We start from the raw sequence: 57671 nt of genomic DNA, 5'->3' as shown, positions 1-57671 counted from the left end.
AGGGCATCGTCTTCGAAATAGTCGCGGATACCGAGGAACTCCAGCTCTTCCGGATCGACCAGACGGTACAAATCGAAATGGAAGGCGCGAATGTCGCCAATCTCGTAGGGCTCAACCAGGGTGAAGGTCGGACTTTTTACTGCCCCGACATGCCCCAGGCCGCGGATGATGCCTCGGGACAACGTAGTTTTGCCCATCCCCAGGTTGCCCTCGAGGAAGATCAGGCCATGGCCTTGGGTGATTCGGGCAATGCGTGCGCCAAAGTCGCTCATGGCCTGCTCATCGGCCAGGTACAGGGTTACTTCAGACACGGTGCTTGCTCCTCCAACAACTGACGAATGACTGGAATCAGATCACTGGCCGCCAGTCCACGGCCGAATTTTCCTAGCTGTTCGCCGGCATTGGCGTGCAGCCAGACCGCCAGGCAGGCCGCGTCGAAGGGCTCCATGCCCTGGGCCAGCAATGCGCCGAGCAAACCGGCCAGAACATCGCCTAATCCGGCAGTAGCCATCGCCGGATGGCCCTGATGACAGACGGCCAGCCGCCCGTCGGGACTGGCGATCAGGCTCCCGGCCCCCTTGAGCACCACGACCGCCGAATATTTCTTGCTCAATGCATGGGCCGCTGCCGGTCGGTCGGCTTGAACCTGCGCCGTGCTCATTCCGAGCAACCGCGCCGCTTCGCCCGGATGCGGGGTGATCACGCAATCCCTGGGCAAACTCACACGTTCCTCGGCCAGCAGGTTCAGCGCATCGGCGTCCCAGACTTGCGGCAACGCTGCGTTAGCGGCGGCCGACAACAAGCTGCGCCCCCAACCCGCTTGCCCCAGCCCCGGACCGACAACCAACACGGAAACCTTTTGCAGCAAATCCATCAGCTGATTGGCCGAGGAAGTGCCCAGCACCATCGCCTCGGGGATCCGCGCCAGTGCGGCCGCGACATGTTCGCTGCGGGTCGCCACCGACACCATGCCCGCACCGCTGCGCAGCGCACTTTGCGCGCTCAGTAGAATCGCGCCACCCAACCCGCGATCGCCACCGATCAGCAACACATGGCCGAATCTGCCTTTGTGGGAAGCCGGTGCCCGCGCTGCTGGACGCGGCAGATTAGCTGCGGTCAGGCGACGGGCGGTGAAAGCAGCGCCTTCTATCAACCGGGGGTCTGCGTGCAAGTCGTTGAACAGCAGTTCGCCGACCACATCCGCCGCCTCGCCGGTGAACAATCCCAATTTCAAGCCGATGAAGGTCACGGTCAGGTCGGCCTGCACCGCCACGCCGAGGACACGACCGGTATCGGCGCACAGTCCTGAAGGAATATCCACCGCCGCAACCGGCAGCCCGCTCACATTGATCGCGGTGATGGCGCTGGCATACGGCTCACGCACCTCACCGCTCAGTCCGGTGCCAAGCAAAGCATCCAGGACGATGCCGCGCAATCCGGATTGTGCGGTCCAGGGCTCGATGAGCACTTTTTCAGATACCGCCTCGGCATGTGCCAAGGCCGCGTCCCCCTGCAGGCGCTGCGGATCTCCCACCGCCAATACCCGGACAGACCAGCCTGCGCGCAGGGCCAACACGGCCACCAGATACCCGTCCCCGGCGTTGTTGCCATGGCCGGTGAGTACACTCAGTTCATTCGCTGTCGGCCATTGCCGCACCAGCGCCCGCCATGTCGCCCGCGCCGCGCGCTGCATCAATTCGAAACCCGGTGTACCGGCGGCGATCAGGCTCGCATCGAGCGCTCGCACTTGCGCGGCACTGTACAGCGCGTCGGGTAATTCATCTTTAGTGTGCGGCATGCGTCTTCGGGCTCCGATGTCTGGCAGAATTATACGCACCTCAGCTCCGGTTTCTCTCGCCTCATGCCTGCTATTACCACAGACCTGCCTGCCCTCGCCCAATCCATCAAGGACTGGGGCCGCGAGCTGGGCTTTCAACAAGTCGGCATCAGCGGCCTCGACCTGGGCGAGCACGAGCACCACCTGGAGCGCTGGCTCGCCGCCGGCTACCACGGCGAAATGGACTACATGGGCGCCCACGGCAGCAAACGCTCACACCCGGAGGAGCTGGTGCCCGGCACTTTGCGCGTGGTTTCGCTGCGCATGGACTACCTGGCGGGCGACACCCACATGGCGAAAATGCTCGCCCAGCCGGAAAAAGCCTACGTCTCGCGTTATGCCCTGGGTCGTGATTACCACAAATTGATCCGCAAGCGCGTACAACAACTGGCGGACAAGATTCAGGCAGAAATCGGCCCGTTTGGTTTCCGTGCCTTTGTCGACAGCGCACCAGTGCTGGAAAAAGCCATCGCCGAACAGGCCGGCCTGGGCTGGATTGGCAAAAACACCCTGGTGTTGAATCGCAAGGCAGGCAGTTATTTCTTCCTCGCCGAGCTGTTCGTTGACTTGCCGCTGCCGGTAGACCCACCCCACGCCACCGAACACTGCGGTCGGTGCAGTGCCTGCCTCGACATCTGTCCGACCCATGCTTTCGTCGGCCCTTATGTGCTGGATGCCCGGCGCTGCATTTCCTACCTGACCATCGAACTCAAAGGCGCGATCCCGCAAGACCTGCGGCCGCTGATCGGCAATCGGGTGTTCGGTTGCGATGATTGCCAGATTGTCTGCCCCTGGAACCGCTTCGCCCGCCCGTCCGGTGAAAGCGACTTCAAGCCGCGGCACAACCTGGATAACGCCGGACTGGCGGAACTGTTCATGTGGGATGAGGAGAAATTCCTGAGCAGCACCGAAGGCTCGCCGCTGCGTCGGACCGGTTACGAAAACTGGTTGCGCAACCTGGCGATAGGCCTGGGCAATGCGCCTTCGACGATCCCGGTGCTGGAGGCGTTGAAAGCGCGGCGCGAGCATCCGTCCGAACTGGTCCGCGAACACGTCGAGTGGGCCCTGAAACAACACGGCCTCGTGTAGGAGCTGCCGCAGGGGATCGGGGCTTCAAGCCTCGTCGTTGTAGACGAACTTGGGCATTTCCCAGTGGAAACGGATCGCCAACAAGCGCAACAGGAATCCGCCGAACAGGGTGATCAGAATCGCCTGCTCCCCAGGCAAGTTCAGGTACAGACAGAGCATGTAGCACCACGCCGCCGCAAACGAGACGCTGGCATACAGCTCACGCCGGAAGATCAGCGGAATATCGTTGCAGAAAATGTCCCGCAGGATGCCGCCAAATACTCCGGTGATCACGCCGCTGACCGACGCGACCAACATGCCATGGCCCATTTCCAGGGCGGTGATGCAGCCGATCAGGGTGAAGGCCACCAGCCCCATGGCATCGAGCACCAGAAACAGTGAGCGCAAATGCCGCATCCAGCGTGCCGTGAACACGGTAATCATCGCCGCAGCCGTGGTCAGCACCAGGTATTCCGGATGTTTGACCCACGTCAGCGGGTAATGCCCGAGTAGCACATCGCGCACCGAACCGCCCCCCAGTGCCGTGACGCAAGCGATCAGCACCACGCCAAACCAGTCCATGCCACGACGCCCGGCAGACAGGGCGCCGGTCATGGCTTCGGCGGTGATGGCGATCAGGTAGAGCATCAGCAACATGGTGGCGGTCCTTGCGAAAAGGCGCGCAGTCTACTCAATTCACCAAAGCCCACAACCCCCTGTAGGGGCTGCCGCAGCCCCTACAGGGGAGCCCGATCAGAATTTGATGAAGTGCTTGCGGTAGTGCTGCAACTCGGCAATGGATTCGCGGATGTCGTCCAGCGCCAGGTGGGTGCTGCCCTTCTTGAAGCTGTCACGCACGTCCGGTGCCCAGCGCGCCGCCAGCTCTTTGAGCGTGGACACGTCGAGGTTGCGGTAGTGGAAATAGCTTTCCAGGGATTTCATGTGGGTATAAAGGAAGCGACGGTCCTGGCAGATGCTGTTGCCGCAGATCGGCGATTTGCCCTTCGGCACCCACTGCTCCAGGAAGGCAATGGTTTCGGCTTCGGCTTCGGCCATGCTGATACGGCTATCGCGAACCCGCTGGGTCAGCCCGGAACCACCATGCTGACGGGTGTTCCACTCGTCCATGCCGGCGAGGATTTCGTCGCTGTGGTGAATGGCGATCACCGGGCCTTCGGCCAGGGTGTTCAGGTCACTGTCGGTGACGATGGTGGCCATTTCGATGATGACGTCGGTATCAGGGTTCAGACCGGTCATTTCCAAGTCGATCCAGATCAGGTTCTGCGGATTTTGCATGTTCGGCTCCTAAGCAATGCTGCGCAGTTTAGCCTAGGCCGGTGGCCGGGCGTGCTAAACTCGCGGCCGTTTTACCTAATCGCTGCATTCTTTATACGGAACACCCATGGCCAAACGCCAACTCAATCGCCGCCAAAACTGGCGCATCGAAAAGATTCAGGGCGAACGCGCTGCCCGCGCCGCCAAACGCGAGTCCTCGGCTGTCGAGGCACTTGAGGGCGGCGATCTGGGCCCGGAACAGCACGGTCTGGTGATCGCGCACTTCGGTGTGCAGGTCGAGGTCGAGGCCCGCGATGGCGAGCTCGCCGGCCAGGTGTTCCGTTGCCACCTGCGCGCGAACCTGCCGGCGCTGGTGACCGGCGATCAGGTGGTGTGGCGCGCCGGCAACCAGGGCATCGGTGTGATCGTGGCGCAACTGCCGCGCAACACCGAGCTGTGCCGCCCGGACAGCCGTGGTCAGCTCAAGCCGGTGGCGGCCAACGTCGACATGATCGTCATCGTGTTTGCACCGCTGCCCGAGCCCCACGCCAACCTGATCGACCGCTACCTGGTGGCGGCCGAACATGCGGGCATCAAGCCGCTGCTGCTGCTGAACAAGTTCGACCTGATCGACGAAAACAACGCCCCTGCGCTGAATGCCTTGCTCGCCGTATACCGCACCCTCGGCTACCCGGTGCTGGAAGTGTCGGCGCATCACGGTAACGGTATGGAGCAGTTGCAGACGCAACTGGACGGACGCATCAGCGTGTTCGTCGGCCAGTCCGGTGTCGGCAAGTCGTCGCTGGTCAACAGCCTGCTGCCGGATGTCGAGACCCGCGTCGGCCCGCTGTCCGAGCTATCCGGCCAGGGCACCCACACCACCACGACCGCGCGGTTGTTCCACTTCCCCGGCGGCGGTGAGTTGATCGACTCCCCGGGTATCCGCGAATTCGGCCTGGGCCACGTCAGCCGTGCCGACGTCGAAGCCGGCTTCATCGAGTTCAACGACCTGCTGGGCACCTGCCGCTTCCGCGACTGCAAGCATGACCGCGAACCCGGTTGCGCCCTGCTCAAGGCCCTTGAAGATGGCCGCGTGCAGCAGCAACGGATGAACAGCTACCGCTCGATCATCGCCAGCCTGCCGGAAAACGGCTACTAAACAGACGTGCCGACCGCCCGGCTTTACGCGGGGTGGTCGGCGGCTGGATCTTCCCCCGCCTAAACATCAGACCTTTCTGTAAGACGTGCGCACGCTCGCTTGTAGGGCATTTCTCTTTCCGCGCCGGTCTCTTGTCGCCGCCCTGCAATCGCCTAGTTTCAAACCCTCTTCGCACTCCAGCGACATCGAGGGACACCCATGCAAACCTACCATCTGTTCATCAGCCACTCGTGGAACTACTCCGACGCCCACGACAGTCTCGTGCGCCTGCTCAACGCCAAGCCCGGTTTCGCCTACAAGAATTTTTCGGTGCCGCCGGACAATCCGATTGTCGGCGCGAAAACCGACAAACAACTTGAGGAGGCCATCGAAAACAAGATCCGTCCGTGTTCGGCGGTATTGATCATGGCCGGGATGTATTCCACCTACAGCAAGTGGATCAACAAGGAAATCGAGATCGCCAAGCGCATGGGCAAGGTGATCATTGCGATCAAACCGTTCGGCGCCGAGCGGATTTCCACGGTGGTACGTGAGGCGGCACATGCCGAGTGTGCCTGGAACACCAACAGCATCATCAGCGCCATTCGCCAGCACACGGCGGTGTAACCATGCGCAAGGGACTGTTTATCGGCATCAACGACTACACCCACGTTTCGCGGCTGAGCGGCTGCAGCAATGACGCCATGGCCATGGCTTCCGTGCTGAAGACCGACGCCAATGGCGATCCGAACTTCAAGAACATCGTGCTGACCTCCGCCGAGGACTACCTGAGCCGGGAAAAGCTCGAAGACCAGATCCGCGAACTGTTTTCCGGGGACTGCAATGTCGCGCTGCTGTATTTCGCCGGCCACGGCAGCTTCGACACCGACACCGACGAAGGCATGTTGATCCCGCAGAATTACAAGAGCGCCAAGGACGGGATTCGCCTCAGCGACATTCTCAACTGGGCGAGCAAGGCCACGAAGATCAAAAACAAAGTGATCATCCTTGATTGCTGCCAGAGCGGCTCGGCCGGCGAACTGCGCGCCTTGCGCAGTGAGGGCAGCGTGGTCGGCGAAGGCATGACCATTCTGACCGCCTGCAAAAAGGAAGAGCCGGCGATGGAGGGCGGGCAACACGGCGTATTCACCGGACTATTGCTCCAGGCCCTGCATGGCGGAGCAGCGAACATCCTGGGCAAAATCACACCCGGCAGCCTCTATTCGTTTGTCGACAACGCCCTCGACGCCTGGGAACAGCGCCCGGTGTTCAAGACCAACGTCTCGCAGTTCATTTCCCTGCGCGAAGTGTCGCCGCTGATCCCCAAGGAAATCCTGCGCAAACTCCCCGAATGGTTTGCCGAAGCGGAGTCGGTGTACCCCCTCGCCCCCAGTTTTGAACCCACCGAGCCTGAATTCAACCCGGAGCACGGCGACGTCTTCGCCCAGTTGCAAAAGTGCAACCGTCACAGCCTCATCGAACCGGTGGACGCCGAGCACATGTATTACGCCGCCATCCACTCCACCGGTTGCCGCCTCACCGCCCTCGGCGCCTATTACCGCGAACTCGCGATCAAGGGACATTTCTGATGCCAGTGTTTATCAGCTACCGCCACATGGACCGCGCCCACGCGGTCAAGATCAACGCGCGCCTGATCCAGGCCAACATCAAGACCTACCTCGATGTGCTGGATGCCGAATCCCAGACCACCGACGACATCACTGGGGTGATCACCCGCAACATCAGTGAATGCACGCACCTGCTGGCGGTGGTCTCGGAGAAAACCGCGCTGTCCTGGTGGGTGCCGTTCGAAATCGGCGAGGCGACCATCACCCACCGACGCATCTGCTCGTTCAAGACCGGCCCGACCGAGCTGCCGCTGTACCTGGACAAATGGCCGAAGCTGACCAGCGACCGGGACATCGAGTTCTTTATCGATGCCTATCGAAACGAAGCGACGCTCAAGCGCTCGATGTCACTGGAATCGGTGACCGGCAGCGAGTCGGTGCGCAGCGTCAACAGATCCAATGCGGATCGCTTTCACGCCGAGCTCAAGACCCGAATCATCCGTGGGTTCTGAGTCACTCTGCTCCCCGAGCCGTCCTCTTGACCGGTCGGGGTTTCTCTCACCCATCATCTGTAGGAGCCAGCTTGCTGGCGATAGACTCCAGTACGCCGAGTGGATTCAGACAGCACGCGTTACCGTTGACGACCATCGCCAGCAAGCTGGCTCCTACAGGGGATCGTGCCCCCTGGCGGCCTCCAAATCAGTGAAAGCCGCACAAAAAAGCCGACATCACTGTCGGCTTTTTTGTCGGTCACTGCTTGGGCGGTTCAGCCGGTTTGCCTGGTTCACCCGTTTTCGGCGCCGGATCATCAAACAGATTCAAACGCTCGCGCAGTTCGTGGGCCGGCAGCGGTTCCTTGTCCGCCGGCAATGCGTTCGGGTCGACCGGCACGGTCGGTGCTGCGCCTGGTGCAGCCGAACCTTGCGGCGCATCGGGAGCAGGCTCTGCGCCTTGCGAACCTTCGATCGCACGCTGGGCTTTCTTGGTCAGCACCACGATGTCGATACGGCGGTTGACCGGGTTGAACGGATGTTCGCGATCGAACAACGCCGACGAGGCATAACCGACCACGCGCGCCACCTGTGCATCCGGATAGCTGCCCGCCACCAGCGCACGCCGTGCGGCGTTGGCACGGTTGGCTGAGAGTTCCCAGTTACCGAAATCACCGGTGCCGGTGTATGGCTTGGCATCGGTGTGGCCGCTGATGCTGATCTTGTTCGGCACCGCCTTGATGGTGTCGGCCATGGCCAGCAGGATGTCTTCGAAATACGGCTTCAAGCGAGCTGAACCCGAGTCGAACATCGGGCGATTTTCCGCGTCCATGATCTGGATGCGCAGGCCGTCCTGAGTGATTTCGAACAGGATCTGGTCCTTGAACTTCTGCATCTGCGGGTTTTCTTCGACCTTGTTCTGCAGTTCCTGCAGCAACAACTCGAGGCGCTCCTTTTCGACCTGCTCGGCCATGCCTTCGACCTGGTCAACATCGACGGTGACTTTGTCCGGCTGCGGCTGGGACTTCACCTCGGGGTTGAGGGTGTTTTCCGGCGCCATGGTCGGCGTGCCGCCCAGATCGATGATGTACGGCGTGCCGCTTTCGGAAAAGCCGATCGGGTCCTTGAAGTAACCGGCGATGGCGATCTTCTGTTCCGGTGTGGCGGTGGACAGCAGCCACAACACCAGGAAGAACGCCATCATCGCCGTGGCGAAGTCGGCGAAGGCGATTTTCCACGCGCCCCCGTGATGCCCGCCGGCGATGCGCTTGACGCGCTTGATGATTATCGGCTGATTATTTTCCATACAGAGTGCTCTGTCTCACAAATACTGTTCCTTTTTGACGGTGCCTGTTGTCGCCATACGGCGTTGCCGCTCCTCGCCATAGCGGGCTATGACTCGTCGCGGCGCCTTGTCTGGCAACAACAGTCACTCGCCAAAAAAGGAACGTATTTGCGAAACAGAGCACTATCGACCGCGAACCGCTTGTTCCAGCTCGGCGAAGCTTGGGCGGTGCGCCGGGTACAGGACCTTGCGTCCGAACTCTACGGCCAGCGATGGCGGCATGCCGGAAGCCGAAGCCACCAGCGAGGCCTTGATGGCTTCGTAGACGTTCAGCTCCTCCTTGGCATCGTGGGCCAGGGAGTGGGCCAGCGGGCCAAAGAAGCCATAGGCGGCGAGAATACCGAAGAAGGTACCGACCAGTGCCGCACCGACGTGCAGGCCGATGGACTTCTGGTCGCCCTCACCCAGCGAGGCCATGGTCACCACGATACCCAGTACCGCCGCGACGATACCGAAACCGGGCATGGCGTCGGCGATGCCGTTGACTGCGTGGGATGGGTGTTCCAGGTCTTCCTTGAGGCTGAACAGCTCCATGTCGAACAGGCCTTCCAGCTCGTGCGGGGCCATGTTGCCGGAGGACATGATGCGCAGGTAATCACAGATGAACGCGGTCATGCGTTCGTCCTTGAGGACCGTCGGGTACTTGGCGAAGATCGGGCTCGCGGCGGCATCTTCGATGTCGCCTTCGATGGCCATCATGCCTTCGCGGCGGCTCTTGTTGAGGATCTCGTAGATCAGGCCCAGCACTTCAAGGTAAAAGGCGTGGTTGAAACGCGAACTGAACATGCTCAGGGACTTCTTGAGCACGTGCATCGTCATGTAGCCGGGGTTGGCCTGCAAGAAGGCGCCGAGGGCCGCACCGCCGATGATCATGACCTCGAAAGGCTGGATCAGGGCGGCAATCTTGCCGTGGGAAAGCACGTATCCGCCGAGCACGCTCGCGAATACGACGATGATGCCGATAATTTTAGCCATAGGTTAGGAGAGCACTTACTGAGTCGGGTTCAAGGTCATATTCGGAAGTTAAAAAATCTCTTCTTCTACTTATCGGCAAAACTGCGCCAGACTATAGCCAGTTCAGGCGAAAAGCTAATTTGACCCCTTCCGGGCACAGGTATTGTTGACGATGATCGCCTCCCACCATGGTTAACGAAACGAACGTTCCAACACCAAAACCGACGACGCTCGAAGGCTGGGTCAAGCTGCTCGATGGCGTGCGCCTGCCGGTTCCGCAAGCCAGCCACGACCGGGTCTGCAAGGCCATCCGCGACAATCGCAGCTCGCTGCGCGATATCGCCGACCTCATGCAAGGCAGCCCCGCCCTGGCCTTGAGCGTGATTCGCGAAGCCAACCGGCACACCCACGGCGGCATGGCCGAACCGGCGGAAAACCTCGAGATCGCGATCAATCGCCTCGGTTTGAAGCGCACCGAAGAGCTGCTCGCACGCCTGCCCGCCGAACCCCAGTTCGAAATCCCCAAAGCCTTGCGTCAGCTGCAGATGATCAGCCAGCACGCCACGCAACAGGCCAATGGTTTTTTTGCCAGTCGCCTGGCGCGCCTGTGGCAGGACATCCACTGGGGTAGCCTGCTGTTTCTTTCGCCCCTGTGGCCTTTGGCGCTGACCCATCCAAAACTGCTCGAAGACTGGGAACTGCGGGTCATCCATAAAGGTGAGTCGGCACGTAAAGTCGAAATGCAACTGTTTGGCGTACGCCTGCTGGACATCGGCCAGGCGCTGGTGGAGGTCTGGCGCTTGCCGATCTGGGTGCAGCAGGGCTATCGCCTGTTGCTCACCGAGCAGCGGGAGCTGGTGAAAGTCCTGCGCATCGCCCGTGACAGCGAGCACCCGTTGCGCCAGCAGAACCGCCTCGATGACGATCCGACCCTGCGCCGCTGGCTCAATCAACCGGCCAATACGGTGCTGCTGGCCAACGGTCTGGCGCTGTCGGTACAACACGCCTGGGACAGCCCGCACAGTGAACGCTGGCAGTACCTGACCAGCCTTTACCTGCAAATGCCAATGGATGAGGTGCAACAACAACTGCACCAGCAAGCCGCCAACAGCGCGCGTCATCACGCCATGCCCGACCTCTGGCACCCCGCCGAATCGCTGATCTGGCCGTGGGGCATGAACCGTATCCACGCCGGACTGCTGCCGGCCGCGGCACCCACTGCCGAAGATCTGGCGAAATGGCGCAAGCAATGCGCCGAATTGCTGGTCGAGCCGAGTCGCTTCACCAATGCCATGCACCTGACCATCGCCGCCCGGGACGCCCTCGTGGCCTGCGGCATGCGTCGGGTGATGATCCTGATGGCCGACCGTACCCATGCCAACCTGCGCGTGCATCAGACGGCCGGCCTGCCGAAGGAAACGGCCGGGCTGAACTTCGTGGTCAGCCAGAGCAACGTATTGCAACGCCTGCTCGCGCAACAGGCGCAGGTCCGCCTGACGCCGGCCAACAACGCGCAATTCTCGGCCCTGCTGCCCAACAGCCTGCGTTCGCAGTTCAGCGGCGAACACCTGCTGCTGCGCTCGCTGGTCAATAATGGCCGGGCGATCATGATCGTCGTGGCGGACCAGGGCGGTGGGCCGTTTTCGGAAATTTCCGTTCAGGCCTTCGGCAAAACCGCGCAGTGCATCGAAAAAGCCCTGCACAGCTTTAGCCACCGTGGCCAATAAGGCTGCGCTACAATCCTCCCTTTTGTGCTCTGGAGACCTCACATGTCTGACTTCTCTGGCTTGCCGCTGGTGATCGAGCCGAGCGACTTGCTCCCTCGCCTCGACACCCGCGAACTGATTCTGGTGGACTTGACCAGTCCCGCCCGCTACGCCGAGGGACACATTCCCGGCGCGCGTTTTGTCGATCCGAAACGCACGCAGCTGGGGCAGGCACCCGCCCCGGGACTGATGCCCCCGCAGGCAGCGCTCGAAACGCTGTTTGGCGAGCTGGGACACAACCCCGATGCGGTCTACGTGGTGTATGACGACGAAGGCGGCGGTTGGGCCGGACGCTTTATCTGGCTGCTGGATGTCATCGGCCACAGCAAGTACCACTATGTCGACGGCGGCCTGACGGCCTGGCTGGCAGAAGGTTTGCCCATGTCGATCCAGATCCCGCCAGCCGTGGGTGGCCCGGTTTCTCTGACCTTGCACGACGAACCCACCGCCACCCGTGAATACCTGCAAAGCCGCCTCGGCGCCGCCGACCTGGCCATCTGGGACGCACGCGGGCCGCTGGAGTATTCCGGCGAGAAAGTCCTGGCAGCCAAGGGCGGGCACATTCCCGGCGCGGTCAATTTCGAATGGACCGCCGGCATGGATCGGGCACGCCAGTTGCGCATCCGCACCGACATGCCGCAGATCCTCGAACAACTCGGGATCAGCAAAGACAAAGAAGTGATTACCCACTGCCAGACCCACCACCGTTCTGGCTTCACCTATCTGGTGGCCAAGGCTCTCGGTTATCCGCGGGTCAAGGGCTACGCCGGCTCTTGGGGCGAATGGGGCAACCATCCCGATACCCCGGTAGAAATTTAAGATTTTTAAGGACTGTTAATGAACAAGCGTCTGTTTCTCCTCGGCCAGTACCTGCTGCCCCACAACTTGCTCTCGCGACTGGCCGGCTGCATCGCCGAATGCCGCGTGCGCTGGTTCAAGAATGCCTTTACCGCCTGGTTCGCCAAGCGCTATCAGGTGGACATGTCCCAGGCGCTGGTCGAAGACCTGACTGCCTACGAGCACTTCAACGCGTTCTTCACCCGCGCACTGAAAGACGGTGCCCGTCCTCTGGACGAAACGCCGGGCGCGATCCTCAGCCCGGCCGACGGCGCGATCAGCCAGCTCGGCCCGATCGAGCACGGTCGCGTGTTCCAGGCCAAGGGCCACAGCTTCAGCGTGCTGGAACTGTTGGGTGGCGATGCGGCGAATGCTGCGCCGTTCATGGGCGGTGACTTCGCGACCATCTACCTGTCGCCGAAGGACTACCACCGCGTGCACATGCCGCTGGCCGGCACCCTGCGCGAAATGGTCTACATCCCGGGCCGTCTGTTCTCGGTCAACCAGACCACCGCTGAAAACGTTCCGGAACTGTTCGCCCGCAACGAGCGCGTGGCGTGCATTTTCGACACTGAGCGCGGGCCGATGGCCGTGGTGCTGGTGGGCGCGATGATCGTGGCTTCGATTGAAACCGTCTGGGCCGGCCTGGTCACGCCGCCGAAACGCGAGCTGAAAACCTTCCGCTACGACGAAGCCGCTCGCGCGCCGATCCACCTGGAAAAAGGTGCGGAACTGGGTCGCTTCAAGCTGGGTTCGACCGCCGTCGTGCTGTTCGGGCCGGATCAGGTGAAGTGGGCTGAGGAAATGACTGCCGGTACAGCAGTGCAGATGGGTCAGGGCATGGGCGCACCAAAAGCCTGATAGACAAACGCCATTCACTGTAGGAGCGAGCTTGCTCGCGATGGACCTGAGAACGACGCGGGTATTCAGAAAGCCCGCGTCATCGTTGGCGACCATCGCGAGCAAGCTCGCTCCTACAGGTGTTTTGCGGTGTTACAGCTGGCCGTCGCGATCGCGGAAGCCCAGCAGGTACAGCACGCCATCCAGGCCCAGCGTCGAAATGGCCTGCTTGGCCGACTGTTTGACCAGCGGCTTGGCGCGGAACGCTACGCCCAACCCGGCAATCGCCAGCATCGGCAAGTCATTGGCACCGTCGCCGACCGCAATGGTCTGCTCCAGGCGCAAGCCTTCCTTGTGTGCCAGTTCCCTCAGCAAATCCGCCTTGCGCTGCGCATCGACAATCGGCTCGACCGCCACGCCGGTGACTTTGCCGTCGACCACTTCCAGTTCGTTGGCAAACACATAGTCGATTCCCAGCTTGGCCTGCAGTTGATTGGCGAAGTAGGTGAAGCCACCCGACAGGATCGCGGTCTTGTAGCCCAGGCGCTTGAGTTCGGCGAACAGGGTTTCCGCGCCTTCGGTCAGGCGCAACGAAGCACCGATGGAATCCAGCACATTGACGTCCAGACCTTTGAGCAAGGCCAGGCGCTCCTTGAAGCTGGCGCGAAAATCCAGCTCGCCGGCCATTGCCCGCTCGGTGATTTCCGAAACCTTGTCACCCACGCCAGCCGCCTTGGCCAGTTCGTCGATCACTTCGGCTTCGATCAGGGTCGAGTCCATGTCGAATACCGCCAGACGACGGTTGCGACGGAACAGCGAATCTTCCTGAAAGGCGATGTCGACGTTCAATTCCTGAGCGACGCTGAGGAATTCGGCCCGCAGCGCCTGCGGATCAGCCGCCTCGCCACGCACGGAAAACTCGATGCAGCCCTTGCCCTTGTCGGCCGGAGTGTCCAGCGGCATGCGCCCGGACAGACGATCGATGTGGTCAATGTTCAGGCCATATTTGGCGGTGATCGAACTCACGGCCTGCAACTGCCCGGCTGTCACCTTGCGGGTCAGCAGGGTCACGATGTGGCGCTTTTTGCCCTGGTTGCCGACCCACTGCTGGTAATCCTGCTCGGACACCGGCGTGAAACGCACCTGTTGATCGAGCTCGTAGCCCTTGAACAGGATGTCCTTGAGCACGGACTTGCCTTGCTCGGTGTCGGGAATTTCAACCAGGATGCCGAACGACAAGGTGTCGTGGATCACCGCCTGACCGATGTCGAGAATGTTCACACCACCCTGGGCCAGAACGCCGGTAATGGCCGCAGTCAGACCCGGACGGTCGACTCCCGTGATGTTTATCAGGACGATTTCGCGCAAGGCGCACCCCCGCAGGTGGAAAAAAACCGCATTCTACCCACTTTCAGTGACCATCGGGCACCGTGAGCGCTTTGACGGTCTAGGGCCTGTCGCTATACTGCGCGTCAACTTCACGGACAAAAGAGCCGAGCTCAAGTGAACCGGCCTACGCCAGTAAAAACCGATAACTTCTTCCTGCTGATCTTCCGGGCACTGCGCCACCGCCGTGTACCGATTGCATTGCGCATCGCCAGCCATAACGTGATCCTGGTCGCCCTGGCCCTGGTCATCTATGCCGGTGTGATGGGCCTGCAGTTCAAGCAGGCCATGCACGAGCAGGCGGATGCGCTGGGCGAAAGCCTGACGACGCAGACGGCCACTTCGGCCACGGAGCTGTTGGTGTCCAACGACATCCTCAGCCTCAATGTGCTGCTCAATAACCTGACCAAGAACAAGCTGGTGGCCCACGCCGCCATCTACAGTCCGGACAACCGCATCCTCGCCGAATCCGGCCAGCGTCCCAAGCATGGTCTGCTGGGCGAGGCCGAGGGCATGTACCAGAGCAAGATCACCTTCCAGGACGTGACCGCCGGGCAATTGCGCATCAGCCTGGACATGGACCAGTTCCAGCAGCCGATGACCATCAGCCTGCAAAGCATGGGCATCCTAAGCGCCATCCTGCTGGCCCTGTCTTTGGCCCTGAGCCTGCGCATGGGGCGGTATCTCTCAACACCTCTGCTGCAATTGCGGGTGTGGCTGCGCAATATCGATGAATACACCCCGGCCACCGACCGCCAGGACGAAATCGGCGACCTGGCGCGCCAGCTGCACGCCAACTTCGCCCCGGAGCCTGCCCCTGTGCCGGAACCGGAACCGGAATTCGACGACGTCGATGACGAGGCCGACCCGGCCTTCGAAGTCCGCAACCTGCGCGATCCGAGTTTCGACGAGAGCCGCCCGGTAGCGGCGCTCAAGCCAGCGCCACGGCAGATCGTCAGCACCGTCGAAGACGATGATGACGAAGACCCGTTCGCCGATCTGCGCGACGAGTCGCTGGACAGCCCCCCGCAACCGGTGATTCGCAAGGCCACGCCGAGCGTGCCGCAACACAGCGCGGTACTGGCGGTGCAACTGGGTTCCCAGGAGCAACTGCGACGCCTGCCGCGGGCACGCCTTGAAGAACTGCTGGAGCGCTATCGCGATTGCCTCGACCAGGCCGCATCGCTGTATCAAGGCGAAGTGGAGACCTTGAACGATGGCAGCACGCTGATGCTGTTCCACACCGAAGACAGCGGCGACGATTACCTGACCAACGCCATTTGCTGTGGCGAACTGCTACGGGCCCTGGGCCACCAGCTGCAGATCGAAGTCGCGGACAGCGGCATCACCCTGCAATTGCAGCTGGGCCTGACCCTGGGCGACGAACTGTTTGGCCTGAGCCAGATCGACCTGCTGCTGACCGACCCTGCCCAGGACGCCCTGGCCCTGTCGCAGCACAGCCGCAACCTGCTGCTGGTGGAACGCAAGATCAGTGACGACACCTTGATCCGTCAGCGCGCACGGATCCGCCCGATTGCCAGCCCTGAAGGTGCATGCTGCGTGGAACGGTTGATGGAGCCGTATCCATCGATGCTGGAAAGGCAACTGGCGCGGATGCACGAACGCCGGGCTTAAACCTTAGGCCCGACCACAATGAAGCCCGCAGATGAGTGATCGTCTGCGGGCTTTTTTGTTGTCTGTCATGACGCCTTCGCGGGCAAGCCTGCTCCCACAGGTTCAGGGGCGTTCACATAATTTGTGTATGACATGGACACTGTGGGAGCGGGCTTGCCAGCGAAGAGGCCGGAACTGACGCCAGATATCCCCAGCCGGCAGAAACAATAAAGCCCGCACAAGGCGGGCTTTATTGGGGGAACAGCTTCAGTCCAGACTTAGAAGCGGAACACTTCCATATCCGTACGAATAGGCGCAGCCATCGGGATCTTCGGCTGCTTTTCCTGTTCTACCGCAGGTGCAGCCGCCTTGGCTGGCGCTTTACGCGGGACTTCGGCGATCGGTGGCTGATTGGCCAGCGGCTTGAGCGCCACCGACAATTGCTCGGCCAGACGTTGCAACAACACGCCCTGTGCCTGGACCTGAGCCGCCGTACTACCGGCATGCTGCTCCTGCAAATGGATGATGCGATTATCACGGACCTGCCCGCGACGGTCGATCAGGCGCCATTGCGCATCGAGGATCGCCGGTTGCTTTGCACCCGAATCCAGGCGCGTGATGGTCAGCAGCACCTGAACGTCCGGGGTGAACCCCAATGTTGCCGGGGCCAGCACTACGCGCTGGCTGTCCAGGTGACCTGCGACCTGACGCAGCAGCAACTGATCGATATCCGACGAAAGGCTGCCGGCCCAACGACCGTCGGTCGATGCTTGCAAGCTGCCATCCGGCTGACGCTGCAACAGGGTTTCGCGCTGCAGGTAATCGGCCACGGTGACCGGGCCCAACAATACCGCCATGCCTGCGTTCTGTGCAGGCTGAACCGGGGTTCCAGCGTCCAGCTGATACAACGACACCGGTTGGTGAACGCTGCAACCCGCCAGGCCAAGAATGCCGGCGAGCATAAGAATAAAAGGAAGGCGCAGAGCAGTCATCGTCCCATCCAGGTGATCGCTAAAAGGCTGATCACAGTGAAAATACTCAACAAATATGAAGAACGCGCGGCAGTGCCGGCGCTTGAAAGGCCATATCATCCGTGAATATTCGTTCCGACTCCAGCGCAAAGCGCCGAACTACGGGTTAAATCGTAGTTCGGCGCTTCTAAGTCGCCTAATTCAGGTTTTCGACGAGCAGCGCATCTACCCGCTGGAAGCCACGCGGCAGCTTGTTGCCGCGACGGCCACGTTCACCCTTGTAGTGTTCGAGGTCGTCCGCTTTCAGTGACAAGGTACGTTTCCCGGCCTGCAACACCAGTGTTGCGCCGTCCGGCAATACGGCGATGTCCGTCACATACTCTTCGCGACTGGCCACTCGCTCACCGGGAATCCCGATGATCTTGTTGCCTTTGCCTTTCCCTAATTGTGGCAGGTCGCTGATCTTGAAGATCAACAGGCGACCTTCGGTCGTCACCGATGCCAGCCAGTTCTGCTCACGATCAGCCACAGGGCGCGGCAGCATGACCTTGGCATTGTTCGGCAGGCTCAACAGGGCCTTGCCCGCCTTGTTCTTGGCTTGCAGGTCCTCGCCCTTGACCACGAAACCGTAGCCGGCGTCGGAGGCGATCACGTACAACGCATCGTCTTCGGGCATCAGCACGCATTCGAAACTCGCTCCCGGTGGCGGTGTCAGGCGACCGGTCAGCGGTTCGCCCTGGCCACGGGCCGACGGCAAGGTGTGGGCGGCTACCGAATAACTGCGGCCGGTGGAGTCGATAAACACGGCAAACTGGTTGGAGCGCCCGGCGGCCAGCGCCTTGAAACCATCCCCGGCCTTGTAGGAAAGCCCGGTGGCATCGATCTCGTGGCCTTTGGCGGAACGAATCCAGCCTTTTTCCGACAACACCACCGTCACTTTCTCGTTCGGCAGCAGATCGTGCTCGGTCAGGGCCTTGGCTTCGGCGCGCTCGACGATAGGCGACCGGCGGTCGTCACCGTAGGTTTCGGCGTCCTTGATCAGCTCGGTGCGCACCAGTTTTTTCAGCTTGGCTTCGCTGCTCAGCAGGGCTTGCAGCTTGGCTTGTTCCTTGAGCAGCTCATCCTGCTCGGCACGCAGCTTCATCTCTTCCAGTCGCGCCAACTGACGCAAACGGGTGTCGAGGATGTAGTCGGCCTGAATCTCGCTCAGGGCGAAGCGTTCGATCAGTTTGGCCCGTGGCTGTTCCTCGGTACGGATGATGTGGATCACTTCATCCAGGTTGAGGTAGGCAATCAGCAAACCGTCCAACAGGTGCAGGCGACGCTCGACCTTGTCGAGGCGGAATTGCAGACGACGACGCACGGTCTGCACCCGGAACTCCAGCCATTCGACCAGCAACGCGCGCAGGTTTTTCAGCTGCGGCTTGCCGTCCAGGCCGATGATGTTGATGTTGACCCGGTAGCTCGACTCCAGCTCGGTGCTGGCGAACAGGTGCTGCATCAGCGCATCGTGGTCGAAGTTTTTCCGCGCCCCCGGAATGATCACGATCCGGCACGGGTTTTCATGGTCGGATTCGTCGCGCAGGTCGGCGATTTGCGGGGCCTTGGACGGCTTGGCCTGCATCATCGCGGCAATCTGCTCCAGCACCTTGGCGCCCGAGACCTGATGCGGCAACGCGGTGACGATGATGTCGCCGTCTTCGATGTGATACACGGCGCGCATGCGCACCGAGCCGCGACCGGTTTCGTAGATTTTCAGCAGGTCGGCGCGCGGGGTGATGATTTCCGCTTCGGTCGGGTAATCCGGGCCCTGGATGTGTTCGCAGAGCTGTTCGACCGTGGCCTTGGGCTCATCGAGCAAACGCACGCACGCCGTGGCGACTTCGCGCAGGTTGTGCGGCGGCACGTCGGTGGCCATGCCCACGGCGATGCCGGTGGTACCGTTGAGCAGGATGTTCGGCAAACGGGCCGGCAGGACCAGCGGCTCGTCCAGCGTGCCGTCGAAGTTCGGCCCCCAGTCCGCCGTGCCCTGGCCCAGCTCGCTGAGCAGCACTTCGGAATAACGCGACAGCCGCGCTTCGGTGTAACGCATGGCGGCGAAGGACTTGGGATCATCCGGCGCACCCCAGTTGCCCTGGCCGTCGACCAGCGTGTAGCGATAGCTGAACGGCTGGGCCATCAGCACCATGGCTTCGTAGCAGGCCGAGTCGCCGTGGGGGTGGAATTTACCGAGCACGTCACCGACGGTACGCGCCGATTTCTTGTGCTTGGAATCGGCGTCCAGCCCCAGCTCGCTCATGGCGTAGACGATACGCCGCTGTACCGGTTTCAGACCGTCGCCGATATGCGGCAAGGCACGGTCCATGATCACGTACATGGAGTAGTTGAGGTAGGCATTTTCGGTGAAGTCAGCCAGTGACCGGCGTTCTACGCCGTCCAGGCTGAGATCAAGGGAGTCGCTCATGCGGGCCTCATCGGTTCGTTGTCTGGCGCAGCAGCATGGTGCCACCGCGCTGGGTAAATTCAAGTTTGTTCAGTGCGCTCATGCCGAGCAACACCTGATCGCCATGCAGCCCCGGGGCCACCAGTGCGCGCACATCCCGCAGCACGATGTCGCCCAGTTGCAGCCGTTCAATACGGGTGCGATAGCCCTGGCTCAGGCCATTGGCCGTGCTCAGGGTCACGCCGAATCCTTCTTCGAGCTTCAAACGCCTGGCCAGGTCCGCCGGAATCGACACATCGGTCGCCCCGGTGTCGAGCATGAAGTCCACCGGCTGGCCGTTGATCTGGCCGCTGGCAACGAAATGCCCCTGCGCATTGCTGACCAGTTTCACCTCGATGAAACCTTCGCCCTGCTCCGAGCTGACCACCACGTTCGGATTTTGCTGCCGCGCTTCCCACTGGGCGAAAAACCGTGTGGCCAGAAACAGTGCTGCGCACCAGGCCAGCACCATGAACACCCGGCCGATGCGCTGCCCCGGCGTTTGCTGCCTCACAGCCTGGCACTCCAGCCACCGTCCGGTGCCGCGAAGCGCCAGACCACCGGACGCACTTCACCATCGGCGCGCGCACCGAAGTTATTGTCGACACCGATCCAGGCACCCTCGGCATCGACGATCAACGCTTCTTCCAACCCGTAGTCCTGTGGATAACGACGGTTTTCCTGCAATAACTCGGCGGCGTACGACCAGCAGCGCTCGACCCTGGCCGTCTGCGGATCCCGGCGACAAATCTGATAGGCGTTGCGTTCAAGGGTGAACAGCTTGCCGTTGAACAGCGACAGGTCAGAGAAATCCCGCGAGACCGCTCTGGCGTGGGGAAACTGCTCGGGTTGCATTTCCATGCCCGCCTCGCTCAGCAGCACGCAGCCGCCGTCGCAATCCCACAACGTCTGCTTGCGTTTGATCATCAGCAGTCCGCGACCTATACGCTCGGCGGCGAGCCACATCTGATCGCCCGCCGGATTGACCGCCAACCCTTCGAACAGTGCATTGAATTGCAACAGCAAACCTCTGGCCCGTGCCTCGCGAACCATCATCGGGGAAATTTTCAGCCAGGTAGCAGGCCCCGTTGGCGGCACTTGCAAGACGGCGGCATGGCCTTCGCTGACGATGTAGCGATTGCCGGCGCTGTCGCAAGTGATGCCTTCGAAGTCCAGATCACCACCACGCACGAACGAAGCCCCCCAGACACGAGACTTCAGCCCCCAGGGCAAACCGCTGTCAGGCACCGGCGGTACATCAATGTGCACCGTTTGTGCCTGCCACACGGATTCGCGGGTATCGAGGCGGTAGATCTGATCATCGTCGCGGTCGGAAACTGCCCACAAGTCATTGCCGCACTGCGCCAGCCCGGACAGGTTGCCACCGGGCATGCCGTCGACGACATGCCCGGACAACACGCGCAGCTGTGGCGCCGGCTCGGCAGATACCGTAATCGACGTCAGCAGCAACGCACAGGCCAGGGCAAAGCCCAGACGCATCAGCCCAGCACCTCGGCCAGGTTGCCCTTGGACTCCAGCCAGGTCTTGCGGTCGCCGGCGCGTTTCTTTGCCAGCAGCATGTCCATCATTTCCGAGGTCGCCTCGAAATCTTCCAGCGTCAGTTGCACCAGACGCCGAGTGTTCGGGTCCATGGTGGTTTCACGCAGCTGTGGCGGATTCATTTCACCCAGCCCCTTGAATCGGGTGACCTGTGGCTTGCCGCGCTTCTTCTCGGCCACCAGGCGATCGAGGATGCCGTCGCGTTCGGCTTCATCCAGGGCGTAGTAGATTTCTTTGCCCAGGTCGATGCGGTACAGCGGCGGCATGGCCACGTAGACGTGACCGGCATCCACCAGCGGGCGGAAGTGCTGGACGAACAAGGCGCACAGCAAGGTCGCGATGTGCAGACCATCGGAGTCGGCGTCGGCGAGGATGCAGATCTTGCCGTAGCGCAGTTGGCTCATGTCGGCCGCACCCGGGTCGACACCGATCGCCACGGCGATGTTGTGCACCTCCTGGCTGGCCAGCACTTCGCTGCCGTCGACTTCCCAGGTGTTGAGGATCTTGCCGCGCAACGGCAGGATCGCCTGGAACTCTTTGTCCCGCGCCTGCTTGGCCGAACCGCCGGCGGAATCACCTTCCACCAGGAACAGCTCGGAACGCATCGGGTCCTGTCCGGCACAGTCGGCCAGCTTGCCCGGCAGCGCCGGGCCCTGGGTAATGCGTTTGCGCTCGACCTTCTTGCTGGCCTTGAGGCGACGGCCGGCGTTGTTGATCGCCAGTTCCGCCAGCAGCATGCCGGTTTCCGGGTGGGCATTGAGCCACAGGCTGAACGCATCCTTGACCACACCGGAAACAAACGCCGCCGCTTCACGGGACGACAGGCGCTCCTTGGTCTGGCCGGAGAATTGCGGCTCCTGCATTTTCATCGACAGCACGAAGGCAATGCGTTCCCAGACGTCTTCCGGCGCCAGCTTCACGCCGCGCGGCAACAGGCTGCGGAATTCGCAGAACTCGCGCATGGCGTCGAGCAGGCCTTGGCGCAAGCCGTTGACGTGGGTACCGCCCTGGGCGGTCGGGATCAGGTTGACGTAGCTTTCCTGTACCGCGTCGCCACCTTCTGGCAGCCACAGCAGCGCCCAATCCACCGCTTCCTTATTACCGGCCAGGCTGCCGCAGAACGGCTCGTCCGGCAGGCGCTCGAATTCGCTGACCGCATCCACCAGGTAGGAACGCAGGCCGTCTTCGTAATGCCATTCGACTTTCTCGCCGGTGGCCTTGTCTTCAAAGCTGACCAGCAGCCCCGGGCACAATACGGCCTTGGCCTTGAGCACGTGCTTGAGGCGGCTGATGGAGAATTTCGGGGAGTCGAAGTATTTCGGATCCGGTGCGAAGAACACACTGGTGCCGGTGTTGCGTTTGCCGACAGTGCCGACGATCTCCAGTTCGGTGGCCTTGTAGCCATCCTTGAAGGTCATCTGGTACTCGTTGCCGTCACGCTTGACCCGCACCCGCACTTCGGTGGACAAGGCGTTGACCACGGAAATACCCACCCCGTGCAAACCGCCGGAGAACTGGTAGTTCTTGTTGGAAAACTTGCCACCGGCATGAAGCTTGGTGAGGATCAACTCGACGCCCGAAACACCTTCCTCGGGGTGAATGTCCACCGGCATGCCACGACCGTCATCGCTGACTTCCAGCGAATGGTCGGCATGCAGGATCACCTGTACCGATGAGGCATGCCCGGCCAGGGCTTCGTCGACGCTGTTGTCGATGACTTCCTGGGCAAGGTGGTTCGGCCGACTGGTGTCGGTGTACATGCCGGGGCGTTTGCGCACCGGGTCGAGGCCCGAGAGGACTTCGATGGCGTCGGCGTTATAAGAGCTAGCGCTGGGAGTGGCCATGGGGTCTCGTCGTCAGTGTTCGGTGAAAAAAGAATTCATGGGGCTATCGCTCACAATGCGGTGAAATCGATTGCCTGATACAAATCGGCGCCGATGCCGGCAAAGCTCAACATGGCCGGCAGTCGCGTGGCAAAACCCTGGAAACTGTGGTCGCCACCGGCCTGGATACGCAAGGCGCATGCCCGGTAATACTGCTGGGCGAGACGATAGTCCAACGTTTCGTCAGCTGTCTGCAACCATACCTGATAACGCTGCGGATCCCGGGGTGCCGGCACTTCCAGCTCGGCCAGGGCCGTCACGTGGTCGTGGGTCAATTCCCAGGCCTCTTCGGTATACAGGTTTTTCTGCGTCCCCAGATAGCCGTCGAACATCCGGTGCGGGCTGACGGCAGGGTTGATCAACAGGGCTTTCAGGCCATGGCGCTCGGCCAGGTGAGTGGCATAGTAGCCGCCGAGGGAGCTGCCGACCAGCAGTGGCCGCCCCAGTTCGGCGATCGCCTGCTCCAGCTGCTCGATAGCCTGGCGCGGGTGGTGGTGCAATGCCGGAACGCGCAACTGTTCGCTCAGGCCCAGACGCTCCATCACCTCGACCAACTGGCAGGCCTTCTTCGACAACGGCGAGCTGTTGAAGCCGTGGATATAAAGGATCGAACCGGACATTTGAGTTCCCTGTGCGTCGGCTAAAAAGCCGCAGTTTACTGTAGGAGCGAGCTTGCTCGCGATGGTCGTCAACGATAACGGTGAAAACCTGGCGCCCCGCGGCGCTCTCAGGCTTATCGCGAGCAAGCTCGCTCCTACAGGGGATTTGTGACCGACGCAGGTCAAATGTGGGAGCGGGCTTGCTCGCGAAGGCCGCGCCCCGGTTTTCCAGAAAAATGAAAAATCAGTAGCCGCTGGAACCGTAATCCACAGTGAAATCGAACCCGGTGACCCGCTCTACCCCGGTTTCCAGCCCCCCATCGGGCAGCAGTCGCAACCAGCGATAACCCGGTGCCTGCTCCCCGACCTTGAAATCCTCGCTGCCCGGCTCGAACTGGATGCAGGTCGAGGGTGAGGCAATCAAACGTACGCCGTTGCGCCTCTGATCGATTTCCTGGTGCACATGCCCCCACAACACCGCGCGCACCTGTTCGAAACGGTCCAGCACGGCGAACAGCGCCTCGGGATTGCGCAAGCCAATCGGTTCCATCCAGGCACAACCGATGGACACCGGGTGATGGTGGAAGCACACCAGATGATGGCGTTCCGGCGCTTCGCTCAACGAGCGGGCGAGCAACTGCAGCTGTTCATCCTGCAAATATCCCGGCACCGAGCCCGGCACCGCCGAATCGAGCATCGTGACCCGCCAGTTGCCGATATCCACCACCGGTTCGAGCAAAGCGCTCTGCACCGCCGCCTCGGCCATGATATGCGGCTCGTCGTGGTTGCCGGGAATCCAGCGCGCCGGCGCATCCAACTGGCTCGTCATCTCGCGAAATTGCCGGTAGGACGCAAGCGTCCCGTCCTGGGACAGATCACCCGTGGCCAGGATCAGATTGATCTGCGGCTGTTGCGCGCGCACCAGCTCGATGACCTTTTGCAGACTGTCGCGGGTGTTCATGCCCAGCAACGCACCGTCCGCTTCGGCAAACAGGTGGCTGTCGGAGAGTTGCACCAGCAACGCCGGATCGGCGGTGGTCAATGTGGATACGCTCGGCAAGGCGTTCTCCCAGGGCGTGATCACGGGGATGGGTAAGTGCCGCAATTATGCTGGGGGACGGTCGAAAGGGGAAATCCGTGAACCTGACGCAGTTCACAACTGCGGCGCTCAGTTAACGGACGACTTCGTACTCATGCCCCAGCGCCAGGCAATGGCTCAGCCATTCGCCCAGAAACATGTTCAGCTGGGCCTTTTCGTCCGGCTGGTGCATCGAGGCGTTCGGGTAAGGATAGATGCCGCGAAAGCGTCGCGCATGTTCGGCGCTGACCACTTCGGCCATGCGCGCGTCGTGATAGACCTGCACTTCCAGTTGCGGCACCGGTAGCCACGGCAGGCTGTGTTCCTGGCGCACTTGCAGGGTCGTGGTGTAAGGACAGGTCAGCAATACCTCCAGGGCCAGCACGCCGAGCATCTGGTCGCCATGGGTCACGGCGATGCGCCGCGCGGCCGGCTCGCTGCGCATGTCCGGCAGCAGTCGCATCAGGCGCGCGTAGTTCGCCTCGCAGGACGCTTGCAGCCCCACCAGATCTACCCGATAGCGATCGCGCAGCTTGTTTACGACCATAACCCCCTCACTTCAACGCGGTTCAAAGCCAGCCATTGCAAGGCAATGATGCTCGCCGCGTTGGCAATACGCCCGTCGCGCACGGCTTGCAGGGCATCTTCGAAAGCCCAGACCGTGACGCGGATGTCTTCTGCCTCTTCCTCCAGCCCATGCAGGCCGCCAACCCCGGTAGTGTCACAACGCCCCAGGTACAAATGCACGAATTCGTTACTGCCGCCCGGCGATGGAAAATATTTGAGCATCGGCCAGAGCGCCCCGATTTCCAGCCCAGCTTCCTCCTGCGCTTCGCGGTGAGCAACTGCTTCCGGCACTTCATCCTTGTCGATCAGACCAGCGACCAGTTCGATCAGCCACGGGTTGTCGGTCTTGCCCATGGCGCCGACGCGAAACTGCTCGATCAGCACCACTTCATCGCGCTGCGGATCGTAAGGCAGCATGCACACCGCATCATGGCGCACGAACACTTCACGATTGATCTCACGGCTCATGCCCCCGGCGAACAATTCGTGGCGCAAGTGCACGCGTTCGAGTTTGTAGAAGCCCTCGTAGCATTTTTCGCGCCGCACGATATCAACGGCGGTCGGAATGGCGTTGGCAAAATCCGTCATGACAATCCTCGTTACTGCGAATCCTGAACGAGGCTGCTTTTTTCCTGGGCCTCGACTTCGCGCCATCCTAACGCGCCCGCGATGTTTGATGCAGCCCCTTTCCCGTCAGCGGGATGGACGGTGAAGGCGAAACCCTCTCTAATTAGCTTAGTGGCGAACTGATTGCTTTGTTGAGAGTCGAAGCCGGTAACTTTTTGCCTTCCCCTGTTTCAGAAAGGACGCCCATGTCGCTTTTCAAAATCGCCTCCGTGGCCGCCATCGCCCTGACCCTGGGCGCTTGCGCGAGCCTGTTCCAGCCCAACTACCGGACGCCGCTGGAAACCACCCGCGATGCCTCCGAGCAACTCAAGCCCGGTTGCAGCAACCCCGACTGTCCGCTGGTCAACATCGACACCCTGCACTTTCCGGACGAGCCTGCACTGGACGGCATCATCGAAAAACGCCTGCTGCAAATGACCCTCACCTCGCCCGACGCGCCGTTGGCACCGACCCTGGCGGCCTATCGCGAAGAGTTTTTGCGCACCGCCGGCCCGCGCAACAGCAGCTATCTGCAGGCCAAGGTACGTGAGCAGCATGACGGCTTGGTGATCATCGAATTGTCCAGCTACCTGGACACCGGCGGCGCCCATGGCACGCCGGGGCGGGGCTTCATCAACTACTCGCGCCAGCAGCATAAAGTGCTGACGTTGTCCGACATGTTGGTGCCGGGGCAGGAAGACGCGTTCTGGAAGGCCGCGCAAGTGGCGCACAACAGCTGGCTGATCAGCACCAAGCTCGATCAGGAACCGGAGTTCGTCAAGAGCTGGCCGTTCCAGAAAACCCAGAACGTGGCGCTGACCTACGGCGGGGTGATCCTCAAGTACGAAACCAGCACCATTGCGCCTTACGCGCTGGGCCATGTCGAACTGAAGATCCCCTACCCTCGCCTGAACGGCATCATCAAGCCCGAGCTGTTTCCCGGCCGTAACTGAAGGCCCGGCCCAGCACCAGCTGCAGCAACCCTGCCAGGACCAGCGCCGGCAGGGTTGCACCCACGTCCGGATACAGGTTGGCGAGCAGATGGTAAGTGCTGATCCCGCCCAGCCAGGCCAGCAGCGCCGGCCAGCGCAGAGCGGCTGAAGCCACCTGGCCACTGCGCTTGCGCAGGATGAAGTGGTCCACCAGCACTACGCCGAACAAGGGCGCAAACACCGAACCGATCAGCAGCAGGAAGTTCTGGTACTGGGCCAATGGCGCCAGCAGGGCAATCAGCGTGCAGATAACGCCGATGGCCAGGGCCAGATGCTCGACTTTGGCACGCAACAGAATCCCGCTGGACACCGCCGCCGAGTGAATATCGGCAAAGGCGTTTTCCGACTCATCCAGAAGAATCAGCAGCAGCGGAATCCCCAGGCCGGCCCCAGCCAGCGCCAGCAGCAAGGCATTGACTTCACCGCTCGGCGCAAACGCCAGGGTGTAGGCCACGCCCAGGCTCATCAGCCAGAAGTTACCGATGAAGAATCCGATGGCGGTGCCACCGAAGACGTTTTTCGCCCGCTTGCCGAACCGCGAGTAGTCGGCGATCAGCGGCAGCCAGGAGAGCGGCATGGCAATAGCGATGTCGAAACCCACGGCAAACGGCATCGAACCACCACCGGCCTGGGCCCACAACGCGGCCAGGTCAGCCTTGGCGAACAGGTTCCAGGTCAGCCAGATGCACGCGGCCAGCAGCAGCCAGATGCCCCACTTGCGCAGGATCTGCCGGACGAAAGTCAGCGGACCACTGACCGCCAACAGGGTCGCCAGGCCGCCAAAGAACAGGGTCCAGAGCAGCGGATTCGACAACAGGCTGCCTTCGCTGAAGGCCTTCGCGCCCAACAGGCTGGCGGCATCGCGCATGACAATGATTTCGAACGACCCCCAACCGATCAGTTGCAGCAGGTTCAGCACTGCCGGCAGGCTCGCGCCCTTGGTACCGAGGCTGAGCTTGAGAGCGGCCATCGACGACAGGCCGGTGTCACTGCCAATCACCCCGACCGCCGCCAGCAGCAGAACGCCGACCAGGGTGCCGAGAAAAATCGCCAGCAACGAACCGGACAGGCCCAAGCCTGGTGCGAGCAATGCACCAGTCTGCAACACCATCAGACCGATGCCGAGGGAGAACCACAGGGAAAACAGATCGCGACCGCCGAACACACGTTTGTCGGTTGGCACCACGATGTCGGGTGAATAAGTGCTGGGTTGAATGCTCAAGGGTGTTGTCTCATAGGAATGATAGCTACAAGCCACGAGCTACAAGCTTTAAGAAAAAGCAGGCTTTGCGCCTGCTTCTAACTTGCAGCTTGTAGCTTGCCGCTTAAACCTTTTTATAAAGCTGACTGCCTTCCTGCTTGAAGCGCTCAGCTTGTTCGGCCATGCCTTGGGCGACGTCCACGTCGACCGCTTCGATCCGTTGGTTGGCCGCATACTCGCGGACTTCCTGGGTGATTTTCATCGAGCAGAACTTCGGCCCGCACATCGAGCAGAAGTGCGCGACCTTGGCCGAATCCTTCGGCAGGGTTTCGTCGTGATACGAACGCGCGGTGTCCGGATCGAGGCCCAGGTTGAACTGGTCTTCCCAGCGGAACTCGAAACGCGCCTTGCTCAAGGCATTGTCGCGGATCTGTGCGCCCGGGTGCCCCTTCGCCAGATCGGCGGCGTGCGCGGCGATCTTGTAGGTGATGATGCCGGTCTTCACGTCATCCTTGTTCGGCAGGCCCAAATGTTCTTTCGGCGTGACGTAGCAGAGCATGGCGCAACCGAACCAGCCGATCATTGCCGCACCGATGCCCGAGGTGATGTGGTCGTAGCCCGGCGCGATGTCGGTGGTCAGCGGACCGAGGGTGTAGAACGGCGCCTCGTCGCAGCACTCCAGCTGCTTGTCCATGTTCTCCTTGATCAACTGCATCGGCACGTGGCCCGGGCCTTCGATCATGCACTGCACGTCGTGTTTCCAGGCAATCTTGGTCAGCTCGCCGAGGGTTTCCAGTTCGCCGAACTGCGCTTCGTCGTTGGCGTCGGCAATCGAACCCGGACGCAGGCCGTCGCCCAGCGAGAAGCTGACGTCGTAGGCCTTCATGATTTCGCAGATTTCGTCGAAATGGGTGTAGAGGAAGTTCTCTTTGTGGTGCGCCAGGCACCACTTGGCCATGATCGAGCCGCCACGGGACACGATGCCGGTCACGCGCTTGGCGGTCATCGGTACGTAGCGCAGCAACACGCCGGCGTGGATGGTGAAGTAGTCGACGCCCTGCTCGGCCTGTTCGATCAGCGTGTCGCGGAACAGCTCCCAGGTCAGGTCTTCGGCCACACCGTTGACCTTCTCCAGCGCCTGGTAGATCGGCACCGTACCGATCGGCACCGGCGAGTTGCGGATGATCCACTCACGGGTTTCGTGGATGTGCTTGCCGGTGGACAGGTCCATGACCGTGTCCGAACCCCAGCGAATGCCCCAGGTCAGTTTCGCCACTTCTTCTTCGATGGACGAACCCAGGGCGCTGTTGCCGATGTTGCCGTTGATCTTCACCAGGAAGTTACGGCCGATGATCATCGGTTCCAGTTCGGTGTGGTTGATGTTGGCCGGGATGATCGCGCGACCGCGGGCGATCTCTTCGCGGACGAATTCAGGGGTGATTTCTTTCGGGATGCTCGCGCCGAAACTGTGGCCGGCGTGCTGTTGCTTCAACAGGCCGGCGGCGCGGGCCTCTTGCAGCTTCATGTTTTCGCGGATGGCGACGTATTCCATCTCGGCGGTGATGATGCCTTTGCGCGCGTAGTGCATCTGGCTGACGTTGGCCCCGGCCTTGGCACGGCGCGGGTTGTTCACGTGGGCAAAGCGCAGTTTGGTCAGCTCTGGATCGGCAAGGCGCTCCTGACCGAAGTTCGAGCTCAGGCCACTCAGGCGTTCGGTGTCACCACGGTCGTCGATCCACGCCGAACGCACGTCGCCCAGGCCTTTACGCACGTCAATCACCACGTTGGGATCGGTGTAAGGGCCCGAGGTATCGTAGACAGTCACCGGGGCGTTGATTTCGCCGCCGAAGTCAGTCGGCGTCACGTCCAGGGTGATTTCGCGCATCGGCACGCGGATGTCCGGGCGAGAGCCCTGGACGTAGATTTTTTGCGAACGGGTAAAGGGTTGAACCGACTGCTCATCGACCTTGGCCGACTCACTGAGGTTGATCGCGTTTTTTGCTTTTATGGTCATCACGGGCTCTCCAGACAGCATCCAGGCAGTGGATTGTCGGAGCAGAACCTGAAAGGCACGGACGCACCAGGACTGGTGCTGTGCGTCGTCACACGGGGAGCGTTCGATTGTCGAACAATTTCCCGGACGAAGCACAAGAGGACTCGCCGGGTGACGAGAAATCTTGTTCCCTACGCAGGCGCTAACCTGATCAGGTTCAACGGGATCCGAAATTATTCGATCTCAGCCTCATAGCAAGGCACCCCGACAAGAACCCGGCCAGTCTAGACACAACTGGCAGAGAACGCCAACCCTCCGGCAAATACCATGATGAATGGCGTAATAACACGCAGTATCAGGATTGTTGCCACCCCAATGCGCAACTACACTCGCTACGCTGAGCCGCGCATTGACGCTGTCGAAGCAGAGCCTTAGCCTTGGCGCTCAAATTACCTCTGTAATATCAATTCTAGGGATCGTCTATGCTGCGCAAACTCTCACTGGCCCTTGCCGTGTCTTGTGCGTCCAACGGATTGGCCTGGGCAGCAGATGCGCCCTTATCGAACAAGACGGACCTTGTCAGCGTTTATCAGGAAGCCGTCAACAACAACGCCGATCTGGCGGCTGCCATCGCCCAATACGGCGCGCAGAAGGAAGTCGTGCCCCAGGCCCGCGCCGGGCTGCTGCCGAACCTCTCGGGCGGCGCCAATGTTTCCGAGGTGCGGACCTCGCTCGATCAACCTTCGGGCACGACCAACCGCGATGCTCATTCCTACCAGGCCACTTTGGCGCAGCCGCTGTTCCGGGCTGATCGCTGGTTCCAGTTCCAGGCCGCCAAGGAAGTCAACGAACAAGCCGCCCTGCAACTCTCGGCGACCGAGCAGAACCTGATCCTGCAAACCGCCGACAGCTATTTCAACGTGCTGCGCACCCAGGACAACCTGGCCTCGACCAAGGCCGAAGAAGCGGCGTTCAAACGCCAGCTCGATCAATCCAACGAGCGTTTCGATGTCGGCCTCTCGGACAAGACCGACGTATTGAACTCGCAGGCCAGCTACGACACCGCACGCGCCAACCGCATCGTTGCGCAGCGTCAGGTGGACGACGCCTTTGAAGCATTGATCACCCTGACCAACCGTCAGTACAACTCGATCTGGGGCATCAGCCATAACCTGCCGATCCTGCCGCCGGTACCGAACGACGCCAAGGCCTGGGTCGAAACCGCGGGCAGGCAGAACCTCAATCTGTTGGCCAGCAACTATGCCGTCAGCGCCGCCGAGCAAACCCTCAAGCAACGCAAGTCCGGGCACTTGCCGACGGTTGACGCGATCGCCAAGTACGAGAAAGGCGACAACGATGCACTGGGCTTCAGCAACCCGAACAACCTGCCCCAGGCGTACGGTGGCGACGTCGATCAAACCACCGTCGGCCTGCAACTGAACATCCCGATCTACAGCGGTGGCCTGATCAACTCCCAGGTGCGCCAGTCGTATGCACAACTGGACCAGACCGAGCAGCAACGCGAAGCCCTGCGCCGCAGCATCGTGGAAAACACCCGCGACCTGCACCGCGCGGTGAACACCGATGTCGAGCAGGTACAGGCACGCAAGCAATCGATCATCTCCAACCAGAGCGCGGTGGAAGCGACTGAAATCGGCTATCAGGTGGGGACGCGAAACATCGTTGACGTGCTGGATGCGCAGCGCTCGCTCTACAACTCGGTGCGCGACTACAACAACACCCGCTACGACTACATCCTCGACAACCTGCGCCTGAAGCAACAGGCCGGCACGTTGAATCCGGGGGACCTGCAAAACCTGGCACGCTGGCTCAATCCCAACTACAACCCGGACAAGGATTTCCTGCCACCGGATCTGGCCAAGGCGGCAGAGGAACAGTTGAAAGCGCGGCCGGAGCAGTAAAAGCAAAAGCTTCGCGAGCAAGCCCGCTCCCACATTGAACTACTGTCGTGCACAAAACCTGTGCTCACAGAAGATCCAATGTGGGAGCGGGCTTGCTCGCGAATGAAGGCAGCGCGGTCTACCGCTCGATCAACCTCCCCAACCCGTCCAGCAAGCGCTGCAACGCCCCCTGATTGGCGCGCATCACCTTCAACCCGGCCTCTGCCATGCGCTCTGCATCACGGGGCAGTTCGAACAGCCGCTGCACCGCCACCGCCAGCCCTTCGGCATCCTCCACTTCCTGCAACGCCCCGGCACTGCGCAACTGCGCAGCGATTTCGAGGAAGTTGAAAAGATGCGGCCCGCTCAGCACCGGTTTGGCGAGGGCCGCCGGCTCCAGCAGGTTATGCCCGCCGTTCGGCACCAGGCTGCCGCCGACGAAAGCACTGTCAGCCAGGGCGTAGAGAAACAGCAACTCGCCCATGGTGTCGCCCAGCAACACGGAAGTATCGGCACTGACCGCGTCGCCACTGGAGCGCCGGACGGTGGCAAACCCTTGTTGCTGGCACAGCCCGTACACCGAATTGAAGCGTTCCGGATGACGCGGCACCAGAATCAGCAACGCATCGGGGTGACTGACCAGCAACTGACGATGAGCCGCCAGCACGACCTCGTCTTCGCCGTCATGGGTACTGGCTGCGATCCACACCGGTCGCTCCAGCGCCTGCCATTGCCCGCGCAACTGGCTGGCGCGCTCGAGCAGTTGCGGGTCGATGGTCAGGTCGAACTTGATCGACCCGGTGACCTCGACGGTTTCCGTCCGCGCGCCCAGATCACGGAAGCGCTGGGCTTCAGCCTCGGTCTGCACCGCGAACAGGCTCATCTCGGCCAGCATCGGCTGGGTCAGATTGCGCAAGCGACCATAGCCCCTGGCCGAGCGCTCGGACAGTCGCGCATTGGCCAACGCCACGGGAATCCCGCGCTTGGCACATTGATGGATATGGTTGGGCCACAGCTCGGTTTCCATGATCACCGCCAGTTTCGGCCGGACCCGATCAAGGAAGCGCCGGGCGGCGCACGGTAAATCGTACGGCAGATAGCAGTGCTGGATGCGCGGCTCATTGGCAAACAGGGCCAGGATGCGTTCCGAACCGGTCGGCGTCATGCAGGTCACGGTGATCGGCAGGTCCGGGTAACGCGCCAGCAAGGCGCGGATCATCGGCGCAGCAGCAATGCTTTCGCCCACCGAGACCGCATGCACCCAGATGCCGCCCGGTTTCATCGCCGGCATCCCGTAGGAGAAGCGCTCGCCGATGCGCCTGGCATACGCCGGCGCCTTGCGCGCGCGCAGCCAAAGCCGAATCGCTACCAGTGGCAGCCCCAGATAAAACAGCGCGGTGTAGAGAGTTCTATTCATGGCGGCGGAGTTTATCGGCTTTTTTCGCCAATCGTCTGCAAGTGCACGGCAAAACGTTCGGCGAGCCAGCGCGCGGCCGGACCAAGCGGCTCGTCCCGGCGCCATACCAGCTCCACCACCAGGGCCGGCGGGGTCCATTCGCTGACCAGTTCGACCATCTGGTTCTGATAGGTCGGGTATTGCACCACGTGGCGCGGCAACCACGCCCAGCCGAGGCCGCGCACCAGCCATTCGGCCATCACATAGAAACTGTCGGCGCGCCAGACTTGCGGACTGGCGGGATCACTGCCGGGATAAATGCTCGACTCCGTGGACATCAGCAACTGCCGATGCTGCGCCAACTGCTGGCCGTCCACCGTGCCTTTGCCCGCCAACGGATGGTCCTTGCCGCACACCGTGACCATTTCCACGCTGCCCAGCACACGACGCTCAAGCGCCTCGGGAATCTGATCGTGAAAGAACAGCAACCCCAGATCGGCGCGCCGCTCCACCAGCTTGCGCGCGACATCGCCCTGGGCGGCACTGGTCAATTGCACTTCCAGGCTGGGGAATTTTTCCGCCAGGGCCTCGAAGCTTTCAATGATCGGCTGATAAGGCATCGCCTCATCCTGCGCCACGCGCAGTCGTGCCTCCTGGCCGCGCATCATCGCCAATGCCCGGCCATTGAGTCGTTCACACTGACGCAACACTTCCCGTGCTTCGTCCAGTAAAGCCGTACCGGCTTCAGTGAGCTTCGGCTGACGGCCGCTGCTGCGGTCGAACAGGCTGACGCCCAGGTCATCCTCCAGCAACGCTATCGCACTGCTGACCGCCGACTGCGCCTTGCGCTGATCCCGCGCCACGGCAGAAAACGATCGCTGCTCCGCTACGCTGACAAACAACCGCAGTTGCTCCAGATTCCACTGCATGCTCATGGCTCAACCCATCTCTTGAACAGATAGGTAATGACTTTACCGCATCTGGCAAATCACTAGAATGCCGACCTCAGAGAGCAACACTTCACACGAGGATTGACCCATGACCGCTTACTACTACCTGGCCATTGCCATCTGCGCCGAAGTGATTGCCACTGTTTCGATGAAAGCCGTCAAAGGTCTCAGCACCCCGCTGCCACTGGTGCTGGTCATCCTCGGCTACGGCATTGCCTTCTGGATGCTGACCCTGGTGGTGCGCAGCGTTCCCGTGGGTGTGGCGTATGCCGTATGGGCCGGCATGGGGATCGTGATGGTCAGCGTCGCGGCACTGTTTATCTACGGGCAGAAACTGGATGTTCCGGCGATGCTGGGGATGGCGTTGATTGTTCTGGGGGTTGTGGTCATCCAGCTCTTCTCCAAGACTGCAGGGCATTAGAACTCGAAACGCGCGCCCCTGTGGGAGCGAGCTTGCTCGCGATGACGGCATGGAATTCAACATCAATGTTGACTGACCCACCGCTATCGCGAGCAAGCTCGCTCCCACAGGGTTACTCGTTAGCTCGAGAGTACTGGCGTCAGCCCCTCCAATCTTCGAGTCTGTATACTGCGCCCTCGTCTTGAACACAGAGGTCGCTGCATGCCATCCGTTATTTCCACCGACGTTCTGATTGTCGGCGCTGGTGTCGCCGGCCTCTGGCTGAACGCGCGCCTGCGCCGCCAGGGTTTTTCGACCGTGCTGGTGGAAAGCGCCAGCCTCGGCGGCGGGCAGACCCTGAAGTCCCAGGGCATTATCCACGGTGGTGCCAAGTACGCATTGCACGGCGCCCTGACCGGCGCTTCGGAAGCCATCGCCGATATGCCGCGCCGCTGGCGTGAAGCCCTGGCCGGTGACGGCGAGCTGGACCTGTCTGGTGTGCGCCTGCTCTCCGAAGCCCATTACCTGTGGTCCCCTGGCACCCTCGCCGGCAACCTGACCAGTTTCTTCGCCAGCAAGGCCGTGCGCGGTCGCGTCGATCAGGTCAAGGGCGACCAGTTGCCGCCCGCGCTGCAAGACAAGCGCTTCAAGGGCAAGGTCTATCGCCTGGCGGAACTGGTGGTCGATGTACCGAGCCTGATCCAGCGCCTGGCCGACCTCGCCGGTGACGGCTTGCTCGCCGGGCAGAAAATCGAACCGCTGCTGGAAGGTGGCAAGCTGGTCGGCCTGATCGTCGATGAGCGCGAGATCCGCGCCCAGCGCATCGTCTTGAGCGCCGGCGCAGGCACGGCGCAACTGCTCGAAGCATTGGGCCTCAGCGAGCCGGCGATGCAGCGTCGACCACTGCACATGATCATCGCCAAGGGGCCAAGCCTCAAACCGCTGTACGCCCATTGCCTGGGCGGCGGCACCAAACCGCGCATTACCGTCACCACCCACCCGGCCGCCGACGGTCAATGGGTCTGGTACATGGGTGGCGACATCGCCGAAAGCGAAGGCGTGCTCCGAGAGCCTGCGGAGCAAATCGCCACCGCGCAGAAAGAACTCGGCCAGTTGCTGCCGTGGATCGACTTGAGCACGGTACAGTGGGCCACCCTGCGCGTGGATCGTGCCGAACCCCTGCAATCGGGCCTGACCCGCCCCGACAATGCGTTTCTCGCAGAAGAAGGCCGGCTGCTGGTGGGCTGGCCAACCAAACTCGCCCTGGCGCCGGACTTCGCTGACCGGGTCATCGCCAGCCTGACCCGCGACGGTATCCAGCCAGGCCACCCGGCAGCGCTGCCTGAACTGCCAAAGCCGCCGATGGGCGTACCGGCCTGGGAGCAACTACTGCCATGAGCCAACCGACCCTGCATGACTTGCATCGCCCGCTGGGCAGCAGCGGCCTGCTGGTTTCACCCCTGGGCCTGGGCACGGTGAAACTGGGCCGCGACCAAGGCGTGAAATACCCCAACGGCTTCCGGATTCCCGATGACGATGAAGCGCGCATGCTGCTCAAGCTTGCCCGCGACCTGGGCATCAACCTGATCGACACGGCCCCGGCCTATGGTCGCAGCGAAGAACGCCTCGGCCCGCTGCTGCGCGGTCAGCGTCAGGATTGGGTGATTGTCAGCAAGGTGGGTGAAGAGTTTGCCAACGGCCAGTCCCGTCATGACTTCAGTGCGGCACACACGCGCATGTCGGTAGAGCGCAGCCTGCAACGCTTGGAAACGGACTTCATCGACCTGGTGCTGGTGCACTCCGATGGCAACGACCTCGCGATCCTCAATGACTGCGAAGTCTACGAAACCCTCGCCGAACTCAAGGCCGAAGGCAAGATTGGCGGCTTCGGGTTTTCCGGCAAGACCGTCGAAGGCGGATTGAAAGCGCTGGAGCAAGGCGACTGCGCGATGGTCACCTACAATCTGAACGAACAAAACGAGAAGGCCGTCATTGACTATGCTGCTGCACACGGCAAAGCCATTCTGGTCAAGAAAGCCCTCGCCAGCGGTCACGTATGCCTGAGTCCGGGCGTGGACCCGGTGCGCGCCAGTTTCGAGTTGCTGTTTGAACATCCGGGTGTTGCCAGTGCTATTGTCGGGACCATCAATCCGCTGCACCTCGCCCACAATGTCGCGACCGTTGCCCAGGTCCTACGTAGCCACTGACGCCGCTCACGCGGCCTTAAGCAGGAGCCGACATGTCGCGCACGCTCATCAGAAAGAACCCGAGCAACTTCAAGACCCTGCCGTTATTCGTCGAAGCGACTCCTGAAGGCCTGAGCTACCAGAGCGTCGGCAGGCCGCTGAATTTCTCCCAGACCCTGCAACGTCGTCGGCCGGTCACGGTCGGCGACAGCGAACGATTTGCCCTGGAACTGGCCAATCTCGGGGTCTCGGTGCGCCTGACCCTGCATTGGCAGAATCGCGACTACTGGGTGCTGGTGCGTCAGCGTCGGCAGGACCGTGGCGACGTGGTGCTCAAGTTGATCTCCGGTTACGTGCCGGCCCACGAACTGAACCTTCCCCTGCACACGGCGATCCAGGAGATTGCCGAAGAATGCCTGCTGGAAACCCCGGAGGGCTGGCTCGGTGGCCGGTTCAATGACACCTGGCTGCCGGCACCCTACTCGGCCGCCCTGCATTACCGCGAAGCCCTGCCATTTCGCTTGTCGCCACTGTCCGGCTCGGCGCGGCCGGTGCGTTGCGCCAACCTGACGTTGATGGAGCGTCCGCGGGCTTACGTGCATTTGCCGACAGCGTCGCTGCAACTGATTTACGACCTGCGCCTGGACGTTCCCAAGGAAGCCAAGTCCCTGAGTCTGTTCCATGTCGATGAAAGGCTGGAAGGCGATCAACTCGTCGCCCGTCTCGACCGCAAGCGCCCCGACCTGTACTTGATGCCCTTGCAGGACGGCCACCCGATGGCTGAGCTCTACACCCTGAAAAAGGATCAACTGCACCCGGCCAGCACCCGCGGCCTGTACCTGGCCGAGAGTTTTGCCCGACAGGAAGGCTGGCTGGTGCGCGATGAACGAATCCGCTGGAAGGACTGGGTGAGGCAGCAGGGGTTGACCCCGCCGGGGAAGGATTCGGGTTTGGCGCGATTGCGCGGGAAGGCCAAGCTGCTGCTGAAGAAAATCGTGCCGCGCAAGAAGGTCAGCTCTTAAAATCAAAAGATCGCAGCCCCTGTAGGAGCGAGCTTGCTCGCGATGGACGTGAACGATACCGCGTGTTGACTGATTGAATGCGGTGCCGCTGAGTTCATCGCGAGCAAGCTCGCTCCTACAGAGGATGCGATCTTTTATAGCCTTATTCGGACTTGCGGATCTTCTCGACAATCGCCGTGGTGGAGCTATTTTCCACCAGGCCCAGCACTTTCACGGTACCGCCGTAGGCCGTCACGATGTCCGCGCCGACCACCTGGTCGATCCCGTAGTCGCCTCCCTTGACCAGCACGTCCGGCTTGATCGCGCTCAGCAGGTTTTCCGGGGTGCCTTCCGGGAAGCTGATGACCCAGTCCACTGCGCCCAACCCGGCCAGCACCGCCATGCGCCGGTCGACACTGTTGATCGGACGGCCCGGCCCTTTCAGGCGGCTGACCGATGCGTCGTCGTTGATCGCGACGATCAGGCGATCGCCCTGGGCCCGCGCCTGTTCCAGATAGGTCACGTGGCCGGCATGCAGGATGTCGAAGCAACCGTTGGTGAACACGATCCGCTCGTTATGCGCGCGGGCATCATCGACTGCCAGCAACAGCTGCTCAAGACCCAACACACCGCGCTCGGAACCCTCCGCGCGCTGGATTGCACGACGCAGTTCCGGTGCACTGATGGCCGCCGTACCGAGCTTGCCGACCACGATACCGGCCGCCAGGTTGGCCAGGGCCACTGCGTGAGGCAGCTCTTCACCCGCGGCAATCGCTGCTGCCAGGGTGGAAATCACGGTATCGCCGGCACCGGTCACGTCGAACACTTCGCGGGCACGGGCCGGCAGGTGCAGCGCCGGATGATCCGGACGCAGCAAGGTCATGCCGTGCTCGCCACGGGTCACCAGCAAGGCACCGAGGTCCAGGTCGTGCATCAGTTGCGCGCCCTTGTTGACCAGATCGTGCTCATCGGCGCAACCACCGACGATGGTTTCGAATTCGTTGAGGTTCGGCGTGATCAGGCTTGCGCCACGGTAGATCGAAAAATCCTTGCCCTTTGGATCGGCCAGCACCGGAATGCCGCGGGCCCGGGCGGCCTGGATCAGCGCCTGATGATTTTTCAATGCGCCTTTGCCGTAGTCGGACAGCACCAGCACCTTGATGCCTTCGAGCAACTCGTCGACCTGCGCGGCCAGCGCCAGCGCGTCGGTGGCGAAGGGTTCTTCGAAGTCGATACGCAGCAGTTGCTGGTGACGACTCATGACCCGCAGCTTGACGATGGTCGGCTGGTGCGCAATGCGCTGGAAGATAGCCCGCACGCCAGCGCCCTTGAGGCTGTTGACCAGGCTATTGGCGGCTTCATCGTCGCCGGTTACACCGACCAGCGAGGCGGGAGCCCCCAGGGCGGCAATGTTCAAGGCAACGTTGGCAGCGCCACCCGGGCGGTCCTCGATGTGATCGACCTTGACCACCGGCACCGGCGCCTCAGGGGAAATCCGTGAGGTACCACCATGCCAGTAACGGTCGAGCATGACATCGCCGACCACCAAGACAGGGGCTTGATCGAATCGCGGCATGGACAACTTCATGGTGCAACCCACATACAGAATGAACAGGGGCGCGATATTAACACAGGGTTGGCGTCGGCTTGTGCGGTGGCTGCAACGGGATGAGTTGCCGGGTATTTTTGCTCATTTTTTGAGCAAAAGAACCGTCAGGCGACGGCACCGGCACGAAAGGGCGAGCCAGGCTCGCCCTTTCGGGGTCAGGCGATGTCTTCGGCCGGGGCGTCGAGGCCCATCGCGTTGAGGCGCGAGTAGTAGCCGTTTTGCGCCAGCAGTTGCTCGTGGGTGCCGCGCTCGACGATTTTCCCCTGATCCATGACCAGGATCAGGTCGGCCTTCTCGATGGTCGACAAGCGGTGAGCGATCACCAGCGTGGTGCGACCTTTCATGACCTGATCCAGGGCGGCCTGGATATGCCGCTCGGACTCGGTATCGAGTGCCGAAGTCGCCTCGTCGAGAATCAGCAGCGGGGCATTCTTCAACAGCGCCCGGGCAATCGCCAGGCGTTGACGCTGGCCACCGGAGAGCAACACGCCGTTTTCCCCGACCTGGGTGTCCAGGCCTTCGGGCAATTGAGCAATGAAGTCCATTGCGTAGGCATCCTTGGCCGCTTTTTCAATGTCCTCACGGGGTGCGCCAGCCAGGTCGCCATAGGCGATGTTGTTGGCCACCGTGTCGCTGAACAGGGTCACGTGCTGAGTCACCTGGGCGATATGCCGACGCAGGTTCAACAGCTTGTACTGTTCCACCTCGACGCCATCGATGAGGATTTCGCCCTTGTCGTGGTGATAGAAACGCGGAATCAGGTTGGCCAGGGTCGACTTGCCGCTGCCCGAACGCCCCACCAGCGCCACCATTTGCCCGGGTTCGACCGAGAAACTGATGTCATTGAGCACCTGGCGCTCGGTGTCAGGGTAGGTGAAGCTGAGGTTGCGCACGTCCAGGCGGCCGCTGACGACATCGCGCTCGACGGTACCGGTATCGACTTCAGGCTCGACATCCAGTTGCTCGAAGATACTTTCGGCACCGGCCACACCTTTCTGAATGGTCGAGCTGACTTCGGACAGCTGGCGAATCGGCTTGGGCAGCAGGCCGGCCAGGGTGATGTAGGCGACCATGTCGCCGGCGGACGCATCGCCCCGCAGGAACAGCACCAGGAACATCAGCACGGCCATGGCGGTGTAGATCACCAGTTGCAGCAGCGGCGTATAGATGGCGCCGGTGCGGGTCATGCGCAATTGCTTGTCGGTATTGCCCTGACTGGCGTCGAAGAAGCGTTTCTCTTCGTACTTTTCACCGCCGAAACTGCGCACCACGCGATAGCCCTGGATCGTTTCGGACGCCACGTGCGTCACGTCTCCCATGGCCAGCTGGATTTTCTTGCTCTGCTTGCGGAATTTCTTGCTGGCCGTGCGCACCATGAGGGCAATCAGCGGCAGGATAGCGACCATCACCAGTGTCAGGCGCCAATTCATGAACAACAGCGAGGCAAACAGGAAGACCACCGTCATGCCTTCACGAATTACGACCTTGATCGCATCTGTTGCCGCCCCCGTGACCATGGTCACGTTGAAGGTGATACGTGAAATCAGGTGCCCCGAGTTATGCTTGTCGAAATACCGGTTCGGCAACACCAGCAGGTTGTTGAACAGCTGGACCCGCAAGTCATGGACCAGGCCCAGGGAAACCTTGGCCAGGAAGTAGTTGCCCAGGTACGACCCCAGCCCCTGCCACGCGGCGATCAGGATGATCAGCAACGGCACCGCCTGCAGCAGTTGCAGGTCGCGCAGGTAGGGTACGGTTGGAAACAGCGCCGCTTCAGGATTGGATAGACCGTCGACGAAGTACTTGAGGATGTAGCCCAGCATTGGCTGCGTCGAAGCGAAAATCAGAAAACCGACGATGCTGATCAGGAACAGGCTGATATACGGCCGGACATAGCCGAGCAGACGGAAGTAGATTTTCAAGCTCGATGGGCTTGCGCAGAGACTGGAGTCGGTCATATCACGCGAATGTCGATGAAAAGGACGCTGACTTTAGCACAGCTTCCCCAGGGTTCTGGCAATCGCATACAGTCTGTGTATTGTGGCGCGTCAAATAGCCACCCGCTACCCCTGCCTTGGTACGGTCGCTCAATTCAGGAATAAGTTACTCAGCATGCAATTAAACGCTTTGAACAGCACGCCCAACAGAATCTTCGATTTAATTTGTTTGTGGATCCTTCCACTCGGTTACTTATTGCTGCTTTGTGCACTGTTTTTCCTGCCGGGGCGCAGTGAGCATCACAAGCTCTACTATGGCCTGTTCAGCATTCCGGCGCTGATTGCACTGTGCTTGCGACCGCGGCTCGCCAAGGAGCTGCTGCACGAACCGATCGTCGTTGCAGTCCTGCTATTTGTGGGGTGGGCATTGCTCAGCCTGAACTGGGGGCCGGAAAATGACGTCCCCGCCGGTCAGATCAAACCGTCACTGCATACCCTGATGCTGTTCGTTGGCTGCTACCTGCTGGTGCGCCATCGCAGCGAAATCATTCAGCCCCTGCTGTTCTGCGCCGCGACGCTGGCGCTGATCGTCTCTGCCTACAACCTGTACAGGTTCGGCCTGATCTACCAACCGGAAATGCGCCTGATCGGTGTCGGCGCGTTCGACAATCCACTGCTCAGCTCCCACGTCTTCGGCTTTTTCTGTACTTACTGGCTAAGCCTGAGCATGACCTGCAAGCGCCCCCGGATACTTTGGTTGAGCTTGCCAGCGATGGCGATCATGTTCGCCGCCGTGCTGGCCACCGGTTCCAGGACGCCACTGGTTGCACTGGTGATCGCGGCGCTGTGGCTGTGTTTCATCTGCTGGAATCGACGCTCGGCCCTCTTGCTTGCCTCCATGTTCATCGCCGGAACGGCGACTTTCGCGCTATTTACCGACAAAATCGTCGCAAGAGGCAGCTCCTTCCGCATCGAGCTCTGGCAATTGACCCTGGGCAAGGTCGCTGAACATCCGTGGATCGGACATGGCTACAACGCCAAGTTGAGCCTGGACCCGGGCGTCGGCTACTCCCTGCAAGAACCCCATAGCTTTGCCTTGGGCGTGCTCTACTACGTCGGCATTATCGGCCTGCTGCCATGGTTGTTCTTCCTTGCATGGGGCCTCATCAGTAGCCAGCGCCATCGCGTGCAACCGCTGTTCATCATTGCCTCCACCTGGCTGGCCTTCGGCATCGGCGCGGGCCTGACTGAAGGTGGCGGGATTATCTCGCGCCCCAAGGAGCACTGGTTCCTGCTGTGGATCCCCCTGGCGCTGGTTGCCGCATTGAGCATCAATCAACGGGCCAGACGCCTGCTGGACTTGCCGATCAAGACCGCGACGCCAAGCGCCCTGCAGCAGCTGACAGCCGATGCCCGGGTCATCGAAGAAGACGGCTTGGGCCCCAAAGTCCTGCGCCTGACCGACGGCAGCTTTCTCAAGCTGTTCCGCCGTCGCCGCTGGTATACCTCGGGCAGTTTCACGCCCTATTCCGATCGTTTTGCCGTCAACAGTATGCAACTGCGCGGCCTGGGCATCCCGACCCCGCAAATCCTCGATCTCTACCGGTTCGAAGACGGCAGCACCGCTGTGCACTACTCGCCGTTGCCGGGCAACACGCTACGCCAGATCCTGCAAGGCATCACCGCCCCGGCAGTGCGCCAGGCACTGGTGGAGCGCTTCGGCAAGTTCATGGCTCAACTGCATCAGAAAGGGATCTACTTCCGTTCACTGCACCTGGGCAATGTGCTGGTGCTGGAGGACGGCGAGTTCGGCCTGATCGACCTGGCCGACCTGCGAATCTACCCGTCATCACTGAGCCCTTCCCTGCGTCGACGCAATCTGCGCCACATGCAGCGCTACGCAGAAGATCGGCGTTGGCTGTTCGAGGACCACTTCGAAGCGCTGCTGCAGGGATACGCCGCGGTGGCCTCGAAAGCCGACGTGGATAATTTGCACAGGCAAGTGCTGGCCGGGAGCCCTTCGACCCAGGCTCACTGATGACGTAAACCAGCCCGCTGATCGCGATGACGGCCTACCGGCCGGTTATCGCGATCGCATCCAACCCCTGGCTCAGTCTTTCTCCAGCCGTGAGAAATACATCCGGCCCAACCCGCGCCAGGTTTTCTTGTTCCAGGCCTTGAAAGGAATCTGCGCCAGCAACTCACGCGCCAGCTTGCGATCACGGTTGGCGGTCTTGAGGAACATGGAATTGAGAAACTTGTAGCGCACCTCGTCGTACAGCGGGTGATCGCTGAAGAGTGCGTAGGTGCGCAGGATGCTGTCGATCATGAAGCGGTGGTTCTTGTAGGAGTTGGTGGCGTGCTTGCGATAGCGCGCCATCAACACGTTCAGACCATCGATGAAGTAACCGGCATGGGTCACCTTCAACTCGATCAGCAAATCTTCCAGGCGAATGGTCGGGTCGAAACCGCCCACCTTCTCCAGCGCTTCGCGCCGGATCATCAGGGTGGGTGCCGGAGGATAGGGCTTGCGCTCCAGGAACATGTCATCGAAGTCCAGGCGACGGAACGGCACATCCCGGCGCTGGCGCTTCTCCGGGTAGAGGTTGCCGTCGGCATCGATCAGCTCGATGTTGCCGGCGCAAATGCCGACCTCGGGCTTGCCGCCCATATGTGCGACCTGGATGGCGATTCGCTCCGGCAACATGATGTCATCCGAACCGAACGGCACGATCAGGCTGCCCTTTGCCCGGGCAATCGCCCCATTGAGGGTGTTGGTCAGCCCCTGGTTTTCCTGGACCCGAAAGTCGAAACCATGGGTGGCCTGCAACGCCTTGATCCGCTCGACGCTGTCGTCCTTCGAGCCATCGTCGATCACCAGCAACTCAATGTTTCGATAGGTCTGGTTGAGGACGCTGAGAATGCTCTGCTCGATGTAGGGGCCGTGGTTGTACGACGCGATAATGACCGTGACGATGGGTTGCGCGTCGTTCATGGCTGTTCCTTGCGGGCCTGTTCCAGGCCGGAGTCGATCAGATTGAGGTATTCGCGACGGAACTCCTCGATGTCATGGTGTTGTTGCAGATAGCGGAAAGCCTGCTCGCCCTTGGCCTTGAGTTCGTCATCCGACAGCCCGAGGTAGGTGTCCAGCGCAGCCTGCAGCGTCGGCACATCCTTGGGCGTAATCGCCAGGCCACCGGCCCCCTCGATGAGCGGCAACATGGCCGGCACGTTCGAGGCAATCACCGGCAAATGCCCGCTCATGCCTTCTAGCAGCGCCAGCCCGAGGCCTTCGGCCAGGGATGGCATGGTCCAGATGTCGAACGCGCGAATGTACTGCAGGGCGATTTCCTTGAACCCCAGCAAATGGGCACGACCGCTGAGGCCGAGGCGGTCGATTTCCGCAGCCAGGCGCGACTCTTCGCGGCCGGCACCGATGATCGCCAGCTGGGTATTCGGGTATTTGTCCTTGAGCGCGGCAAAGGCCTGCAGCAAATAGATATGGCCCTTGACCGGCACCAGCCGCCCCAGTGCACCGATCAGCCGTACCGACGGATCGATGCCGAGCATTTCACGGGCTTTCTCGCGGCTGTGCTGCAAAGCCTCGGCCTGCTCGATGTCGATGGCGTTGGTGATGGCATAGGTATTCTGGTCGGTGAAGCCACAGTCGCAGTCCAGCAGATACTGCTTGACCGCTGGCGACACGCCGACGAAACGCCAGTGACGATCGATGAGGCGCTGGGTCTGGCGGCGTCGGTAAAAACGGTCGTACTCGCCAAAGCCGTGGGAAATGCCAATGCACAACGGCACTTTCAACCAGCGGTTGAGCGCCAGCATCATGTTCACCGGCTTGAAGCGGTTGCAGATCACCACATCGAATTTTTCCCGGCGGCAGAACTTGTACAGCTGCCACATCGCCCGCAGGCGCATGCCCTTGAGGGACTTGTCGGAAAACTCGAAGTACACCGAACGATCGGCCCGGCTCACCGCTTCGCCCGGCCCGGGTTTGCCCCGCAGAAACGCGGCGGTCACTTCATATCGATCGGTGGGCAGGGCCTTGACGATTTGCTCCGCGAGGTCGGCGAAATCATGGGCTTTGACGTTGTAGTCAGGCTGCAGCTGCAGGACCTTTGACCGCTGACTCATAACTCTCCCCGCTGAGAAACATTACCTGGTGTGTGCTTGATGGACCACAAAAGCTCATGGCGTCGGACGGCCTTGCGAAAGAATTCGTTCTCGCCATAGGTGGGCGGTACCCGGCCAGCCAACAACCGCTGGATCAGGCGACGCAGGCGGCGCTTGAACGGCATCGGCGGCTGCAGGTCGTGCATCATGCCCAACGCCATGGCCTTGTCCCGCTGTTGCTCCAGCGGCATCGGCAGGCAATAAGGCTGCATCGGCCGGGCCGGATCGAAGGCCGGCGGCAAGGCGATGCCGTCACCGCTATCGCCCATCGGCCAACGGTCGTTGTCGTGCAAGTGGTTGGCGTAGCCCAACAGCGTGGTCGGTTGCCAGTCCAGGCCTTGCAAGGCCTCGAGGACTGCCGCCTGGGCGCAGATATGATCGGGATGCGGATCCAGGGTCGGATGCGGCAGCACGATGACTTCGGGTCGGGCCCGCAGCAGCAACTCACGCAGATCCGCCAGCAGATTGTTCCAGGTCGGCGCGCCATCGGCATCGCCCGGTAGCGCGAAAGGGTTCAACTGGCGGAACAGCCGGGTGTCGCTCAGGTCGGCTTCCCGCGATCCCGCCGCCACGGCTGGCGCGGCCTGCATGCTCGCCAGTTGCAGACAGAAATAACCCAGCTGTACGCAGTGAGCCTCGGGCACACCGGCCCAACGCGGCACGGCAATGCTGTCCCAGGTACGCAGACGGCCTTTCAAGCGGGCCGCATCGACCTTGTTCAGACCCATCTGCCGATAGTGTTCGGCTTCGATTTCACCGGCAGTCAGTGTGACGATCCAGGTTTCGTCGGCCTGGCTGTACAAACCGTAGGCCGCCAGCTCGGCGTCATCGGCGTGGGGCGCGATGACCATCACCCGCTGACGCCGGTAATCCGGATGCTCGAACGCCCACAGCACAGGCTCGCCGAGCACGTGACAGAAACGCCCTCGCAAGCGCAGGTCACCACGGGACAGCGCCTGGGCCTGACCACTGAGATTGAGGTAACGCAGGCCGTTCACGCCCCGCTCGAAGGTTTGCCGGTCAGGATTTTCGCCCCCCGCCAACTCGACCACCGGATCGATAAACCGCCCCAGCCAGGTGCTTTTTACCCGCAGGGCCAACACCAGCGTCGCGTCGTCGACCAGCATCACGCCCTCGTCCAGCCGCAAATGTTCACCGCTCAGGTGCACCTTGGGCTGTGGCGTGTACGGAGGAAAGCTGTACTGGTAATCGTCTTTCGGCGAGTAGAACAGATGATCTGCAAACCAGGCTTCGTGGGCAATCCAGCCGAGAACCGCCAGCACCAGCGGCAACCACCAGGCCACCAGCACACCGATGACGATCAACAGCACCAGCGCAATCAACAGGCCGATGCGTTTAGTGCGCCGATGGCGCTTGAGCAGTTGCTGTTTGCGGCTCATGGCTTGGCTCATACGGTGAAGACCGGCACAGGGTTGCACCAGCGATCCTTGTATTCACGGTCGGCGCGACCGAAAGAAAAACGCAACGGCTTGTCCAGCGCCCGGGCATGCTCCCAAGCGCTTTGCGTATTGAGAAAACTCAGTACGCTGCCGGGGCTGAACTCGCGAGTCTCGGGATCGACCCCGCCGTTGATGTACTCGACGCTGATCCACTGCGAAGTTTCGACGCGGTACACCAATTGAATCGCAATCGGCGCATCGTTGAGAAAAATCACCGAACCGATCAGCAACTCGCGCAGCAACTCGATGACCTCGGCCATGCGTTCGGCACCCGTCGCCGGGAAGCCCCAACGGCGCTGGAACAGGTCGCAATAAATCGCCGCCAACTCAGCGCTGGAGAATTCGGATACCGGCCGCACCACACCCCCGGCCTCTTCCAGCAAGCGCAATTCGCGGCGCTGGTTGTAGCGAAACTTCTTCGACAGCTCCTCGGGGGTACGAGCCATGGCCAGTTGCTCGGCCTGCAACCGGATGCCGGTGAACCGCCCCTCGTTCAACGCCGACAGATAGCGCCCGCGATGGCGCAAAGGCGCCTGGGTATCGGCCGCGGCCGGCAGGATGATCTCGGCGTTGCCCAGGTCGAACAGGCCTTTCTTGCCGCGACGCTTGAGCACGTCCTTGGACAAGGCCAGGTCGCGACCCCAGGTCGGGATCGCCGCCTTGACCTCATCACCCTGCATCCAGGCCAGGTAGCGCACCGGGATGTCGGCCAGTTGCGCCAGGCGCTCGACCACCATGGGATGAGTTGCGACGCTGCCGCCATAACGCTGCCAGGTTTCGGCGTAAGTCGAGGCGTCGACTACCGCCCAGCCACGCTCGCGCCAGCCTTGAAATCGGTTGAGCATCAGCCCCTCTGTGCCAGTTCGGTAACGTGCGGCAAGTGCCAGAAAGCATCGCGCACTGCGCGGTCGGAAAAGCGTTCGCGCAAGCGCTCGAGCATCATCTCGGCACACTGCCGGCGTTGCTGATCATCCATGGCAGCCAGGTGTTGCAGGCCCTGGGCCAGATGTCCGGCATCGCCCAAGGGGAACAGGATACCCACGCCCTCGACCACTTCTTTCGCGCCGCCGCACGCCGTGGCGAGCAAAGGTACGCCGGCGGCCATGGCCTCCAGCAGTACCATGCCGAACGGTTCGTGATCGGAACTCAGGGCGAACACATCGAAGGCGCGGAAATAGTTGCGCGCATCCGGCACCTGACCGAGGAACAGCACCCGGTCGCCGATACCCAGCTCGCGGGCCTGAGCCTTGAGGTCTTCCTCCAGGCGCCCCTTGCCGAGAATCACCAACTGGCTGTTGGCCGGTAACTGCGGCAATGCTTCGGCGAAACCATCGAGCAGCGTGGCCTGGTCCTTGTCCGGATGCAGGCGTCCGACGTTGCCGACAATCCAGACATCCGCCGCCAGCCCGAGGGTTTCCCGTGCCTCGCGAGCCGACACCTGCGTGGCTTGCAAGGCATCCACGTCGATGCGGTTGTACAGCGTCTGAATTCGCGAAGCCGGCCACTTCGGCAGGCAACTGCGCATGTCGTCGCGCACCGCGTCGGACACACCGAGCAGGCTCAAACGCTTGCGGAAAATATGGGCGAACAGTTTGCGGCTGCCGCGCTTGTAGTCTTCAAACCCGTGGTGCACACCAATGACCGGCAACGACGTACCGAGCAAGGCGATATAGATAGGCTTGAAGCGATGAGCGATGCAGAAACTGAAGTTGCGCGACGCGGCGATCTTGCGCAGATCGCCGATGGCGCCCAGTTTCAGACCACGAATGGCCTTGGAACTGTACTCCATGAACAGCACCTCGTCGGAGGCGCAGCCCGCGGCGACTTCGGCATCGGCAACCCCGGTGAGAAACACCGTGGTCACACGATAACCGGTCCCGGCGAACAGGCTGGCGTACTGCCGTGCGCAGTCCAGGAACGGCCCGTCATAGCCGTGGCAGAACTGCAGCACATGACGTTCAGCCGAACGTGTCATAGGCGTTTGCGCCCTCTTTGACCACCAGGATGTCTTCCATGATCAGATACTGTAGATCCGAACCGAAGAACATGTTCAGCGCATCGGTCGGCGAGCAAATCATCGGTTCGCCGCGACGGTTGAGCGAGGTGTTGAGCGAAACGCCGTTGCCGGTGAGCACTTCCAGCGCTTTCATCATGTCGTAGTAGCGCGGGTTGTATTCGCGCTTGAGCACCTGGGCGCGGGAGGTGCCGTCTTCGTGGACGACTTCCGGCACGCGGGTCTTCCATTCTTCCGCCACTTCGAAGGTGAAGGTCATGAACGGAGCCGGGTGATCGATCTTGATCATCTGCGGCGCCACGGTGTCGAGCATCGACGGGCAGAAAGGCCTCCAGCGCTCGCGGAACTTGATCTGGTGGTTGATGCGATCGGCCACGCCCGGCACGCTCGGGCAACCGATGATCGAACGACCGCCCAGTGCACGCGGACCGAACTCCATGCGGCCCTGGAACCAGGCCACCGGGTTGCCATCGACCATGATTTTGGCGATCTGCTCCGGCATGTTGTCGAGCTTGCGCCAGGTCGGTTTGTTCTCGTGACGGGCGCAGGCGGCGATCACGTCTTCGTTGCTGTACGACGGGCCGAGGTAGACGTGTTCCATTTTCTCCACCGGTACGCCACGGGCGTGAGACACATAGGCCGCGGCGCCGACCGCGGTACCGGCATCACCGGACGCAGGCTGTACGAACAGCTCCTTGACGTCGTCGCGGGCGATGATTTTCTGGTTGAGCTTGACGTTCAACGCACAGCCACCGGCGTAGGCCAGTTTGCCGGTTTCCTTGAGCACGTCGCCCAGGTAGTAGTCGATCATCTGCAGCGCAATTTTCTCGAACAGCGCTTGAATGCTGGCGGCGTAGTGGATGTAAGGCTCGTCGGCGATGTCGCCTTCGCGCTTGGGACCCAGCCACTCGATCAGCTTCGGCGAGAAGTAGTAACCCTTGCCCTTCTCTTTATAGCGACGCAGACCGATGACGTTGGCGTAGTCGGTGTTGATCACCAGCTCGCCGTTTTCGAACGAAGCCAGGCGCGAGAAATCGTATTTGCTGGCGTCGCCGTACGGCGCCATGCCCATGACCTTGAACTCACCGTCGAGCATGTCAAAACCGAGGAACTCGGTGATCGCGCCGTACAGGCCGCCGAGGGAGTCCGGATCGAAGAATTCCTTGATCTTGTGGATCTTGCCGTTTTCGCCGTAACCGAAGAAGGTCGTGGCGTACTCGCCCTTGCCGTCGATGCCCAGGATCGCGGTTTTCTCTTTGAAGCCGGAGCAGTGGTAGGCGCTGGAGGCGTGGGCCAGGTGATGCTCGACCGGCTCGATCTTGATCTTCTTCGGATCAAAGCCCAGTTGCTCCAGGCACCAGACGATCTTGTTGCGATAGCGCTTGTAGCGACGGTTGCCCATCAGGATCGCGTCGAGTGCACGGTCCGGGGCGTACCAGTAACGCTTGGCGTACTGCCAGCGAGCCTTGCCGAAAATGCTGATCGGGGCGAACGGAATCGCTACGACGTCAACGTCGGACGGCTTGATGCCAGCCTGCTCCAGGCAGAACTTCGCCGATTCATAGGGCATGCGGTTCTTTGCATGTTTATCGCGTACGAAGCGTTCCTCTTCAGCCGCCGCGACCAGCTTGCCGTCGATGTACAGGGCTGCGGAAGGATCATGGCTAAGGGCGCCGGACAGGCCAAGAATCGTCAATGCCACAGGGGTCTAGCCTCTTTAGTCTGCATGCAGGCGCAAGCGCCTCAAAAATTAATGTGCCCTCGCAAGGGGCGAGAGACAGCTAAAGGGCGGGATTATAGCGTAAAAGCAGCGGCTAGCCTCTAGCTACAAGCGGCAAGCCACCAGGGTGGTGCCCTTGCGATTACTTTTAACCGCGCGAAGGCCGCCAGTAGACAAGGATATTACCGTCCACGCTCTGCCGGTAAATCGTGTAGGGCAAGGCGGCGGTGTCCAGTGCGCCGGACAGGGCCAGGTCGAGCAAAATGAGCGGTACAAGGACACCCGTGGGATCGGGCGGTGCGTTCAATACGCAGAAGTCATAAGCGAGGCCGCTATAGACCCGGGGGATGGACTGGCAATAGGTCTTTTGCCTGCGCAACCCGTGCGCGGCTTCGGCTTCATCCTGCAGGACCGTAGCGGCGGTCCCGCAGCCCATTAGCGACACGGACAAAACACCCGATGAAACTGCCATTTTGATCGACACAGCCGGCCCTCCGAGAACGTCAGGCAAACTAGCATCGGGGCGATTTCGGCCACAGTTCATGGCTTCCCAAGATCGCGTAGGACGGTTCACAAGAACCTGTCTGCTTTCTCGGTTGGCAGTTCCGGCCCCTTCGCGAGCAAGCCCGCTCCCACAGGGATTTCTGAGCGACCGGAACCACTGTGGGAGCGGCGGTGCGGCGATCCGACTTGCTCGCGAAAGGACCAAAGGTCCGATTCAGGCCGCGCTGGAGATATCTTTGGGCAAACGCTGATCGATGACCTGATAAAGCGCACTGCCTTCAGGCCAGTTACGCATGAACCGCGCCCGATCCCGCGCATATGCCGGTGCATAACTGGTCAGCGAGCCGTGCTGGCACATCGAGTCGAGGTCGATCAACGCCCAGCGATCCTGCTGCCAGAACAGGTTATGGCCCTTGAAGTCGCCATGACTGATACGCAAACGAATCAGCTCGGCAAACAGATGATCCAGCGCCGCCAGTTCGGCCTGCGGTGCGTCACCGCTTTCAACATAGGGCGCAAAACGCTCGATGATGTCCGGCCCCGGCAGATACTCGGTGATCAGGTACGCCCGGCTGCGCAGCCACAGGAAACGCTTCTCCAGCAACGCCAGCGGCTTGGGCGTGGCAATCCCGAGGAACGCCAGGCGATTGCCTTCGCGCCATGAATGCCAGGCCCGGCTCGGGCGCCAGAAACGCTTGAGCCAGTGGGCAAAACCCTTGATGTTGTAGCGTTTGATCACCAGCGTGCGGCCATCCACCTCGACCTTGCCAACACTCGCCGCACCGCCGGTCTTGTAGAGATGCCCCTGGTCGAGCAAGGCATCGGCCTGCTCCAGCACCGGCACCATCGACGCCTCTTCCTCGCGGCGAATCGCCCGCAGTCCGAAGGCCCCGCGCTGGACGCTGAACAGCGTGCACTCGCGACCGACCTTGATCAGGAAGTCCTTGAGGCGCCAGTTGCGGACCTTGTCGATCTGCTTCTGCAGCGCCTCCATAGGCAAGGCGTGTTCGCCGTTGCTGAGCAGGTAATACACCAGCAACTCTTCAATGAAGGGCTCGATCGACTTCGGCAACTGGGCGAAGAACACCCCGAGGTTTTCCAGGACTTTCTGCCGCGACAGCGGCTGGCCAGGCGTCTCGCAGCAGATACCGGCCCCATCGATCAGGTACAGGCGGCCGCCCTGGCGCAGTAGATTGTCCAGGTGCAGGTCTTCCTGCCACAGGCCCTTGCGATGCATCTGACCGATTGCACCCAACGCCTCGGCCAGCACCGCCCCTTGTCCATCGGACAGTACGGGCTGCTGCTCAACCTGCTTCCAGGTGTCGCCCAGGCTTTCGGCATGCTCAAGGAAATCAAACAGCAGCCAGCCACCCTCGCCGTCTTTCAGGCCGTCGGCCAACAACTGCGGCGTGGTCAGGCCCTGGTCGGAAAGTCGGCGCACGCCGTCCAGTTCACGCTGAAAATGCCGTGCAGCCTTGCTGCCGACCAGCAACTTGGCCAACACCGGCCGGCCACGCCAGACACCGGCACCGACATAACGCTGCCCCGGCAATACCCGCAACAGGCTCAACAGCTGCAAATCGGCGGGACCGGCGGCATCGGCCAGCGTAACGCTCAGCGGCAAAGCCGGATGGCGGCCAGCGGATTTCAATTCGGACAAACGCATTAACGTGGCCCCTTTTGGCTGCGCCGTGCGGTCAAGCGCTGCAGCCAGCTGTCGATCAGCGAGCTGTCCTGCGGCTGATCCAGATAGGCCGCCAGCAATTGCCGCAGCTGCGATTCGCCCCACTCGGGCGCGCGGCGCGTCAGCGGTTCCAGGTCCTTGATGCGGTCACGCTGCCCGTACAGCAGCGGCCGGGTCTTTTCCAGGTCGATCAATTGAGCCTGGTAGCCGTGGCCGGTGGCACGCATGAAAATGTGCTTGGGATAGAAACACCCGTGCACCTGGCGTGCAGCGTGCAGTTGCCGGGCCAGTTCGCCACTGGCCTTGAGGATCTCCGAGTGCTGTTCAGGGCTCAATTGAGCCCAGCGCTGCAACAACGAGTCGAGGTCGTCCCAGCCATCCAGGGCGCGGGTCAGCAGGATTGCGCGGACTTCGCCATTGACCTTGCGCTGCCCGTAGAACACCGCTTCCAGCGCCGGAATGCCCATCTTCCGGTAACGGGAGATGTTGCGAAACTCACGGGCAAAACTCGGCTCGCCGAACGGCGCGCGCAAGGTGCGGGTCAGGTAGTTGCTTTGACGCTTGAGGTAGTAGCCATGACCTTCCAGATCCAGCCGAAACACGCTGCTCCAGCCGCCGCGACCGGTGTTGGGTTCGTCCACCGCATCGAGCTGCTTGGCCCAGAGCGCCTCGAACGTGCCGAGACCATGGCGCTCAAGCAGCGCACGGTCTTCAGCGGCCAGAAAATCAGTCATTCGCGCCCCTCGAAAAATCTCACCACGTGCCGGATGCGTTTCTTGTCCGCAGCGTTGAGCCGGGTCCGGTTGCGGTATTGCAGGTAAAAGCGCAGGCGCTGGGTAGCCGACAGTTGATACTTGGCAACCTTGTCCAGGCACGCCAGATCCTTGGTGATTCGGTACTTGAGCCAGAAACCGCGCCAAAAGTCGCCGTTGGGGCAATCGATCAGAAACAGTCGAGCCTCGTCGTCGATCAGCAGGTTGCGCCACTTCAGATCATTATGGGTGAAGCGGTGATCGTGCATGGTCCGGGTGTACTGGGCCAACTGACGACTGACGGCATCGACCCAGGCGCGATCCGACAGTTTCGGATCGCGTCGCTCGGCCAGTGCCGACAAGTCTTCGGTACGCGGCAGTTCCCGGGTAATCATCGCACCGCGAGCGTAGGCCGCACCGCGACGTTCCAGCCCCCAGGCCACCACCTCGGCCGTGGGAATGCCCCACTTGGCGAAACGCTTGAGGTTCTGCCACTCCATCTTCACCCGAGGCTTGCCGAGGTAACGCCGCAAGCCTTTGCCGGCACCCACGTAGCGCTTGACGTAATAGTTGACGCCATTGCGCTGAACGCGAATGACCTCGGAGAGCAGGTCCTTGGTCAACCGCTCGCCCTGAAGCGCAAACACCGCCTCAAGGCTGCCGAAGTCATCGGCCAGATCGCTGTAGGCCGGTTCCAGTTTCCAACCCGACATCAGAGCGCATCCCCGTATCGCTGTTTACGCTCGTAGAGCTTGTTGGCCTTGCCATCGAGCCAGCTCAGCAGCCCGGCTTCTTCGCTCAGGATCTGCCGCAGCGGCTGCTGGAAATAGCCTTTGAGAAAACGCAATTTGTCGCGGCGGGTCAGGCCGATGTCCAGGGCGGAAAAGTACAGGGCGGCCAGATCCTTGTTGCGCCAGCGCGAGGTGATCGCCGGACGGGTCTGGGCGCGGTGCAGGTCGATCACCGAAAGCTTGAAGTCATCAAAGGTCACCGGTTTGTCGGTGTGCAGCAGGAAATGGCAGATGTAGCAGTCGCGGTGGTTGACCCCGGCGCGGTGCATCATGCCGGTCATGCGTGCGACTTCGGCGATCAGCGCGCGCTTGAGTTTTGGCTCCGGCGGCTGCTTGACCCAGTTGATGCTGAAGTCTTCGAGGCTGACGGTGGGCGCCAACTCTTCGGTAACGATGAACGAGTGCTGGTCGGCCGGGTTACTGCCCTTCTCGCCATACGCGACAGCGGTCATGGTCGGCACGCCGGCTTCCTGCAGGCGCTGAATGGCCCTCCACTCCTGGCCGGCACCCAGTACCGGGAGCTTGGCCGTGAGCAGGTTCTTGAAGATTTCGCCCCAGCCGATGCCACGGTGGATTTTCACGAAAAACCCGTTGCCGTCGACTTCCGTGCGCAATGTCCGGCGCGCTTCCAGCTCGCGGTACACCTCGCCCTTGAGCCCCTCGACTTCGGCGAACGGGTCGCGTCCGGCCCAGAGGCTCTTGAACGGTTCAGCCAGCATCAACTTCATTTAAGCGTGCTCCGCCAGAATCACATCGGCCGCGTGTTGCGGCATGCTGTAGAGGTCGGCCGTTTCGGCGAAGGCCAGACCATTGCGGCTCCAGGCCGCCCTTGCTTGAGCGTCGTTCAACATGCCGGTCAGGTATTGCGTCAGCTGCGCCTGATCGAAGGGCTCGTCCAACACCAGGCCCGCATCGGCCTCGGCGATGTAATGGGCGTAACCGCACACCGCGCTCACCAACACCGGCAAGCCGGCCACCAGTGCTTCGAGCAGCACGGTGCCGGTGTTTTCGTTGTACGCCGGGTGGATCAACAGATCGGCACCCAACAGGAAACGCGGGATATCGCTGCGGCCCTTGAGGAACGTGACGTTGTCGCCCAACCCCAATGTCGCACTCTGCATCTGGAATAACTTGGGGTCATCCTGGCCAATTACAAACAGCCGGGTGCGCTTCCTCAACTCGGCAGGCAGCGCCGCCAGTGCCTTGAGGCTGCGATCGACGCCCTTGGTCTTGAACCCGGAGCCGATCTGCACCAGCAGCAGTTCGTCGTCCTTGAGGTCGAACTCAGCGCGGAACCCGGCGCGAATGTCATCAGCATCAGCCGGTCGGCGACGGTCCTGAGCGATACCCGGTGGCAGCAGGTGGAAACGCTCCAGCGGCGTGTCGTAATGCTTGATGAACAGCGGCTGCTGGACCTCGGAAATCATCAGCACTTCAGTCTTCGCATCCCTGGCGAACACCGCGCGCTCGTATTCGGCGAAGTGGCGATAGCGGCCCCAGCGGCGGTAGAGCGAGTTGCGCAGGTTCTGCGCCTTGTCTTCGAAGCAGCCGTCGGCGGCGTAGTAGACGTCCAGGCCCGGCATCTTATTGAAGCCAATCAAGCGGTCGACCGGTCGTTTGGCCAGGTGGGCTTCCATCCATTCGCTGAGTTTTTCGTTGCGTCGATGGTTGAAGAACGCCTTGACCGGCGCCACCAGCACTTCGAAACCCGGCGGTACGTCGCCCTCCCAGATCAGCGTGTAGACGCGAATCTGATGGCCGCGCTTCTGGCACTCCAGGGCAATGCGCATGAAATCGCGCTGCAAGCCGCCAAACGGAAAATATTTGTACAGGACAAATGCCAATTGCATCAGCGCAGCTCCTCAGCCATTAACAACGTGCTCAGTCGGCTGGCGACACGCTCGGGGTTCAGACGCGTGAAGCACAGGGGCCACTCGCGTTTCAGGTCAAATTGACGGGCATCTTCGGCCGTCGGTTGATAGGTGCATTTCTTTTGCAGGCACGGCGCACACGGGAAGTCGCTGGCCAGGTGAATCTGCACCTTGCCGTAGGCGCCGGTCAGGCCCGGATTGGTCGGACCGAACAGCGACAGCGTCGGCACATCCAGCGCAGCGGCCAGATGGCCCAGGCCGGTATCCACCGCCACGCAGGCTTGCGCGCCAGCCAGCACCTTGCCAACACCGGCCAGGTTCAACTTGGGCAACACTTCGGCGTGTTTGAAACCGGCAGCGATGCGCTCGGCCCGGGCTTTCTCCTGCGCATTGCCCCAAGGCAACTTGACCCCGACGCCAAGGTATCCGACCCGTTCGGTCAGCTCGCGCCAGTAAGCTTCAGGCCAGTGCTTGGTGTCCCAGGTAGTACCATGCAGAAACACCACGTACGGATTCTTGCGCGGCAATTCCACCAGGCGCTCGACATTCAGACCGTAGTCGCCCATGCCTTTTGGCAAGTCATAGCCCAAGGCGATGGCGAACAACTGACGCACTCGCTCCACCGCGTGCTGCCCGCGGGCAACGGCCAGACGCCGATTGTAAAAGCGCGCAGCGATGGGTTCGCGCGCCGAGCTTTTATCGAGGCCGGCCACCGGTGCCTTGACGTAACGGGTCAGCCAGGCGCTTTTCAGCAAGCCCTGGGCGTCGATCACCAAGTCGTACTTCGTGGCGCGCACGCTTTGCTTGAAGCGCTTCCACTCACCGCTCTTGATGGTCTGCCAGATGTTTTTGCGCCAGCGACGAATCGCCACCGGAATCACCTTGCCCACCGCCGGATGCCAGGTCGGGATTTCGGCAAAGCCTTCTTCCACCACCCAGTCGAATTTGATGCCGGGAATCGCCCGCGCCGCGTCGGTCAACGCCGGCAACGCATGAATGACGTCGCCCAGCGAAGATGTCTTGATCAACAGAACCCGCAAGCTATTTGACCTCGACCACAGTGCCTTGCAACCGCTGCAAGGCTTCGTTCACCGCTTGCGGCATGAGTTGGCGCAGGCAGTTGTAATGGCCGAAACGGCAGGTGCGATCGAAGCACGGGCTGCACTCGATGCCCAGGCGTACGATTTCCACGTGCTCGGCCAACGGTGGCGTGAAACCCGGCGACGTCGAGCCGTAGACCGCGACCAGCGGGCGGTTCA

52 protein-coding genes and 1 riboswitch (2 of these 53 cut by a window edge) are annotated in these 57671 nt (G+C 61.6%); of the genes, 16 read left to right on the top strand and 36 right to left on the bottom strand.

Annotation, left to right across the window (positions count from 1 at the left end):
* Positions 1–311, bottom strand: partial view of a tRNA (adenosine(37)-N6)-threonylcarbamoyltransferase complex ATPase subunit type 1 TsaE gene (gene tsaE / locus BSF40_RS07900; RefSeq protein ID WP_095964695.1) — the 5' portion only. 160 nt of this gene lie to the left of the window's left edge; the window shows 311 of its 471 coding nt (coding positions 1–311); its start codon is at positions 309–311; the stop codon falls past the left edge of the window.
* Positions 299–1798, bottom strand: coding sequence for an NAD(P)H-hydrate dehydratase (locus tag BSF40_RS07895; protein WP_095964694.1), 1500 nt, complete (start codon positions 1796–1798; stop codon positions 299–301). Before BSF40_RS07895 ends, tsaE begins: the two co-directional genes overlap by 13 nt.
* A gap of 63 nt (positions 1799–1861) precedes the next feature.
* On the opposite strand from BSF40_RS07895, the gene queG reads away from it, so the two are divergent.
* Positions 1862–2926, top strand: a complete 1065-nt coding sequence (gene queG, locus BSF40_RS07890) for a tRNA epoxyqueuosine(34) reductase QueG (RefSeq protein WP_095964693.1) — start codon at positions 1862–1864, stop codon at positions 2924–2926.
* Positions 2927–2950: 24 nt separating this feature from the next.
* Here queG and BSF40_RS07885 read toward each other — a convergent pair whose 3' ends face one another.
* A complete protein-coding gene (locus BSF40_RS07885) occupies positions 2951–3562 on the bottom strand; it encodes a trimeric intracellular cation channel family protein (RefSeq protein ID WP_007973246.1) in 612 nt (203 codons plus the stop codon).
* Positions 3563–3658: 96 nt separating this feature from the next.
* On the bottom strand, positions 3659–4201 hold the full coding sequence (orn, locus tag BSF40_RS07880; RefSeq protein ID WP_008048058.1) for an oligoribonuclease: 543 nt from the start codon (positions 4199–4201) through the stop codon (positions 3659–3661).
* A gap of 106 nt (positions 4202–4307) precedes the next feature.
* Here orn and rsgA point away from each other — a divergent pair, with 106 nt between their 5' ends.
* From rsgA to BSF40_RS07860, 4 genes are all read left to right on the top strand, one after another.
* Positions 4308–5339, top strand: coding sequence for a small ribosomal subunit biogenesis GTPase RsgA (rsgA, locus tag BSF40_RS07875; RefSeq protein ID WP_007978809.1), 1032 nt, complete (start codon positions 4308–4310; stop codon positions 5337–5339).
* A gap of 198 nt (positions 5340–5537) precedes the next feature.
* Positions 5538–5945 (top strand): TIR domain-containing protein, encoded by a 408-nt coding sequence (locus BSF40_RS07870; protein WP_095964692.1) that lies wholly within the window; start codon positions 5538–5540, stop codon positions 5943–5945.
* Between the two features lie 2 nt (positions 5946–5947).
* Positions 5948–6907, top strand: a complete 960-nt coding sequence (locus tag BSF40_RS07865; RefSeq protein WP_095964691.1) for a caspase family protein — start codon at positions 5948–5950, stop codon at positions 6905–6907.
* Positions 6907–7398, top strand: a complete 492-nt coding sequence (locus BSF40_RS07860) for a toll/interleukin-1 receptor domain-containing protein (RefSeq protein ID WP_095964690.1) — start codon at positions 6907–6909, stop codon at positions 7396–7398. Before BSF40_RS07865 ends, BSF40_RS07860 begins: the two co-directional genes overlap by 1 nt.
* 238 nt (positions 7399–7636) lie before the next feature.
* Here the strand turns inward: BSF40_RS07860 and motB are convergent, their stop codons facing one another.
* Positions 7637–8683 carry a flagellar motor protein MotB gene (motB, locus tag BSF40_RS07855; RefSeq protein WP_095964689.1) on the bottom strand — a complete coding sequence of 349 codons (1047 nt, stop codon included), beginning with the start codon at positions 8681–8683 and terminating at the stop codon, positions 7637–7639.
* A gap of 162 nt (positions 8684–8845) precedes the next feature.
* Complete coding sequence (gene motA / locus BSF40_RS07845; RefSeq protein WP_015093220.1) at positions 8846–9697, bottom strand: flagellar motor stator protein MotA; 852 nt, start codon at positions 9695–9697, stop codon at positions 8846–8848.
* A 167-nt stretch (positions 9698–9864) separates the two neighbouring features.
* Here motA and BSF40_RS07840 point away from each other — a divergent pair, with 167 nt between their 5' ends.
* From BSF40_RS07840 to asd, 3 genes are read left to right on the top strand one after another with little or no spacing between them, the layout of a single operon-like run.
* Positions 9865–11403 carry an HDOD domain-containing protein gene (locus tag BSF40_RS07840; RefSeq protein WP_095964688.1) on the top strand — a complete coding sequence of 513 codons (1539 nt, stop codon included), beginning with the start codon at positions 9865–9867 and terminating at the stop codon, positions 11401–11403.
* A 42-nt stretch (positions 11404–11445) separates the two neighbouring features.
* Entirely contained in the window at positions 11446–12261 is an 816-nt protein-coding gene (locus BSF40_RS07835; protein WP_095964687.1) for a rhodanese-like domain-containing protein, read from the top strand.
* Positions 12262–12279: 18 nt separating this feature from the next.
* Positions 12280–13140, top strand: a complete 861-nt coding sequence (gene asd, locus BSF40_RS07830; protein WP_095964686.1) for an archaetidylserine decarboxylase — start codon at positions 12280–12282, stop codon at positions 13138–13140.
* Positions 13141–13272: 132 nt separating this feature from the next.
* Here asd and serB read toward each other — a convergent pair whose 3' ends face one another.
* Complete coding sequence (serB, locus tag BSF40_RS07825; protein ID WP_095964685.1) at positions 13273–14487, bottom strand: phosphoserine phosphatase SerB; 1215 nt, start codon at positions 14485–14487, stop codon at positions 13273–13275.
* Between the two features lie 135 nt (positions 14488–14622).
* On the opposite strand from serB, the gene BSF40_RS07820 reads away from it, so the two are divergent.
* Positions 14623–16140, top strand: a complete 1518-nt coding sequence (locus tag BSF40_RS07820; RefSeq protein WP_095964684.1) for an AhpA/YtjB family protein — start codon at positions 14623–14625, stop codon at positions 16138–16140.
* A gap of 257 nt (positions 16141–16397) precedes the next feature.
* On the opposite strand, the gene BSF40_RS07815 is transcribed toward BSF40_RS07820, so the two are convergent.
* From BSF40_RS07815 to BSF40_RS07775, 9 genes are all read right to left on the bottom strand, one after another.
* Entirely contained in the window at positions 16398–17111 is a 714-nt protein-coding gene (locus tag BSF40_RS07815; RefSeq protein ID WP_015093215.1) for a membrane integrity-associated transporter subunit PqiC, read from the bottom strand.
* Positions 17112–17286: 175 nt separating this feature from the next.
* Complete coding sequence (parC, locus tag BSF40_RS07810; RefSeq protein WP_015093214.1) at positions 17287–19554, bottom strand: DNA topoisomerase IV subunit A; 2268 nt, start codon at positions 19552–19554, stop codon at positions 17287–17289.
* 7 nt (positions 19555–19561) lie between these two features.
* On the bottom strand, positions 19562–20086 hold the full coding sequence (locus tag BSF40_RS07805; protein ID WP_095964683.1) for a TIGR02281 family clan AA aspartic protease: 525 nt from the start codon (positions 20084–20086) through the stop codon (positions 19562–19564).
* Complete coding sequence (locus tag BSF40_RS07800) at positions 20083–21072, bottom strand: esterase-like activity of phytase family protein (RefSeq protein ID WP_095964682.1); 990 nt, start codon at positions 21070–21072, stop codon at positions 20083–20085. Before BSF40_RS07800 ends, BSF40_RS07805 begins: the two co-directional genes overlap by 4 nt.
* On the bottom strand, positions 21072–22976 hold the full coding sequence (gene parE, locus BSF40_RS07795; RefSeq protein WP_007977465.1) for a DNA topoisomerase IV subunit B: 1905 nt from the start codon (positions 22974–22976) through the stop codon (positions 21072–21074). Before parE ends, BSF40_RS07800 begins: the two co-directional genes overlap by 1 nt.
* 50 nt (positions 22977–23026) lie before the next feature.
* Entirely contained in the window at positions 23027–23635 is a 609-nt protein-coding gene (locus BSF40_RS07790; protein WP_015093211.1) for a YqiA/YcfP family alpha/beta fold hydrolase, read from the bottom strand.
* Positions 23636–23858: 223 nt separating this feature from the next.
* Positions 23859–24674: a 3',5'-cyclic-AMP phosphodiesterase gene (gene cpdA, locus BSF40_RS07785; protein WP_095964681.1), complete on the bottom strand. Its 816-nt coding sequence runs from the start codon at positions 24672–24674 to the stop codon at positions 23859–23861.
* 112 nt (positions 24675–24786) lie between these two features.
* Entirely contained in the window at positions 24787–25239 is a 453-nt protein-coding gene (locus tag BSF40_RS07780; protein ID WP_007977461.1) for a DUF1249 domain-containing protein, read from the bottom strand.
* Complete coding sequence (locus BSF40_RS07775) at positions 25230–25847, bottom strand: NUDIX domain-containing protein (RefSeq protein ID WP_015093209.1); 618 nt, start codon at positions 25845–25847, stop codon at positions 25230–25232. Before BSF40_RS07775 ends, BSF40_RS07780 begins: the two co-directional genes overlap by 10 nt.
* A 224-nt stretch (positions 25848–26071) precedes the next feature.
* On the opposite strand from BSF40_RS07775, the gene BSF40_RS07770 reads away from it, so the two are divergent.
* Positions 26072–26818 carry an RsiV family protein gene (locus BSF40_RS07770; RefSeq protein ID WP_095964680.1) on the top strand — a complete coding sequence of 249 codons (747 nt, stop codon included), beginning with the start codon at positions 26072–26074 and terminating at the stop codon, positions 26816–26818.
* Here the strand turns inward: BSF40_RS07770 and cytX are convergent.
* Positions 26787–28079 carry a putative hydroxymethylpyrimidine transporter CytX gene (gene cytX / locus BSF40_RS07765; RefSeq protein ID WP_095964679.1) on the bottom strand — a complete coding sequence of 431 codons (1293 nt, stop codon included), beginning with the start codon at positions 28077–28079 and terminating at the stop codon, positions 26787–26789. The genes BSF40_RS07770 and cytX overlap by 32 nt on opposite strands.
* Before the next feature lie 103 nt (positions 28080–28182).
* Positions 28183–30072 (bottom strand): phosphomethylpyrimidine synthase ThiC, encoded by a 1890-nt coding sequence (gene thiC / locus BSF40_RS07760; protein ID WP_015093206.1) that lies wholly within the window; start codon positions 30070–30072, stop codon positions 28183–28185.
* A 150-nt stretch (positions 30073–30222) separates the two neighbouring features.
* A riboswitch (TPP riboswitch) is annotated at positions 30223–30328 on the bottom strand.
* Positions 30329–30533: 205 nt separating this feature from the next.
* Between thiC and BSF40_RS07755 the strand changes: the two genes are divergently transcribed.
* Positions 30534–31973 carry a TolC family outer membrane protein gene (locus tag BSF40_RS07755; protein WP_095964678.1) on the top strand — a complete coding sequence of 480 codons (1440 nt, stop codon included), beginning with the start codon at positions 30534–30536 and terminating at the stop codon, positions 31971–31973.
* A 118-nt stretch (positions 31974–32091) separates the two neighbouring features.
* On the opposite strand, the gene waaA is transcribed toward BSF40_RS07755, so the two are convergent.
* Both waaA and BSF40_RS07745 read right to left on the bottom strand, forming a co-directional pair.
* Positions 32092–33369 carry a lipid IV(A) 3-deoxy-D-manno-octulosonic acid transferase gene (waaA, locus tag BSF40_RS07750; RefSeq protein ID WP_095964677.1) on the bottom strand — a complete coding sequence of 426 codons (1278 nt, stop codon included), beginning with the start codon at positions 33367–33369 and terminating at the stop codon, positions 32092–32094.
* Between the two features lie 11 nt (positions 33370–33380).
* A complete protein-coding gene (locus BSF40_RS07745) occupies positions 33381–34283 on the bottom strand; it encodes a LysR family transcriptional regulator (protein ID WP_015093203.1) in 903 nt (300 codons plus the stop codon).
* 103 nt (positions 34284–34386) lie between these two features.
* On the opposite strand from BSF40_RS07745, the gene BSF40_RS07740 reads away from it, so the two are divergent.
* The 4 genes from BSF40_RS07740 to BSF40_RS07725 all read left to right on the top strand — a co-directional run bounded on the left by BSF40_RS07740 (position 34387) and on the right by BSF40_RS07725 (position 37906).
* Positions 34387–34719, top strand: coding sequence for a multidrug efflux SMR transporter (locus tag BSF40_RS07740; protein WP_007977444.1), 333 nt, complete (start codon positions 34387–34389; stop codon positions 34717–34719).
* Positions 34720–34920: 201 nt separating this feature from the next.
* On the top strand, positions 34921–36096 hold the full coding sequence (locus BSF40_RS07735; RefSeq protein ID WP_095964676.1) for an FAD-binding oxidoreductase: 1176 nt from the start codon (positions 34921–34923) through the stop codon (positions 36094–36096).
* On the top strand, positions 36093–36905 hold the full coding sequence (locus tag BSF40_RS07730) for an aldo/keto reductase (RefSeq protein WP_095964675.1): 813 nt from the start codon (positions 36093–36095) through the stop codon (positions 36903–36905). Before BSF40_RS07735 ends, BSF40_RS07730 begins: the two co-directional genes overlap by 4 nt.
* A 32-nt stretch (positions 36906–36937) precedes the next feature.
* A complete protein-coding gene (locus tag BSF40_RS07725) occupies positions 36938–37906 on the top strand; it encodes a hypothetical protein (RefSeq protein ID WP_007977441.1) in 969 nt (322 codons plus the stop codon).
* Between the two features lie 142 nt (positions 37907–38048).
* Here BSF40_RS07725 and hldE read toward each other — a convergent pair whose 3' ends face one another.
* On the bottom strand, positions 38049–39473 hold the full coding sequence (hldE, locus tag BSF40_RS07720) for a bifunctional D-glycero-beta-D-manno-heptose-7-phosphate kinase/D-glycero-beta-D-manno-heptose 1-phosphate adenylyltransferase HldE (protein ID WP_015093200.1): 1425 nt from the start codon (positions 39471–39473) through the stop codon (positions 38049–38051).
* A gap of 176 nt (positions 39474–39649) precedes the next feature.
* Positions 39650–41452 carry a lipid A export permease/ATP-binding protein MsbA gene (gene msbA, locus BSF40_RS07715; RefSeq protein ID WP_095964674.1) on the bottom strand — a complete coding sequence of 601 codons (1803 nt, stop codon included), beginning with the start codon at positions 41450–41452 and terminating at the stop codon, positions 39650–39652.
* A gap of 154 nt (positions 41453–41606) precedes the next feature.
* Between msbA and BSF40_RS07710 the strand changes: the two genes are divergently transcribed.
* Positions 41607–43469 (top strand): bifunctional O-antigen ligase/aminoglycoside phosphotransferase family protein, encoded by a 1863-nt coding sequence (locus BSF40_RS07710; protein ID WP_095964673.1) that lies wholly within the window; start codon positions 41607–41609, stop codon positions 43467–43469.
* Positions 43470–43541: 72 nt separating this feature from the next.
* Here the strand turns inward: BSF40_RS07710 and BSF40_RS07705 are convergent, their stop codons facing one another.
* From BSF40_RS07705 to waaF, 14 genes are all read right to left on the bottom strand, one after another.
* Complete coding sequence (locus BSF40_RS07705; protein WP_095964672.1) at positions 43542–44426, bottom strand: glycosyltransferase; 885 nt, start codon at positions 44424–44426, stop codon at positions 43542–43544.
* The gene (locus BSF40_RS07700) at positions 44423–45577 is read right to left on the bottom strand and encodes a glycosyltransferase family 4 protein (protein ID WP_095964671.1); all 1155 of its coding nucleotides are present in this window, start codon (positions 45575–45577) and stop codon (positions 44423–44425) included. The genes BSF40_RS07705 and BSF40_RS07700 overlap by 4 nt, the downstream gene beginning before the upstream one ends.
* On the bottom strand, positions 45574–47016 hold the full coding sequence (locus BSF40_RS07695; RefSeq protein ID WP_095964812.1) for a PIG-L deacetylase family protein: 1443 nt from the start codon (positions 47014–47016) through the stop codon (positions 45574–45576). The genes BSF40_RS07700 and BSF40_RS07695 overlap by 4 nt, the downstream gene beginning before the upstream one ends.
* A gap of 8 nt (positions 47017–47024) precedes the next feature.
* Positions 47025–47921 (bottom strand): antimicrobial resistance protein Mig-14, encoded by an 897-nt coding sequence (locus BSF40_RS07690; protein ID WP_095964670.1) that lies wholly within the window; start codon positions 47919–47921, stop codon positions 47025–47027.
* Positions 47921–49051, bottom strand: coding sequence for a glycosyltransferase (locus BSF40_RS07685; protein ID WP_095964669.1), 1131 nt, complete (start codon positions 49049–49051; stop codon positions 47921–47923). Before BSF40_RS07685 ends, BSF40_RS07690 begins: the two co-directional genes overlap by 1 nt.
* Positions 49035–50792 (bottom strand): carbamoyltransferase, encoded by a 1758-nt coding sequence (locus BSF40_RS07680; RefSeq protein ID WP_095964668.1) that lies wholly within the window; start codon positions 50790–50792, stop codon positions 49035–49037. The genes BSF40_RS07685 and BSF40_RS07680 overlap by 17 nt, the downstream gene beginning before the upstream one ends.
* A gap of 166 nt (positions 50793–50958) precedes the next feature.
* On the bottom strand, positions 50959–51294 hold the full coding sequence (locus tag BSF40_RS07675; protein ID WP_095964667.1) for a YceK/YidQ family lipoprotein: 336 nt from the start codon (positions 51292–51294) through the stop codon (positions 50959–50961).
* Positions 51295–51528: 234 nt separating this feature from the next.
* The gene (locus BSF40_RS07670; RefSeq protein WP_095964666.1) at positions 51529–52980 is read right to left on the bottom strand and encodes a lipopolysaccharide kinase InaA family protein; all 1452 of its coding nucleotides are present in this window, start codon (positions 52978–52980) and stop codon (positions 51529–51531) included.
* Positions 52980–53732 (bottom strand): lipopolysaccharide kinase InaA family protein, encoded by a 753-nt coding sequence (locus BSF40_RS07665; RefSeq protein WP_015093189.1) that lies wholly within the window; start codon positions 53730–53732, stop codon positions 52980–52982. The genes BSF40_RS07670 and BSF40_RS07665 overlap by 1 nt, the downstream gene beginning before the upstream one ends.
* A complete protein-coding gene (locus BSF40_RS07660; RefSeq protein ID WP_015093188.1) occupies positions 53729–54463 on the bottom strand; it encodes a lipopolysaccharide kinase InaA family protein in 735 nt (244 codons plus the stop codon). The genes BSF40_RS07665 and BSF40_RS07660 overlap by 4 nt, the downstream gene beginning before the upstream one ends.
* Positions 54463–55269, bottom strand: coding sequence for a lipopolysaccharide core heptose(I) kinase RfaP (gene rfaP / locus BSF40_RS07655; RefSeq protein ID WP_095964665.1), 807 nt, complete (start codon positions 55267–55269; stop codon positions 54463–54465). Before rfaP ends, BSF40_RS07660 begins: the two co-directional genes overlap by 1 nt.
* Positions 55270–56391, bottom strand: coding sequence for a glycosyltransferase family 4 protein (locus tag BSF40_RS07650; RefSeq protein WP_095964664.1), 1122 nt, complete (start codon positions 56389–56391; stop codon positions 55270–55272). It abuts the gene before it with no gap.
* Positions 56391–57452 (bottom strand): lipopolysaccharide heptosyltransferase I, encoded by a 1062-nt coding sequence (gene waaC, locus BSF40_RS07645; protein ID WP_007971808.1) that lies wholly within the window; start codon positions 57450–57452, stop codon positions 56391–56393. Before waaC ends, BSF40_RS07650 begins: the two co-directional genes overlap by 1 nt.
* A gap of 1 nt (position 57453) precedes the next feature.
* On the bottom strand, positions 57454–57671 hold the 3' end of the coding sequence (waaF, locus tag BSF40_RS07640) for a lipopolysaccharide heptosyltransferase II (RefSeq protein ID WP_095964663.1). Its footprint extends 817 nt past the window's final position; the window shows 218 of its 1035 coding nt (coding positions 818–1035); its start codon lies off the right edge, out of view; its stop codon occupies positions 57454–57456.

The organism is Pseudomonas sp. ACN5 (genome assembly GCF_002303975.1).
In the GTDB taxonomy this organism is placed as follows: domain Bacteria; phylum Pseudomonadota; class Gammaproteobacteria; order Pseudomonadales; family Pseudomonadaceae; genus Aquipseudomonas; species Aquipseudomonas laurylsulfatiphila.
The sequence above is the reverse complement of the archived record's forward strand: the minus strand, read 5'-3'. Positions and strand labels throughout refer to the sequence as shown.

Coding starts and splice junctions, on each gene's coding strand:
- BSF40_RS07895 (WP_095964694.1), bottom strand. CDS start 1,798: ATGCCGCACACTAAAGATGAATTACCCGACGCGCTGTACAGTGCCGCG.
- motA (WP_015093220.1), bottom strand. CDS start 9,697: ATGGCTAAAATTATCGGCATCATCGTCGTATTCGCGAGCGTGCTCGGC.
- BSF40_RS07650 (WP_095964664.1), bottom strand. CDS start 56,391: ATGCAATTGGCATTTGTCCTGTACAAATATTTTCCGTTTGGCGGCTTG.
- BSF40_RS07670 (WP_095964666.1), bottom strand. CDS start 52,980: ATGCGTTTGTCCGAATTGAAATCCGCTGGCCGCCATCCGGCTTTGCCG.
- BSF40_RS07840 (WP_095964688.1), top strand. CDS start 9,865: ATGGTTAACGAAACGAACGTTCCAACACCAAAACCGACGACGCTCGAA.
- BSF40_RS07775 (WP_015093209.1), bottom strand. CDS start 25,847: ATGACGGATTTTGCCAACGCCATTCCGACCGCCGTTGATATCGTGCGG.
- BSF40_RS07885 (WP_007973246.1), bottom strand. CDS start 3,562: ATGTTGCTGATGCTCTACCTGATCGCCATCACCGCCGAAGCCATGACC.
- BSF40_RS07745 (WP_015093203.1), bottom strand. CDS start 34,283: ATGAGCATGCAGTGGAATCTGGAGCAACTGCGGTTGTTTGTCAGCGTA.
- BSF40_RS07665 (WP_015093189.1), bottom strand. CDS start 53,732: ATGACTGATTTTCTGGCCGCTGAAGACCGTGCGCTGCTTGAGCGCCAT.
- BSF40_RS07790 (WP_015093211.1), bottom strand. CDS start 23,635: ATGTCCGGTTCGATCCTTTATATCCACGGCTTCAACAGCTCGCCGTTG.
- BSF40_RS07695 (WP_095964812.1), bottom strand. CDS start 47,016: ATGAGCCGCAAACAGCAACTGCTCAAGCGCCATCGGCGCACTAAACGC.
- msbA (WP_095964674.1), bottom strand. CDS start 41,452: ATGACCGACTCCAGTCTCTGCGCAAGCCCATCGAGCTTGAAAATCTAC.
- BSF40_RS07860 (WP_095964690.1), top strand. CDS start 6,907: ATGCCAGTGTTTATCAGCTACCGCCACATGGACCGCGCCCACGCGGTC.
- BSF40_RS07730 (WP_095964675.1), top strand. CDS start 36,093: ATGAGCCAACCGACCCTGCATGACTTGCATCGCCCGCTGGGCAGCAGC.
- queG (WP_095964693.1), top strand. CDS start 1,862: ATGCCTGCTATTACCACAGACCTGCCTGCCCTCGCCCAATCCATCAAG.
- motB (WP_095964689.1), bottom strand. CDS start 8,683: ATGGAAAATAATCAGCCGATAATCATCAAGCGCGTCAAGCGCATCGCC.
- BSF40_RS07870 (WP_095964692.1), top strand. CDS start 5,538: ATGCAAACCTACCATCTGTTCATCAGCCACTCGTGGAACTACTCCGAC.
- BSF40_RS07835 (WP_095964687.1), top strand. CDS start 11,446: ATGTCTGACTTCTCTGGCTTGCCGCTGGTGATCGAGCCGAGCGACTTG.
- parC (WP_015093214.1), bottom strand. CDS start 19,554: ATGAGCGACTCCCTTGATCTCAGCCTGGACGGCGTAGAACGCCGGTCA.
- waaA (WP_095964677.1), bottom strand. CDS start 33,369: ATGAATAGAACTCTCTACACCGCGCTGTTTTATCTGGGGCTGCCACTG.
- orn (WP_008048058.1), bottom strand. CDS start 4,201: ATGCAAAATCCGCAGAACCTGATCTGGATCGACTTGGAAATGACCGGT.
- BSF40_RS07865 (WP_095964691.1), top strand. CDS start 5,948: ATGCGCAAGGGACTGTTTATCGGCATCAACGACTACACCCACGTTTCG.
- BSF40_RS07800 (WP_095964682.1), bottom strand. CDS start 21,072: ATGCGTCTGGGCTTTGCCCTGGCCTGTGCGTTGCTGCTGACGTCGATT.
- BSF40_RS07735 (WP_095964676.1), top strand. CDS start 34,921: ATGCCATCCGTTATTTCCACCGACGTTCTGATTGTCGGCGCTGGTGTC.
- rsgA (WP_007978809.1), top strand. CDS start 4,308: ATGGCCAAACGCCAACTCAATCGCCGCCAAAACTGGCGCATCGAAAAG.
- hldE (WP_015093200.1), bottom strand. CDS start 39,473: ATGAAGTTGTCCATGCCGCGATTCGATCAAGCCCCTGTCTTGGTGGTC.
- BSF40_RS07700 (WP_095964671.1), bottom strand. CDS start 45,577: ATGAGTCAGCGGTCAAAGGTCCTGCAGCTGCAGCCTGACTACAACGTC.
- BSF40_RS07660 (WP_015093188.1), bottom strand. CDS start 54,463: ATGTCGGGTTGGAAACTGGAACCGGCCTACAGCGATCTGGCCGATGAC.
- BSF40_RS07755 (WP_095964678.1), top strand. CDS start 30,534: ATGCTGCGCAAACTCTCACTGGCCCTTGCCGTGTCTTGTGCGTCCAAC.
- BSF40_RS07685 (WP_095964669.1), bottom strand. CDS start 49,051: ATGACACGTTCGGCTGAACGTCATGTGCTGCAGTTCTGCCACGGCTAT.
- BSF40_RS07710 (WP_095964673.1), top strand. CDS start 41,607: ATGCAATTAAACGCTTTGAACAGCACGCCCAACAGAATCTTCGATTTA.
- thiC (WP_015093206.1), bottom strand. CDS start 30,072: ATGACCATAAAAGCAAAAAACGCGATCAACCTCAGTGAGTCGGCCAAG.
- BSF40_RS07740 (WP_007977444.1), top strand. CDS start 34,387: ATGACCGCTTACTACTACCTGGCCATTGCCATCTGCGCCGAAGTGATT.
- BSF40_RS07770 (WP_095964680.1), top strand. CDS start 26,072: ATGTCGCTTTTCAAAATCGCCTCCGTGGCCGCCATCGCCCTGACCCTG.
- parE (WP_007977465.1), bottom strand. CDS start 22,976: ATGGCCACTCCCAGCGCTAGCTCTTATAACGCCGACGCCATCGAAGTC.
- BSF40_RS07690 (WP_095964670.1), bottom strand. CDS start 47,921: ATGCTCAACCGATTTCAAGGCTGGCGCGAGCGTGGCTGGGCGGTAGTC.
- BSF40_RS07780 (WP_007977461.1), bottom strand. CDS start 25,239: ATGGTCGTAAACAAGCTGCGCGATCGCTATCGGGTAGATCTGGTGGGG.
- BSF40_RS07705 (WP_095964672.1), bottom strand. CDS start 44,426: ATGAACGACGCGCAACCCATCGTCACGGTCATTATCGCGTCGTACAAC.
- BSF40_RS07815 (WP_015093215.1), bottom strand. CDS start 17,111: ATGACTGCTCTGCGCCTTCCTTTTATTCTTATGCTCGCCGGCATTCTT.
- BSF40_RS07725 (WP_007977441.1), top strand. CDS start 36,938: ATGTCGCGCACGCTCATCAGAAAGAACCCGAGCAACTTCAAGACCCTG.
- asd (WP_095964686.1), top strand. CDS start 12,280: ATGAACAAGCGTCTGTTTCTCCTCGGCCAGTACCTGCTGCCCCACAAC.
- rfaP (WP_095964665.1), bottom strand. CDS start 55,269: ATGAAGTTGATGCTGGCTGAACCGTTCAAGAGCCTCTGGGCCGGACGC.